This is a genomic window from Microbacterium paulum, from assembly GCF_015707995.1.
Classification (GTDB): Bacteria; Actinomycetota; Actinomycetes; order Actinomycetales; family Microbacteriaceae; genus Microbacterium; species Microbacterium paulum.
On the sequence record NZ_JAAGRY010000011.1, the window covers coordinates 1 to 57671 of the forward strand.

The 57671-nt window shown below is 69.6% G+C and carries 50 protein-coding genes (1 of these 50 running past the window's edge); 28 read left to right on the forward strand and 22 right to left on the reverse strand.

Going from position 1 to position 57671, the window contains the following annotated elements; all coding sequences use genetic code 11:
* On the reverse strand, nucleotides 1–1298 hold a 1298-nt coding region (locus tag G3N18_RS04260; RefSeq protein WP_196383065.1), incomplete at its 3' end, for an acyltransferase family protein.
* A 174-nt stretch (nucleotides 1299–1472) separates the two neighbouring features.
* Here G3N18_RS04260 and G3N18_RS04265 point away from each other — a divergent pair.
* From G3N18_RS04265 to G3N18_RS04275, 3 genes are all read left to right on the forward strand, one after another.
* Nucleotides 1473–2375: a carbohydrate kinase family protein gene (locus G3N18_RS04265; protein WP_196383066.1), complete on the forward strand. Its 903-nt coding sequence runs from the start codon at nucleotides 1473–1475 to the stop codon at nucleotides 2373–2375.
* Nucleotides 2376–2379: 4 nt separating this feature from the next.
* The gene (truA, locus tag G3N18_RS04270; RefSeq protein WP_196383067.1) at nucleotides 2380–3216 is read left to right on the forward strand and encodes a tRNA pseudouridine(38-40) synthase TruA; all 837 of its coding nucleotides are present in this window, start codon (nucleotides 2380–2382) and stop codon (nucleotides 3214–3216) included.
* Between the two features lie 77 nt (nucleotides 3217–3293).
* Entirely contained in the window at nucleotides 3294–3977 is a 684-nt protein-coding gene (locus tag G3N18_RS04275; RefSeq protein ID WP_196383068.1) for an endonuclease/exonuclease/phosphatase family protein, read from the forward strand.
* Nucleotides 3978–4023: 46 nt separating this feature from the next.
* Here G3N18_RS04275 and G3N18_RS04280 read toward each other — a convergent pair whose 3' ends face one another.
* Nucleotides 4024–4839 (reverse strand): response regulator transcription factor, encoded by an 816-nt coding sequence (locus G3N18_RS04280; RefSeq protein WP_196383069.1) that lies wholly within the window; start codon nucleotides 4837–4839, stop codon nucleotides 4024–4026.
* 197 nt (nucleotides 4840–5036) lie between these two features.
* Here G3N18_RS04280 and G3N18_RS04285 point away from each other — a divergent pair, with 197 nt between their 5' ends.
* The gene (locus G3N18_RS04285) at nucleotides 5037–5672 is read left to right on the forward strand and encodes a hypothetical protein (RefSeq protein ID WP_230403851.1); all 636 of its coding nucleotides are present in this window, start codon (nucleotides 5037–5039) and stop codon (nucleotides 5670–5672) included.
* On the opposite strand, the gene G3N18_RS04290 is transcribed toward G3N18_RS04285, so the two are convergent.
* A complete protein-coding gene (locus G3N18_RS04290; protein ID WP_196383070.1) occupies nucleotides 5650–6627 on the reverse strand; it encodes a hypothetical protein in 978 nt (325 codons plus the stop codon). The two genes, G3N18_RS04285 and G3N18_RS04290, sit on opposite strands and share 23 nt — an antisense overlap.
* Nucleotides 6628–6765: 138 nt before the next feature.
* Between G3N18_RS04290 and G3N18_RS04295 the strand changes: the two genes are divergently transcribed.
* The gene (locus tag G3N18_RS04295; protein WP_196383071.1) at nucleotides 6766–8196 is read left to right on the forward strand and encodes a glycosyltransferase family 2 protein; all 1431 of its coding nucleotides are present in this window, start codon (nucleotides 6766–6768) and stop codon (nucleotides 8194–8196) included.
* A 241-nt stretch (nucleotides 8197–8437) separates the two neighbouring features.
* Here G3N18_RS04295 and G3N18_RS04300 read toward each other — a convergent pair whose 3' ends face one another.
* The 4 genes from G3N18_RS04300 to G3N18_RS04315 all read right to left on the reverse strand — a co-directional run bounded on the left by G3N18_RS04300 (nucleotide 8438) and on the right by G3N18_RS04315 (nucleotide 12274).
* Entirely contained in the window at nucleotides 8438–9421 is a 984-nt protein-coding gene (locus tag G3N18_RS04300; RefSeq protein WP_196383072.1) for a hypothetical protein, read from the reverse strand.
* Between the two features lie 248 nt (nucleotides 9422–9669).
* Nucleotides 9670–10656, reverse strand: a complete 987-nt coding sequence (locus tag G3N18_RS04305; protein WP_196383073.1) for a response regulator transcription factor — start codon at nucleotides 10654–10656, stop codon at nucleotides 9670–9672.
* A 39-nt stretch (nucleotides 10657–10695) separates the two neighbouring features.
* Nucleotides 10696–11700 (reverse strand): glycoside hydrolase family 6 protein, encoded by a 1005-nt coding sequence (locus G3N18_RS04310; RefSeq protein WP_338038256.1) that lies wholly within the window; start codon nucleotides 11698–11700, stop codon nucleotides 10696–10698.
* A 46-nt stretch (nucleotides 11701–11746) separates the two neighbouring features.
* Nucleotides 11747–12274, reverse strand: a complete 528-nt coding sequence (locus tag G3N18_RS04315; protein WP_338038257.1) for a peptidase M23 — start codon at nucleotides 12272–12274, stop codon at nucleotides 11747–11749.
* Between the two features lie 741 nt (nucleotides 12275–13015).
* Here G3N18_RS04315 and rplM point away from each other — a divergent pair.
* The 3 genes from rplM to glmM are packed head-to-tail and all read left to right on the forward strand — an operon-like array spanning nucleotide 13016 to nucleotide 15323.
* Entirely contained in the window at nucleotides 13016–13462 is a 447-nt protein-coding gene (gene rplM, locus G3N18_RS04320) for a 50S ribosomal protein L13 (RefSeq protein ID WP_196383075.1), read from the forward strand.
* 26 nt (nucleotides 13463–13488) lie between these two features.
* Nucleotides 13489–13974 (forward strand): 30S ribosomal protein S9, encoded by a 486-nt coding sequence (gene rpsI, locus G3N18_RS04325; protein WP_196383076.1) that lies wholly within the window; start codon nucleotides 13489–13491, stop codon nucleotides 13972–13974.
* A gap of 5 nt (nucleotides 13975–13979) precedes the next feature.
* Complete coding sequence (glmM, locus tag G3N18_RS04330; RefSeq protein ID WP_196383077.1) at nucleotides 13980–15323, forward strand: phosphoglucosamine mutase; 1344 nt, start codon at nucleotides 13980–13982, stop codon at nucleotides 15321–15323.
* Nucleotides 15324–15341: 18 nt separating this feature from the next.
* Here glmM and G3N18_RS04335 read toward each other — a convergent pair whose 3' ends face one another.
* Nucleotides 15342–16283, reverse strand: coding sequence for a Ppx/GppA phosphatase family protein (locus G3N18_RS04335; protein ID WP_196383078.1), 942 nt, complete (start codon nucleotides 16281–16283; stop codon nucleotides 15342–15344).
* Between the two features lie 33 nt (nucleotides 16284–16316).
* On the opposite strand from G3N18_RS04335, the gene coaA reads away from it, so the two are divergent.
* On the forward strand, nucleotides 16317–17264 hold the full coding sequence (coaA, locus tag G3N18_RS04340; RefSeq protein ID WP_196383079.1) for a type I pantothenate kinase: 948 nt from the start codon (nucleotides 16317–16319) through the stop codon (nucleotides 17262–17264).
* A 91-nt stretch (nucleotides 17265–17355) separates the two neighbouring features.
* Here coaA and lhgO read toward each other — a convergent pair whose 3' ends face one another.
* Together lhgO and G3N18_RS04350 are read right to left on the reverse strand one after the other, a co-directional pair.
* Nucleotides 17356–18561, reverse strand: coding sequence for an L-2-hydroxyglutarate oxidase (gene lhgO / locus G3N18_RS04345; protein ID WP_196383080.1), 1206 nt, complete (start codon nucleotides 18559–18561; stop codon nucleotides 17356–17358).
* Complete coding sequence (locus G3N18_RS04350) at nucleotides 18561–19184, reverse strand: acyltransferase (RefSeq protein ID WP_196383081.1); 624 nt, start codon at nucleotides 19182–19184, stop codon at nucleotides 18561–18563. The genes lhgO and G3N18_RS04350 overlap by 1 nt, the downstream gene beginning before the upstream one ends.
* Before the next feature lie 189 nt (nucleotides 19185–19373).
* Between G3N18_RS04350 and G3N18_RS04355 the strand changes: the two genes are divergently transcribed.
* The 9 genes from G3N18_RS04355 to wecB all read left to right on the forward strand — a co-directional run bounded on the left by G3N18_RS04355 (nucleotide 19374) and on the right by wecB (nucleotide 33259).
* Nucleotides 19374–25022, forward strand: a complete 5649-nt coding sequence (locus G3N18_RS04355) for a DUF4082 domain-containing protein (RefSeq protein WP_196383082.1) — start codon at nucleotides 19374–19376, stop codon at nucleotides 25020–25022.
* A gap of 68 nt (nucleotides 25023–25090) precedes the next feature.
* Entirely contained in the window at nucleotides 25091–26173 is a 1083-nt protein-coding gene (locus tag G3N18_RS04360; RefSeq protein WP_196383083.1) for a Gfo/Idh/MocA family oxidoreductase, read from the forward strand.
* A complete protein-coding gene (locus G3N18_RS04365) occupies nucleotides 26170–27168 on the forward strand; it encodes an NAD-dependent epimerase/dehydratase family protein (RefSeq protein WP_196383084.1) in 999 nt (332 codons plus the stop codon). The genes G3N18_RS04360 and G3N18_RS04365 overlap by 4 nt, the downstream gene beginning before the upstream one ends.
* A 17-nt stretch (nucleotides 27169–27185) precedes the next feature.
* Entirely contained in the window at nucleotides 27186–28313 is a 1128-nt protein-coding gene (locus G3N18_RS04370; protein WP_196383113.1) for a DegT/DnrJ/EryC1/StrS family aminotransferase, read from the forward strand.
* Nucleotides 28310–28939, forward strand: a complete 630-nt coding sequence (locus tag G3N18_RS04375; RefSeq protein ID WP_196383085.1) for an acetyltransferase — start codon at nucleotides 28310–28312, stop codon at nucleotides 28937–28939. Before G3N18_RS04370 ends, G3N18_RS04375 begins: the two co-directional genes overlap by 4 nt.
* Nucleotides 28940–28991: 52 nt before the next feature.
* Nucleotides 28992–30056, forward strand: a complete 1065-nt coding sequence (locus tag G3N18_RS04380; protein WP_206692958.1) for a hypothetical protein — start codon at nucleotides 28992–28994, stop codon at nucleotides 30054–30056.
* Nucleotide 30057: 1 nt separating this feature from the next.
* Nucleotides 30058–30822 (forward strand): WecB/TagA/CpsF family glycosyltransferase, encoded by a 765-nt coding sequence (locus G3N18_RS04385; protein ID WP_196383087.1) that lies wholly within the window; start codon nucleotides 30058–30060, stop codon nucleotides 30820–30822.
* Between the two features lie 8 nt (nucleotides 30823–30830).
* On the forward strand, nucleotides 30831–32084 hold the full coding sequence (gene wecC / locus G3N18_RS04390; RefSeq protein WP_196383088.1) for a UDP-N-acetyl-D-mannosamine dehydrogenase: 1254 nt from the start codon (nucleotides 30831–30833) through the stop codon (nucleotides 32082–32084).
* Entirely contained in the window at nucleotides 32081–33259 is a 1179-nt protein-coding gene (wecB, locus tag G3N18_RS04395) for a non-hydrolyzing UDP-N-acetylglucosamine 2-epimerase (RefSeq protein WP_338038260.1), read from the forward strand. The genes wecC and wecB overlap by 4 nt, the downstream gene beginning before the upstream one ends.
* On the opposite strand, the gene G3N18_RS04400 is transcribed toward wecB, so the two are convergent.
* Nucleotides 33163–33915: a hypothetical protein gene (locus tag G3N18_RS04400; protein ID WP_196383089.1), complete on the reverse strand. Its 753-nt coding sequence runs from the start codon at nucleotides 33913–33915 to the stop codon at nucleotides 33163–33165. The two genes, wecB and G3N18_RS04400, sit on opposite strands and share 97 nt — an antisense overlap.
* 163 nt (nucleotides 33916–34078) lie before the next feature.
* Here G3N18_RS04400 and G3N18_RS04405 point away from each other — a divergent pair, with 163 nt between their 5' ends.
* Entirely contained in the window at nucleotides 34079–34753 is a 675-nt protein-coding gene (locus G3N18_RS04405) for a hypothetical protein (RefSeq protein ID WP_196383090.1), read from the forward strand.
* Between the two features lie 33 nt (nucleotides 34754–34786).
* Nucleotides 34787–36103 carry an O-antigen ligase family protein gene (locus tag G3N18_RS04410; protein ID WP_196383091.1) on the forward strand — a complete coding sequence of 439 codons (1317 nt, stop codon included), beginning with the start codon at nucleotides 34787–34789 and terminating at the stop codon, nucleotides 36101–36103.
* Here the strand turns inward: G3N18_RS04410 and G3N18_RS16430 are convergent.
* Nucleotides 36076–37287, reverse strand: a complete 1212-nt coding sequence (locus G3N18_RS16430) for a glycosyltransferase (protein ID WP_196383092.1) — start codon at nucleotides 37285–37287, stop codon at nucleotides 36076–36078. The genes G3N18_RS04410 and G3N18_RS16430 overlap by 28 nt on opposite strands.
* A 235-nt stretch (nucleotides 37288–37522) precedes the next feature.
* On the opposite strand from G3N18_RS16430, the gene G3N18_RS16560 reads away from it, so the two are divergent.
* Together G3N18_RS16560 and G3N18_RS04425 are read left to right on the forward strand one after the other, a co-directional pair.
* Complete coding sequence (locus G3N18_RS16560) at nucleotides 37523–38002, forward strand: aldo/keto reductase (RefSeq protein ID WP_196383093.1); 480 nt, start codon at nucleotides 37523–37525, stop codon at nucleotides 38000–38002.
* Between the two features lie 6 nt (nucleotides 38003–38008).
* Nucleotides 38009–38284 carry a hypothetical protein gene (locus tag G3N18_RS04425; RefSeq protein WP_196383094.1) on the forward strand — a complete coding sequence of 92 codons (276 nt, stop codon included), beginning with the start codon at nucleotides 38009–38011 and terminating at the stop codon, nucleotides 38282–38284.
* On the opposite strand, the gene G3N18_RS16435 is transcribed toward G3N18_RS04425, so the two are convergent.
* Complete coding sequence (locus G3N18_RS16435) at nucleotides 38277–39347, reverse strand: GMC oxidoreductase (protein WP_196383095.1); 1071 nt, start codon at nucleotides 39345–39347, stop codon at nucleotides 38277–38279. The genes G3N18_RS04425 and G3N18_RS16435 overlap by 8 nt on opposite strands.
* Nucleotides 39348–39359: 12 nt before the next feature.
* A complete protein-coding gene (locus G3N18_RS04435) occupies nucleotides 39360–39956 on the reverse strand; it encodes an FAD-dependent oxidoreductase (protein WP_196383096.1) in 597 nt (198 codons plus the stop codon).
* A 178-nt stretch (nucleotides 39957–40134) separates the two neighbouring features.
* Between G3N18_RS04435 and G3N18_RS04440 the strand changes: the two genes are divergently transcribed.
* Together G3N18_RS04440 and G3N18_RS04445 are read left to right on the forward strand one after the other, a co-directional pair.
* Complete coding sequence (locus G3N18_RS04440; protein ID WP_196383097.1) at nucleotides 40135–41031, forward strand: glycosyltransferase family 2 protein; 897 nt, start codon at nucleotides 40135–40137, stop codon at nucleotides 41029–41031.
* Nucleotides 41032–41151: 120 nt separating this feature from the next.
* Nucleotides 41152–42807, forward strand: a complete 1656-nt coding sequence (locus G3N18_RS04445; RefSeq protein ID WP_196383098.1) for a DUF4082 domain-containing protein — start codon at nucleotides 41152–41154, stop codon at nucleotides 42805–42807.
* 15 nt (nucleotides 42808–42822) lie between these two features.
* Here G3N18_RS04445 and G3N18_RS04450 read toward each other — a convergent pair whose 3' ends face one another.
* From G3N18_RS04450 to G3N18_RS04465, 4 genes are read right to left on the reverse strand one after another with little or no spacing between them, the layout of a single operon-like run.
* Complete coding sequence (locus tag G3N18_RS04450; RefSeq protein ID WP_206692959.1) at nucleotides 42823–43680, reverse strand: glycosyltransferase; 858 nt, start codon at nucleotides 43678–43680, stop codon at nucleotides 42823–42825.
* Between the two features lies 1 nt (nucleotide 43681).
* Nucleotides 43682–46024 (reverse strand): glycosyltransferase, encoded by a 2343-nt coding sequence (locus tag G3N18_RS16025; protein WP_338038267.1) that lies wholly within the window; start codon nucleotides 46022–46024, stop codon nucleotides 43682–43684.
* Between the two features lie 29 nt (nucleotides 46025–46053).
* A complete protein-coding gene (locus tag G3N18_RS04460; RefSeq protein WP_196383099.1) occupies nucleotides 46054–47508 on the reverse strand; it encodes a lipopolysaccharide biosynthesis protein in 1455 nt (484 codons plus the stop codon).
* An 8-nt stretch (nucleotides 47509–47516) separates the two neighbouring features.
* Complete coding sequence (locus tag G3N18_RS04465) at nucleotides 47517–48626, reverse strand: DegT/DnrJ/EryC1/StrS family aminotransferase (RefSeq protein ID WP_338038263.1); 1110 nt, start codon at nucleotides 48624–48626, stop codon at nucleotides 47517–47519.
* Nucleotides 48627–48671: 45 nt separating this feature from the next.
* On the opposite strand from G3N18_RS04465, the gene G3N18_RS04470 reads away from it, so the two are divergent.
* Nucleotides 48672–49112: a VanZ family protein gene (locus G3N18_RS04470; protein ID WP_338038264.1), complete on the forward strand. Its 441-nt coding sequence runs from the start codon at nucleotides 48672–48674 to the stop codon at nucleotides 49110–49112.
* A gap of 4 nt (nucleotides 49113–49116) precedes the next feature.
* Here G3N18_RS04470 and G3N18_RS04475 read toward each other — a convergent pair whose 3' ends face one another.
* The 4 genes from G3N18_RS04475 to G3N18_RS04490 all read right to left on the reverse strand — a co-directional run bounded on the left by G3N18_RS04475 (nucleotide 49117) and on the right by G3N18_RS04490 (nucleotide 53915).
* The gene (locus G3N18_RS04475; RefSeq protein WP_206692960.1) at nucleotides 49117–50112 is read right to left on the reverse strand and encodes a TolB-like translocation protein; all 996 of its coding nucleotides are present in this window, start codon (nucleotides 50110–50112) and stop codon (nucleotides 49117–49119) included.
* A 20-nt stretch (nucleotides 50113–50132) separates the two neighbouring features.
* The gene (locus tag G3N18_RS04480; RefSeq protein WP_338038265.1) at nucleotides 50133–51428 is read right to left on the reverse strand and encodes an MFS transporter; all 1296 of its coding nucleotides are present in this window, start codon (nucleotides 51426–51428) and stop codon (nucleotides 50133–50135) included.
* 4 nt (nucleotides 51429–51432) lie between these two features.
* Nucleotides 51433–52092: a hypothetical protein gene (locus G3N18_RS04485; RefSeq protein ID WP_196383102.1), complete on the reverse strand. Its 660-nt coding sequence runs from the start codon at nucleotides 52090–52092 to the stop codon at nucleotides 51433–51435.
* Between the two features lie 347 nt (nucleotides 52093–52439).
* Nucleotides 52440–53915 (reverse strand): sugar transferase, encoded by a 1476-nt coding sequence (locus tag G3N18_RS04490; protein ID WP_196383103.1) that lies wholly within the window; start codon nucleotides 53913–53915, stop codon nucleotides 52440–52442.
* A 600-nt stretch (nucleotides 53916–54515) separates the two neighbouring features.
* On the opposite strand from G3N18_RS04490, the gene glmS reads away from it, so the two are divergent.
* The 3 genes from glmS to alr all read left to right on the forward strand — a co-directional run.
* Nucleotides 54516–56366 (forward strand): glutamine--fructose-6-phosphate transaminase (isomerizing), encoded by a 1851-nt coding sequence (gene glmS, locus G3N18_RS04495; protein WP_196383104.1) that lies wholly within the window; start codon nucleotides 54516–54518, stop codon nucleotides 56364–56366.
* 165 nt (nucleotides 56367–56531) lie between these two features.
* The gene (locus G3N18_RS04500) at nucleotides 56532–56978 is read left to right on the forward strand and encodes a holo-ACP synthase (protein WP_196383105.1); all 447 of its coding nucleotides are present in this window, start codon (nucleotides 56532–56534) and stop codon (nucleotides 56976–56978) included.
* On the forward strand, nucleotides 56975–57671 hold the 5' portion of the coding sequence (alr, locus tag G3N18_RS04505; RefSeq protein WP_196383106.1) for an alanine racemase. It continues 428 nt past the right edge of the window; 697 of the gene's 1125 nt are visible here — the first part of the coding sequence; it begins with the start codon at nucleotides 56975–56977; its stop codon lies beyond the right edge, outside the window. The genes G3N18_RS04500 and alr overlap by 4 nt, the downstream gene beginning before the upstream one ends.

The window sequence follows — 57671 nt, forward strand, 5'->3', positions numbered from 1 at the left end:
CCGGCCTGCACGACGGCCTCGCTCGAACTCACCGTCGGTGAGGCGGCCACCGCAGCGGCGGTGCCCACCGTGCCGAGGGCGGCGGCGGCCACGAGGGTGATCGCCCCGAACCGCCGCACCGGGTTCGAGGCGAGGCGTGCGCGGAGCGCGCGAAGGGCGCCGCCGACGCCGAGCCGGCGCACGGGCTGCTCGAGCAGTCGATACGACGCGGCCGCGGCGGCGACGGTGATCGCGAGGGCCGCGATGCCGACCCCGACGGGGATCGCCGTGTCGACCATCGTTCCGGTGACCGCGACGGTCAGCAGCACGACGACCGGCCAGTGCCAGAGGTAGATGCCGTACGAGCGTTCGCCGATCCACCGCAGCGGCGCCACATCGAGCGCCCTACCGAGCGGGGAGCCCGCCGAGACAGCCGCCGCGATGACGGCCGCCGTCAGGATCGAAGCGAGCAGCGGCACCGCCGGAAAGGCTGTCTCCCCGCCGGGCAGGCACGCGACCGCGACGAGACCCGCGAAGGCCGCGACGCCGCCGACGGCGGTGAGCGCCGTGGTCGAGACGGCCGGCCCGCGCCGGACGGGGCGGGGCGAGGCATCCATCGTCAGAGCACCCGTCGAGCCGCCCTCCGTGCGACCCGCCGTGCGGTCGAGAGCGAACGCGAGAGCGACGCCGATCAGCAGGCCGAACGCGTGCGTGTCGGTGCCGTAGTAGGCGCGGGTGAGACTGCCGCCGCCGGCGACCACGCCGAACGCCCACGCGGCCGAGCACGCGGCGAGCACGAGCGCCGCGCCGACCCGCAGCCCGCGGCGGCGGGCGAGCAGCAGCACGGGCAGCAGCAGCGGCCAGACCAGGTAGAACTGCTCTTCGACGGCGAGCGACCAGAGGTTGCGGAAGAGTTCGGGTTCGCCCGCGCTGAAGTACGTCGATCCGCCCGCGATCGCGAGCCAGTTGTACGAGAACGTCGCCGCACCGAGCACCTGCCGCCCGACGCCGAGCAGCACGTCGCCACCGATCAGCCACGCCGCGCTCGCGCAGATCGTCACGACCGCGACGAGGGCGGGCACGAGTCGGCGTGCGCGGCGCGCCCAGAACGCGCCGAGGGCGATGCGGCCGGTCGCGGCGCGCTCGCGCAGCAGCAGCGAGGTGATCAGAAAGCCCGAGATGACGAAGAAGGCGTCGACGCCGACGAAGCCCGAGTTCAGGAACCAGGTCGGAAAGAGGTGGTAGAGCACGACGAGCAGCACGGCGACGGCGCGCAGGCCGTCGAGCCCGGCGTAACGGGGCGCGGTGGGTGTGTTCATGATCGAAAAGCGGTGCAGACGGGGCGGTCGGGGCACGGCGCGGCGGGCGGGCGGCGCAGCCGCGTGGATGCCGGTGGGGAACGATCCAGTCTACGTACCGCACCTGGGTTCAGGGTGCGCGGGGCGTCGGCGGTGCGGTTCGCGGCCGCCCCCGCCATCGGGTAGGACTGAAGCATGGACACGGATGTGCTGGTCGTCGGAGAAGCCCTGATCGACATCGTCACGGGGGAGGACGGCGACCGCGAACTCGTGGGCGGCAGTCCTGCGAACGTCGCGGTGGGCCTTGCCCGGCAGGGCCACGGCACGCGCCTGCTGACCCGGGTGGGCGACGACGAGCGCGGTCGGCGGATCGCCGAGCAGATCGGGCGATCGGGCGCGCGTCTCGACGAGCGTTCGTTCTCGGGCGAGCCGACCTCGACCGCGCGGGCGCGGCTGCGCGCCGACGGATCGGCCGAATACGACTTCGCGATCACGTGGGACGTGCCCGCGATCACGGCCGACGATCTGCGCGGCGTGCGCGCCGTGCACACGGGCTCGATCGCGCTGTTTCTCGAACCGGGTGGCGTGGCCGTGCTCGAGACGCTCCGGGCGGCGCGGGCCGCGGGGGCGATCGTCAGCGTCGACCCGAACATCCGCCCCGCGCTCGTCGGCGATCATGCCGCAGCGCTCGCGCGATTCGGCGAGGCCGCGGCCTCGGCCGATCTCGTCAAGCTGAGCGACGAAGACGCGCACTGGCTGTACCCCGACCTCGACGACGAAGAGGTGCTCGACGAGATCGCCGCGCTCGGGCCGCGCCTGGTCGTGCTGACGCGCGGCGCAGAGGGTCTTCTCGCGCGCGGCCCGCACGGACTGGTCGAGGCCGCGCCGCTCGTCGTGACGGTCGCCGACACGATCGGCGCGGGCGATGCCGCGATGGCGAGCCTCGTGTCGAGCGCGCTCGACGACGACCGCCTCTTCACGTCGCCCGACGCGCTCGAGGCGGCGCTGCGCCGTGCGGCGGTGACCGCCGGCATCACGGTCTCGCGGGCGGGCGCCAACCCGCCGACGCGTGCCGAGGTCGACGCCCGGCTAGGCTGACCGGGTGCGCCTGCGCCTCGATCTCGCCTACGACGGCACCGGCTTTCGCGGCTGGGCCCGCCAGCCCGAGCTGCGCACGGTGCAGGGCACACTCGAGACGGCGATCGCCCGGGTGCTCGGCGGGCAGCCGCAGCTGGTCGTCGCGGGTCGCACCGACGCCGGCGTGCACGCGTCGGGCCAGGTGGCCCACCTCGACCTCACCGACGAGCAGCGCGCGCGCCTCGCGAAAGGGCGAAGCCCCCAGCCCGAGGCGCTCGCCGCCCGCATCACGGGCGTGCTCGGGCAGTACCCCGACGTCGTCGTGCACCGCAGCGCCGAAGCCGCGCCCGGATTCGACGCGCGCTTCTCGGCCGTGTGGCGGCGGTACGAGTACCGCCTCGCCGACCTGCACACCCCGTACGATCCGCTCGACCGTGTGCGCACGACGAGGGTGAAGGCGCACCTCGACGTCGAGGCGATGGATGCCGCGGCGCGCTCCCTCATCGGACTGCACGACTTCGCGGCGTACTGCAAATGGCGCGAGGGCGCGACGACGATCCGCACCCTGCTCGAGTTCGGCTGGCGGCGCGACGCGCACGGCATCCTCGTCGCGAACGTCAAGGCCGACGCGTTCTGCCACAGCATGGTGCGCGCGCTCGTCGGCGCGTGCGCGGCGGTGGGCGAGGGGCGGCTCAGCGTGGCCGACGTGGCGGGCATCCGTGACGCAGGCATCCGCACGAGTGAGACGAAGGTGCTCGCCGCGCGCGGTCTCACCCTCACCGAGGTCGGCTACCCGGCCGACGACCTGCTGGCGCTGCGCGCCGAGCAGACCCGCGCGCGGCGCTCGCTCGACGAGGATTGACCGCCGCGCGAACCCTCGGGGAACACTGTGTCAAGACCGAGCAGGTTCATGGGTTGCACCCCTAGGCTGGCGGCACGATGAAGGTCATCTCGTACAACCTCAACAAGCACAAGGCGATCGGCGAGCTCGACGATCTCGTCGAGGCGACCGGTGCCGACATCCTGTGCCTGCAAGAAGCCGTGACCGATGCACTGGCCCCCGAGATCGCGGGCCTGCAATTGGCCGAGGCCACCGCACGCAACCGTCTGGGCCTGGCCGTGTACCTGCGCCGCAACACCTTCGACGCCCTCGAGGTGCGCTCGATGGCGCTGAAGAAGTCGCTGCACGACCGGGTGCTCAAGCCCGCCGAGGAACGGATGCTGGCGGTGCGCCTGCGCGACATCGACCACGGCCGCGAGTTCATCGTGGCGAGCTTTCACGCCGCCCCGCTCACGGCACTGAACTCACTGCGACGCAAGCAGATCTCGGCAGCGCTCGAAGAGCTCGCGAGTCTCGGTGAGGGGCTGCCGATCCTGATGGTGGGCGACTACAACTACCCCGTGTTCAAAGAGAACCTCAGCCAGAAGGTGCGCGAAGCGGGGTACGAGCTGAGCCTCAGCGACGCGCGCACCTACACGCGCTACAAGTTCTTCAAGGGGCACTACGACTTCGCCACGAGCGTGGGCTTCGACATCGACACCATCACGACGCTGCCGCAGGGGCGCAGCGACCACCTGCCGATCCTCGTGACGGCGACCCCGAAGGCCGTGTCGATCGTCTGATGCGCCTCGGTGCTGACAACTCCTGAGCGAGAACTGAGCGCGTGTGTCAGTGAGCTCTGAGGTCCGTCGAGGGATGCGGTGCGATCGCACGGTAGCCGACTGCGCGAAGTGTCTCGATGAAGCGGGGCTCGGCCACAGAGTCGCCGAGTTTGCGGCGCAGATTGGTCATGTGAGTCTCGATCGCTCGTTCATCGGCATCGGAGACGAGGCTTCTTCCGCCGCTCTGCCCGGGCCGGAGAGCTCCCACGAGGTGGGCTTTGCTGCGAACCTCCGGGGTCGCCTCGAGGAGGGTGGCGAGAAGCTCGAACTCGGTCCGGGTGAGCAGGATCGGATGTCCATCGATGGAGACGCTGTGGGTGGCGCGGTCGACGACGAGTCCGGCATTGCCGATCAGCGTCTGCGCTCCCGCGGTCGTCGCCGAGAGCTGTCCCGTCGTATCAGCGCCGCCGACGCCCCCGCTCTCGGGGACGGATCGTGTGGATCCGCGGGGCTGACGGCGTTGCGCCGCGAGCACACGAGCGCGCAACTCGCGTGCGCGAAACGGTTTCGTCACCACGTCGTCCGCACCGACACTGAACCCGAGAACCGCGTCGGCCTCTTCGGTGAGCGCGGTGATGAGCAGGATGTAGGTGTTGCTGTGCTCACGGATGCGCCGCGCGGTCTCATAGCCGTCGATGCCGGGCATGTTCACGTCGAGGGTGGTGATGTCGGGATCATGCGTGCGTACCGCATCGACACCGTCATATCCGTTGTCGACGGCGAAGACGTCGAACCCTGCGCTGGAGAGCACCTGCACGAGGAGGTCGCGCACGTCGGCATCGTCGTCGATGACGACGGCCGTCTGCCGTGCAGGCTCACCCATCGGTGCCCTCCTCGCTGCGTGTGTTGGTCTGATTGTGCCAGACTTCGATTCCGCCTTCCGCGCAGTTCTCGCGCCCGGCTGTGCGGTCCCCACGCTCGCTGTGGATCTCGCCAAGACAACCTCAGCATCACCTGATCGTGTGCTTCTCTGACGCATCGGCGGGCGCCATAGACTGGCGCGAAGCGGAAGGGGTCCCGATGGTGAACGGCAGATCAACATCAAAGGTGGTCCCCGAGATCGCCGCTCGCGCGCGGCGGCGCGCAGGAGGATTCGCTGGCCTCCTTGTGATCCTCGCGCTCGCCGGGTGCGGTGCGGCCCCCTGGGCAGACGGCGGCGACGGACCGAGCCCCTCGGCCTCGACGAGCACCGTTCCCGAGCCCGTGCCCAACGACCTGTCGAGCGGGTCGACGCAGCGCACCCTGACGGCGGGAGCGGTGAGTGCGACGGTCGACTACTGGTCGGAGCTGTCGATGGACAAGTGGACGGCGTCGGCGCTGAAGCCGCTCAAGCTGTCGCTCGTGACCACCGTCTCGCCCTCGGACGGGCAGAAGGTGTACCTGCAGCGCGCGACGATGGTCGCCGTTCCGGGGAACGCCTCGGGCGCTCTGACCGCCCTCGACCCGCAGATCGACCAGGCGACGACGCCGCCGGGCTACCTGGTGCTGAGCCCGTACAGCTATTCGCAGCAGTTCACGGTGGGCGCGGTGCCCGCCGAGGCGACGTTCGTGACGATCGAGCTGACCTACGACTTCCTCGTGCAGACGACGCCGACCTCGACCGAGTACGCCAAGCAGACCGCCACCGACACCCTCACCGTCGCGATCGCGCACTGAGGCGGGCGCCGCGCCGCGGCGGGTCAGACGACGGCGCGCTCCCAGCGGTCTCCGCCGGCGTCGGCCGCCCGTGCCGCCGCGTCGCGCGCCGCGGCGCGCAGGGCGTCGAGGTCTTAGCCGAACTCTGCGACGCTCGCCCAGCCGACGATGCCGAGGTACCGACCCGCACGCCGGCGCCGCTCGCCGCGAACGCGCGCAGCAGCGTGCCCACCCGCTCGCGCAGCACGGCCGAGGGTTGCGCGACGAGCACGGCGACGCCCGCGGGGGCGAACCAGCCGAGGTCGGCTTCGGTGGGGAAGATCTCGATCACGTCGCCGCGCAGCCGCTCGGCGATCGCCGCGAACCCCGAATCTCCGGCGACGATGCGGAGGTTTTCGGCGTCGTCGATCTGCGCATACACGAGCGCCCACGAGCGTTCGCCCGCGCGCTGCGCCCGGGCGAGACGGTCGGCGGCGACCACGGCGAACGTCGAACCGGTCGCGGCGCCCGTGCCGCCGCGCGCGATGAACAGCAGCGTCACGAGTGCGCAGACGACGTAGGCGAGCATGCCGAGGGAGTTGACGGTGCGCAGGAACTCGAGCGACTCGCCTGCGTCGCCCGGGGCGACCAGGCCCACCACGATGCTCACGGCGCCGACGCCCGCGACGACGAGTGAGAACGCGGCGTAGGCGATGAGACCGATCGCGAGGATGTCGGCGAACGGCAGCACCGCGATCGTCGAGCGGCTGACGCGGTCCCACGGCACGATGAGGGCGACGACCGTGAAGATGAGGATCAGCGCGAGGCCGGCGGCGGTGGTCGGTTCGGCGAGCTGGGTGGGAACGAGCACGACGATCGCGAGCGTGAGGATCACGATCACGGCGGCCAGCGACAGCTGCCACAGCCAGATCGACCGATTGCGGGGGCTCGCCTTCACGGCGAGCGCGCGCACCGTGGTCGTCTCTGGCGCGCTCATACGCCGAGCCGATCGGCGGGCTGTGGGCGGCTGTGGCGAGGCGCGGCGAGGCATCCGGGGGATTCCTTGCGCAAACCTTGCGGTTCGCTCGCGGGTGCCCGGGGTGTTCGTTGCGGTCGCCCCGGCACAGTGGAGCACATGAACGACAGCCCCCGCGACCTGGTGCTCGCCAGCGACCACCAGTTCCCCGACGACTTCGAGTCGGTGCTCGACGACACCTCGACCCACCGGTCGACGATCGGCTGCGTCATCCCCGCCTACAACGAAGAAGAGTCGATCGCCGATGTGCTGGCCGGTCTTCTCAACCAGACGCGGGTGCCCGATGTCATCCACGTGGTCGTCAACAACACGACGGATGCCACGGTCAAGCTCGCCTCGCAGTACGCCGGCCCGCACGAGCTGCACACCGAGCTCGGCGAGCAGTTCACCGAAGTGTTCGTGCACGACATCGGCAAGAACCCCGACAAGAAGGTCGGGGCGCTGAACTACGGCTACTCGCTCGTCGAGGGCTACGACTACCTGCTCGGCGTCGACGGCGACACGGTCGCCGACCGCCGCGCGGTGGAATACCTCGAGTCCGAGGCGGTCTCCGACAGCCGCATCGGCGGCATCTCGGCGATCTACTCGATCGACGAGAGCCCGATCAAGGGCTTCCTCGCGAAGTTCCTCATCACGGGTCAGCGCTCGCAGTTCGCGGCGTTCAACCTGCACAACCTGCTGCGCGGGCGCAACATGGCGGTGCTCGGCGGGCAGTTCTCGATCTTCTCGACGCAGGCGCTGCGCGATGTGATGCGCGAGAACCGCCAGCGCACGCCCTGGGTGAAAGACAGCGAGGTCGAAGACTCGCTGCTGTCGCTGCAGATCAAGAGCGCCGGCTATCTGACCAAGATCAGCCCGTTCGCGCGAGCCGACGTGGGCGGCATGACGACCCTGCGGGCGCTCGATGCCCAGCAGGTGAAGTGGACGTACGGCGCGATCGAGCTGATGTGGCCCGGTCAGCGCGGCGACACGAAGGGGCAGCCGTTCCACCCCAACCTGCGGGTGCGGTGGCTCGAGCACTTCGACATGCTCATGAACATGTTCGTGCGCATCGCGTTCGTGACACTTCTGGCGGCGTCGCTGTCGATCGGGGCGTTCGTGTTCTCGTACTGGTGGCTCGTGCCGCCGGTGGTGGCGATCGCGCTGAACACCCGCATGGCGCTGACGATGAAGAACCGGTCGGCGCGAGACATCCTGTTCGGGCTGCTGCTGTTCCCGGCCGAGATCTACATGTGGATCCGCTGCAGCCACTTTCTGCGGTCGTGGGCGCGGTTCCTCTCGCGCAAGAAGGTCGACAACTGGGCGCTGCAGGCCAAGGCCGAGCGCGGCGGCGGCTTCGGCCACTGGGTGCCGCTGATCGGTGCGGTCGCGGTCGTCGCCGCGATGGTCGCCGTCTGGCTGATGCTGCCGATCATGGTGCAGTCGACGATCCTCTGGATCGGGTGGCCGATCGTCGGTGTCATCACCGTCGTGCAGACGCTGTCGATGTTCGTCAAGCTCATCCGTCGTCAGAACGGGTTCACCGTCTGACACGGATGCTGGATCTGACGTCCGCTGGGGGGACGTCAGTCCGACCCGCCCCCGGCTCCGCGATCACGCGGGGCCGGGGGCGGTTCCTTGCAGGCGGGCGGGCGGGTGCGGGGCATCCGCGCGCCCGGCTCCGCCCGCCCGCGCCCGCGAATCACCACGCATCTGCCGAGTCACCACCGCTTTCGCGCGGATCGGGTGGTGATTCGCGAAACGGGTGGTGATTCGCGCAGCGCGCGCGGGGTCAGCGCGGCGGGTGGATGTGAAAGCTCGCGAGGCGCGAGCGGAGCGCGGCGAGCTGAAGGTGCTCGGTGCCCCACCGGCCGTAGTGGCGCTGCGTGGTGCCGCGGATCCAATCTTCGCGCTGCTTCTCGTGCAGCAGCACCTCGGCGAGCCCCTCGTCCGCTCCGCGCATCGCCGGGTCGGTGTACTTGACCGTGCCGTCGTATTCTCCCCAGGCGTTCGCATCGTCGAGGCCGAAGTCGACGAAATAGTCGTTGCCGAACGGGCCGGGGATGGCGACCTGCAGGCGCGGCGCGGCGAACCCGAGCTGCACGAGCAGCATGCGGCTGACGCTCTCGCCGGCGCTCGCCGAGCGGCCGTCGCCGAGGGCGAGCACCATACGTGCGCGTTTCACTCCGCGCGCCCCGGCGGGCAAGCGCTCGGCGATCGCGGCTCGCAGCGAGTCGGCGCGGTCGGGGTCGTAGGCGCGGTGCCGCGGGTTCCCGGCGACCGCGCGCATCGCGGCGTCGACGACCGCGAGGCCGCGCGTCGCGTCGAGGTGGCGCAGCAGGTCGGCGACGGTGCGAGGCAGCGATGAGCAACGGATGCCATCGATGCGCACGATGTCCTCTGCCGACACGGTGATGCGGTGGCGTGCCGTGGCATCCATCTCTCGCTGCGTCTGACCGTTGCACGTCGACGATGCGAGGTGCACGCGATCGAGTCGGCACTTCCACAGCGGCAGGCCGTGCAGCACCGCGGCCGAGGTGAGCACCGCGACGGCGTCGCGGCCGGGGTGCAGGCTGTCGGCGGTCGCGGTCACCGCGATGAGGTGTCGCTCCTCTGCGAAGGCGGGGGTCCAGTGCTCGCTCGCGACGTAGCGTCCGGGGCGCACCCGGATGAGGGTCTTGGCGCCGATCTCGCGCTCGATGCCGCGGTCGCTGAGCCCCGCGAGGATGAGGTGGTCGCGGGTGAGCAGGTGGCTCCGGGCTTCGTCGACGCGCATGCCCGCCAGTGTGCCCGCCGGGCCGCGGCCCACCCCCGCCCGCCGCCGCATCTGCGGACAACTCGCCACCTACCGCCCCTGTGGAGGAGCCGGCGCGCGCTGCCGCCGCTCTCGCCGAGTCACCACCGAATTGCCGAATCCTCACGCGTTCCGTGTGAATCGGGTGGTGACTCGCGAAACGGGTGGTGATTCGCGGCAGCGGCGGGCGCGCGGCAGCGGCGGGCGCGCGGCAGCGGCCGGCCGCCGCGTCAGGTCTCGGAGGTCAGACGGTAGCCGACGCCGCGCACGGTCTCGATGTAGCGCGGGTTGGTGGCTTCGTCGCCGAGTTTGCGGCGCAGGTTCGTCATGTGCGCTTCGATGGCGCGCTTGTCGGCGTCGCCGACGAAGTAGGTGGTGACGTACGACTCGCCGCGCAGCACGAGCGCGAGGTCGGCTTTGCTGCGCACGCGGCGCTTCGATTCGAGCAGCGCGGCGAGCAGGTCGAACTCGGTGCGGGTGAGGTCGATCTCGCGCTCGCCGATACGGGCGATGCGCATGTCGGGTTCGAGGGCGAGGTCGCGGTGGGTGAGCCACGATTCCGCGATGGATGCCTCGCGGAGCGCCCCGTTCAGCACGATGAGCTCTTCGGAGTCACCCCCCGGGCCCCCGCCGACGGTGTCGAGGGCGCCGGCTGCGGCGGCGGCGATGGCGCCCACCGAGATGGCGCCGGTCTGCGCCCCGGCGCCGGAGCGGGTCGGGAATGAGGGCCCCACGGCATCCTGCCGGGGTGCGGGCTGCGCGCCGGTGCCGCCGTAAGCGCCTGCGCTCGCCGCACCGCCGGGGCCCGGGGCACCTGCGCTCGAACCGTCGTTTCCGCCGCGGGGGCGGCGGAGCATCGCTTCGATGCGGGCGCGCAGTTCGCGGGGGCGGAAGGGTTTGGCGATGAAGTCGTCGGCGCCGGCGGCGAGGCCCATGACGACGTCGGTCTCTTCGGTCTGGCCGGTGAGCATGATGACGTAGGTGTTGCTGCGGGCGCGGATGCGGCGGGCCGCTTCGTAACCGTCGATGCCCGGCAGGTTGACGTCGAGGGTCGTGACGAGGGGTTGGTAGGTCTCGACGGCGCGCACGCCGTCGATGCCGTTGCCGACCGAGATGGTCGAGAATCCGGCCGCTTCGAGCACGTCGGCGAGCATGTGCCGCACGTCGGCGTCGTCTTCGATGACGACCGCGGTCTTCTCGCCGTCCCCCTGAGTCATGCCCTCTCCTGTCACGTGCGTCACCCCTGTCACGCCATGCTACCGACGGACGGCGCGTGTGAGTTCGATGGCGGCGTCGTTCCACCAGCTGCCGGCGGCGGGCCCGCCGTTGCAGGGGCCGTCGCTTTCGCCGGGTGGTTTGATCCAGAGGTTGGTGTCGACGACGCCGTCGCCGAGGGTGCCGGATGCCTCGCCCACGAGCCGTCCGGAGGGGTTGCACCATTCGCCGTTCGAGCCGGCGCCGCTGCGCGAGGTGTCGATGAGGGCGTGTGCTTCGCCGGCGCCGGAGTGGGCGAGGGCGTCGGCAAGGGCGTGGGCGTAGTCGAATTCGGCGGTGGCGGCGTTGAAGTTCGACACGTTGGTGCTGAAGCCGCGCACTCCGTCGAGGCCGACGGCGGCGATCAGGTCGGCTTGTTCGGCGGGGCGGTGCCAGGTGGAGTGGCCGCCGTCGAGGTAGGTCCAGGTGTCGGAGCGTTGCAGCGCATCGACGGCGGTGCGCAGCTGCGGCACGCGCGCGTCGAGGTTGCCGCATTCGGTGGCGAGGGCGAGGCTGTCGGGTTCGAGCACGATCACGGCGGGTACGTCGGGCGCGGCGGTGAGGGCGGCGGCGATCTCGTCGACCCAGACGGGGTAGTCGGCGGCGTCGAGGCCGCCGGCGGAGTGGTTGCCGCAGTCGCGTTCGGGCAGTCCGTAGATGACGAGGGCGAGGGTGGCGTGCTGGGCGCGCGCTTCGGCGGCGAGGGCGGTGACGCGGTCGCCGGCCGTGCCGATGGGGTCGCGCTCGGGGGTGAGCCAGTAGGCGGTGGGCTGGGCGGCGAGGTAGTCGGCGGCGTCGAGGGCGGTGCCGGTAGCCGTGGTGGATGCCTGTGCTGCGCCTGATTCGTCGAGCACGGCGAACGTGGTGCCGACGCCGGGTGCGGCGGCCGGGGCGGGGCCGAAGAGCCCGGCGAGGGCGGCGGCGCCGATGGCGGTCCCGCCGATGACGGCGAGGGCGGCGATGCTGACGACCGTCCAGGTGGTGGCGCGGCGGCGGGGGTTCGTCACGCGATCGACTCTATCCGCGCAGGGGTGCGCGGGGTCGGATACGAAACTACGGCGCCAGCCCACTCTCCACCCCCGAGAGTGCCTCGATCAGCGCGACGGCGCGGGGCCAGTAGCGGGCGTAGTGGTCGGGGTCTTGGTTGATCTGGGTGCGGTGGGCGACGATGGTGGGCTCGAGCGCGTCGCGGTCGGGCACGCGGTCGATCATGGCGCGATAGAAGAGGGTCGCGGCGGTGTAGGGGTCGAGGCGCGCGTCGCGGGGGCCCCAGGCATCCTGCTGTTGAAAGAGGCCGATCGAGGTGGTTCGCGAGCCGTCGGGATTGGTGACGCCGCTCGTCTCCCAATCCCCGTAGTCGATGTTGCGCAGCGACGATTCGCCGAGCGCGGTCATGACACCGATGGCCTGGTCGCGCGCCGACAGGCCCAGGTCGTGGCCGGCGCGCATGATGGATGCCGCGTTCTCGAGCTGTTCCTGGTCGTAGTCGGCGACGGCCGGCGGCGAACTGAGCGGCGACAGCGAGTGCACACCGCGGAACGCACCGAGGGCGGATGCCACGATCAGCGCGATCACGAGCACGGGGAACGCGGAGATCGCGGTGATCGCCCCGGCGCGTCGCCGACGCGCTCTCCGCGCGCGCTGAGCGCGGGTCTTACGGGCAGAGCGACGGCGTGCGGTCGGCCGGCGAACTCGCCGGCGCCTGGTTCGGGGTACCGGTCGCGCCATGGCGTGCATTGTGGCATGTCGGCCCGGGTGGATGCCTGGGTGTCGGCCACCTTTCGACGCGCGTGCGGTCGTCGAATGCGCGTGCTCCTCACCCTCGCTGGTGTGCTGCTGCTGCCGCGCTGAGCCGCGACGGGCACGCGACACGCCCTCCGCGCCCGTCACACAGCGGAGGTCGAGCCCCGATTCAGAGTAGGATTTGAGCTGTCGCGGCATCCCGACTGCGACGCGCTCGGGCGCAGCTCTGTCGGTCTGCGTCATCTCGTCGGCCATGGCCGTCGTAGACATATGCCCCCGGATGTGTCCCCACACAACCGGCTCGGTGTTCGCCGACCCCCCGCGTGCGAACACCTGCCGGGAGGCCGAGTCTCGCACTCGGCCTCCCGGTCTTTCCCCGCCACGGTCCTCGTCTGACCGATCGGTTTGGCCGTGGCATCCACATGCCGTAGACTCGACCTTTGGTGTCCGCGCTGCCTGCGGCCGGCGCCACGAACGTGAGCCCTCCACTGGCGTGTTTCGCCCGGCATCCGCCGCACGAAACCACCCCGGAGTGGGATTCACGAACCTCTCCGTTCGAATCAAGAAAGCAGCACTACTGTGACGCGCACCTACACCCCCAAGGCCGGTGAAGTGACCCGCGAGTGGGTCGTCATCGACGCGACCGACGTCGTTCTCGGACGCCTCGCCTCGCACGCCGCCCGCATCCTCCGCGGCAAGAACAAGCCCACCTTCGCCAACCACATCGACACCGGTGACTTCGTCGTCGTCATCAACGCCGAGAAGGTCGCGCTGACGGGCCAGAAGCTGCAGAAGAAGATGGCCTACCGCCACTCGGGCTACCCGGGCGGCCTCACCGCCACCTCATACGCCGAGCTGCTCGAGAAGAACCCGGTCCGCGCCGTCGAGAAGGCGATCCGCGGCATGCTCCCCAAGAACAGCCTGGGTCGCCAGCAGCTGTCGAAGCTGAAGGTCTACGTCGGTGCCGAGCACCCGCACGCGGCTCAGCAGCCCACTCCCTACACCTTCGACCAGGTCGCCCAGTAAGCGCCGCCGACCACAAGGAACAGATCATGGCGAACATCGCTGACTCCATCGAAGAGACCCCCGAGTCGTACACCACCGAAAGCACCCCCGTCGAGGCCGCCGCGACCCCGCGCCCGGTCCTCTCGGTTCCCGGTGCGGCCGTCGGCCGTCGCAAGCAGGCCATCGCCCGCGTGCGCCTGGTTCCCGGCTCGGGCACCATCACCGTCAACGGTCGTGAGTTCGAGGACTACTTCCCGAACAAGCTGCACCAGCAGCTCATCACCGACCCCTTCACCCTGCTCGACCTCACCGGTGCATACGACGTGATCGTGCGCATCTCGGGCGGCGGCCCCTCGGGTCAGGCCGGCGCGCTGCGCCTCGGCATCGCCCGTGCGCTCAACGAGATCGACGCCGAGAACAACCGCCCGGCGCTGAAGAAGGCCGGCTTCCTCTCGCGTGACGCCCGCGTCATCGAGCGCAAGAAGGCCGGTCTCAAGAAGGCCCGCAAGGCTCCGCAGTACTCGAAGCGCTAAATTCGATGGCGCTGTTCGGGACGGACGGTGTGCGGGGCCTCGCGAACGGCCCCCTCACCGCCGACCTGGCGCTCACCCTGGCCCAGGCGACAGCTGTCGTCCTGGGCCAGGGGCGTATCGCCTCCGCACGCAAAGCCGCCGGCAAGCGGCTCACCGCCGTCGTCGCGCGCGACCCCCGCGTGTCGGGTGAGTTCCTCACCGCCGCCGTCGCGGCGGGCCTGGCATCCTCGGGCGTCGACGTGCTCGACGCGGGCGTCATCCCGACGCCGGCCGCGGCGTTCCTCATCGCCGATATCGATGCCGACTTCGGCGTGATGATCTCGGCGTCGCACAACCCGGCGCCCGACAACGGCATCAAGATCTTCGCCCGCGGGGGCGTCAAGCTGCCCGACGTCGTCGAAGAGCGCATCGAGCAGGCCATGTCAGGCGAGAAGCTTCTGCCGACCGGCGGCGGCGTCGGCCGCATCCGGCGCTTCTCCGACGCCGAAGACCGCTACGCGATCCACCTGCTCTCGACGCTGCCGCACCGGCTCGAGGGCCTGCACGTCGTGCTCGACTGCGCGCACGGCGCGGCGTCGGGCGTCTCGCCCGAGACCTTCCGCGACGCCGGGGCGAAGGTCACCCTCATCGGCGCCGACCCCGACGGCATCAACATCAACGACGGTGTCGGCTCGACCCACCTCGACCGTCTCGCCGCCGAGGTGATCCGCACCGGTGCCGACGTGGGCATCGCCCACGACGGCGACGCCGACCGGTGCCTGGCCGTCGACGCCGACGGCAACGTTGTCGACGGCGACCAGATCATGGCGATCCTCGCCGTCTCGATGAAAGAGCGCGGAGTGCTCCGCTCCGACACCCTCGTGGCCACCGTCATGAGCAACCTGGGGCTGCACCGCGCCATGGCCGACCACGGCATCGCCGTCGAGACGACCGCCGTCGGCGACCGCTATGTGCTCGAGCGCATGAACGAGGGCCGCTTCTCGCTCGGCGGCGAGCAGTCGGGCCACGTGATCATGAGCCGATACGCCACGACCGGCGACGGCGTGCTCACGGGCCTGCACCTCGTGGCCGAGATGGCCCGCACCGGCAAGTCGCTCGCCGAGCTGGCATCGGTCATGACGGTCTTCCCGCAGTCGCTCGTCAACGTCCGCGGCGTGGAGCGCTCGCGCGCGACCGACCCCGACGTGCAGGATGCTGTGGCCCGCGCGACGGCATCCCTCGGCCTCAGCGGCCGCGTGCTGCTGCGCCCCTCGGGCACCGAGCCGATGATCCGCGTCATGGTCGAGGCCGGTACGGCCGACGAGGCCCAGCGCATCGCCGACGAGCTCGCCGAGGTCGTGCGCGGCTGACGCTTCACCAGGGAGGGCTCAGTCGGGGTCTGACCAGCTCAGGCTCTCGATGTAGCGCAGCAGCACGCCCTCGCGCAGCGCCCACGGGCTCACCTCGAGCTCGTCGACGCGCATCGCGGTCATCGCCGCGTGCAGCACGACGGCTGCGCCGACGATCTGGAAGGTGCGGTCGGCCGTGATGCCGGGCAGCTCCTGGCGGGCGGATGCCGGCAGGCGCGACAGTCGGGGGATCCACGAGCCGAGCGCCTGGCGCGGCAGCAGCATCCGCTCGCTGCCCGACCACCCGGGCACGGGATACCCGGCGAGCTTCGCGAGCGAGCGGATCGCCTTCGACGACCCCACGACGTGGTTCGGCGCAGGCTGGTCGGCCATCAGCTCCACGGCGGGCGCGAGGGTCTGCAGGGCGTACTCGCGCAGTCGCTCCACGGCGTCTTCGCCGGGTGGGTCCTCGGGCAGGAACTCGATCGTCGAGCGGCCGGCGCCCAAGGGCACGGATGCCGCGACATCGGGCAGCTCGTCGGAACCGGCCGCGATCTCGAGCGAACCGCCGCCGATGTCGAACAGCAGGATCTGCCCCGCCGACCACCCGAACCAACGCCGCACGGCGAGGAACGTGAAGCGCGCCTCGGACTCACCGCCGAGCACCTGCAGCTCCTGACCGAGTGCCGCCTCGATGCGGGCGATCACGTCCGCGCCGTTCGTCGCCTCGCGCACGGCGCTCGTCGCCGTCGCGAGCAGCTCGACGACCTTCTCGGCCTGCGCGATCTCGCGGGCCTGCGCCACGGCATCCACCAGCGCCTGCACACCCGTCTCGCTGATCGACCCGTCCGGCTCGAGATAGCGCATCAGGCGCAGCACGGTGCGCTTGCTCGTCGTCGCGTGCGGGCGCCCGCCGGGGCGCACGTCGGCGACGAGCAGGTGGACGGTGTTCGAGCCGATGTCGAGGACTCCGAGGCGCATGGGGTCAGCGTATCCACAGATAGAGTGGGCGCGATGTCCACCGATGATCTGGCGACGACCGCCGACTCGCTCTACCGCGAGGTCGGGCGGGCGGAATGGGCGCGCCTGGCCCCCGGCATCCCGAATCCGCTGAACGAGACCGAAGTCGTGCAGATGCGCGGCATCGGCGACCGGCTCGACCTCACCGAGGTGCGCGAGGTCTACCTGCCGCTCAGCCGGCTGCTGTCGACGTATGCCGAGAACACGAAGCGGCTCGGCGCGGAGACGGCGGCGTTCCTCGGCGAAGACGACTCGACGACGCCGTTCGTCGTCGGCGTCGCCGGGTCGGTCGCCGTCGGCAAGTCGACGATCGCCCGCCTGCTGCGCGAGCTGATGAGCCGCTGGCCGGGAACGCCCCGCGTCGAGCTCGTGACGACTGACGGATTCCTCTACCCGAACGCCGAGCTGGAGCGACGCGGCCTGATGTCGCGCAAGGGGTTCCCCGAGTCGTACGACCGGCGGGCCCTCGTCGAGTTCCTGACGCTCGTCAAGTCGGGCGCGGTCGAGGCGCGCGCCCCGTTCTATTCGCACGTGCGGTACGACATCATGCCCGATGCGCAGGTCACCGTGCGGCGCCCCGACGTCGTGATCGTCGAAGGCCTCAACGTGCTGCAGCCGCCCCCGTCGCCCAACGACGTGTCCGTCGGCGACCTCTTCGACTTCTCCATCTACATCGACGCCGATGCCGAGCACATCGCGCAGTGGTACGTCGACCGCTTCCTGGCGCTGCGCCAGGGAGCCTTCAGCAACCCGAACTCGTTCTTCAAGGTGTTCGCCGAGCTGTCGGATGCCGAGGCCGTCGAGACCGCCATGGGGTTCTGGAACTCCATCAACCTGCCGAACCTGCGCGAGAACGTCGAGCCGACGAAGCACCGTGCGACACTCGTCCTGCGGAAGGCCGCGGACCACACGGTCGAGACCGTGCGGCTGCGCAAGCTCTGAGGCGGGCCGGATCAATGCCGCGCAGCAGCGTTGATGCGGCCGCGACTCAAGGTTGAGCGAGGGAGCGCAGCGACCGAGTCGAAGCCATCCGTCACAGGCGCGTGAGGACGCGATCGACGACGTATTCGGCGATCGCGAGCGAGCTGGTCGCGCCGGGTGAGGGCGCATTGCGGACGTGCGTTGCGGCATCCCTCTCGTCGAACGCGAAGTCGTCGACAAGTCGGCCGTCGGCATCCATCGCCTGTGCACGGATGCCCCGCGTGAGGCGTGTCGCGTGCGCGCCGGCCATCGCCGGGACGTACCGCTCGGCCTGCCGCAGGAAGGAGCGCTTCGACAGCACGGTGCCCGCTTCGCGGACGGCGCTCGGCGCGTTCGCGGCCGAGAATCGCCAGAAGCCGGGCATCGAGAGCGTCTCGGCGAGGTCGCGCGGGCTCAGCCCGAGCCCACGGTAGCCGCCGCGGGACAGCGACAGGAAGGCGTTCGGCCCGACCGTCATCTGCCCGTCGAAGCGCTTTGTCAGGTGCACCCCGAGGAACGGATATCGCGGGTCGGGCACGGGGTAGACGAGGCCGTCCAACACGCCCGCGAAGGCCGGCTCGAGCAGGAAGTACTGCCCGAAGAACGGCACGATGCGCGGGTCGGGTGCCCCGCCCGAGCGCCGCGCGAGACGGTCGGACCACGCGCCCGCGCACACGACGACGTGGTCGGCGGCGACGTCGCCCTTCGTCGTACGCACGATCGCGCCGCCCGCCGCGTGGTCGATCCGCCGCGCCTCGGCGCCGAACCGGATCGTGCCGCCGCCCGCCACGATGTCACCGGCCAGGGCGCGGGTGATCGCGGTGTAGTCGACGACGGCGGTCACCGGCGACCGCAGCGCGGCGCGTCCGACGGCGTTGGGCTCGACCGCGCGGATGCCGTCGGGGCCGAGCATCTCGACGCCGGGCACACCGTTCGCCTGAGCCCGCGCGAAGATATCCGCGAGGCGCGCCTCCTCCGTCTCGTCGAGAGCGACGACGAGCTTGCCGCACTCGAGATAGGGCAGGCCCTTCTCGGCGCAGTAGGCCTTGAGTAGGTCGCCGCCGCGGCGGCACAGGCGCGCCTTGAGCCCGCCCGGTTCATAGTAGAGCCCCGCGTGCACGACACCCGAGTTGTGGCCGGTCTGATGCGCCGCGACCTGCTGTTCCTTGTCGAGCAGGGTGATCTCGGCCTGCGGCATCCGCCGGGTCAGCTCGCGCGCGACGGCGGTGCCGACGATGCCGGCGCCGACGACCACGACGCGCTTCGCGCCGGATGCCATCAGTCGGCGACCCGAAGGCCGTCGCCGTCGGCGACGTAGCGCTCACCGGTGTGGGGGCAGCGCCACGCCCCGCCTTCGCCTTCGCCGTCGCGCTCGAGCGGCCGGCCGGTGCGACCCACCCAGCCGATGCGCTTGGCCGGCACCCCTGCGACGAGGGCGTGCGGCGGGACGTCCTTCGTGACGACGGCGCCCGCGGCGACGAGCGCCCACGCGCCGACCGTGACGGGCGCGATGCACACCGCGCGGGCGCCGATCGACGCGCCGCGCTCGACTGTGACGCCGACGGCGTGCCAGTCGTCGGCGCCCTTGAGCGAGCCGTCGGGGTTCGCCGCACGCGGGAACTCGTCGTTCGTGAAGACGACCGCCGGCCCGATGAACACACCGTCGCCGACGACAGCGGGTTCGTAGACGAGCGCGTAGTTCTGCACCTTGCAGGCATCCCCGAGCGTCACGCCCGGGCCGATGTACGCGCCGCGGCCGATGTTGCAGTCGGCGCCGAGCACGGCGCCGGTGCGCACCTGCGCGAGGTGCCAGACCCGCGTGCGCGGGCCGAGTGTGACGCCCTCGTCGATGTCGGCGGACGGCTGGACGACCGGCGCGTCCGGCGTTGTGGCGGTGGTCATGGCATCCTCCCCAGGCATCCGAGGTTCAGTATTGTGCCCGCGAGCACGATCTGGCTACACTGCCGAACGGGGGACACTCCGATCGATCCATTCCTCTGGGGGGAACGGATCAGGCGCCGTGGGGGCGCAGTTCGGTGTGCGACGACCCGCCTCGTCTACTCGCGAGGCGGGCGACTGGGGATATGGGTAATGGGGACACACCGGGGGATCGGCGCATTCGCGCCGACCGTTTCTTGGCCGCGACGCGCGATCGCGCTGCTGGCCATCGCCGCGGCGCTCGCGGCATCGCTCGTGGTTTCGGCGACGCCGAACCGCGCCGATGCCGCGAGCCCCTGCGGCGCCGGCGTCAACGCGATCGCGTGTGAGAACCAGCAGCCCGGCACCGACCCGGAGGTCTGGGACGTCTCGGGCGCGGGTGACGGAAGCATCCAGGGCTTCGCGACCGACATCTCCGTCAACGCGGGCTCCCGCATCGACTTCAAGGTCGACACGGTTGCCTCGGCGTACACGATCGACGTGTACCGCACCGGTTGGTATCAGGGCCTCGGCGCGCGGTTCGTCACGTCCGTTCCCGTCTCGGCGGCGTTGCCGCAGCACCAGCCGGAGTGCATCTCGGACGTCACCACCGAGCTCTACGACTGCGGCACCTGGGGCGTGTCTGCCTCATGGAACGTGCCCGCGACGGCGGTGTCCGGCGTCTACATCGCAAAGCTCACCCGCACCGACACGGGTGGGGCGAGCCACATCATCTTCATCGTCCGCAACGACGGCAACACGTCGCAGGTGCTGTTCCAGACATCGGACCCGACCTGGCAGGCCTACAACCCCTACGGCGGCTCGGACTTCTATCAGGGTGCGGTCAACGGGCGGGCGAACAAGATCAGCTACAACCGGCCGATCGTGACGCGCGGCGTGAGCGCGGGACGCGACTTCTATTTCAGCTCGGAGTTCGCGACGGTGCGGTTTCTCGAACGCAACGGGTACGACGTGTCGTATCTCGCGGGGGTCGACACCGACCGGCGGGGCGCTGAGCTGAAGAATCACAAGGTCTTCCTCTCGGTCGGTCACGACGAGTACTGGTCCGGAGCGCAGCGAGCCAACATCCAGTCGGCGCGGGATTCCGGCGTGAACCTGCAGTTCCTCACGGGCAACGAGGGGTACTGGCGCACCCGCTACGAGAACTCGGTCGACGGATCGAACACCGCCTACCGCACCCTCGTGTCGTACAAGGAGACATGGTCGAACGCCAAGATCGACCCGGCCGGCGAGTGGACCGGAACGTGGCGTGATCCGCGCTTCGCCGGTGCCGCCCAGGGCGGGACGAGTCCGGAGAACGCCCTGACCGGGACGATGTACATGGTCAACGACAGCGACCTCGCCGTGACCGTCTCGGCGGAGGAAGGCAAGAGCAGGCTGTGGCGCAACACATCGCTCGCGTCACTGGCTAGTGGATCCACGGCCGAGCTCGCGGCGCACACTGTCGGCTACGAGGCGAACGAAGACGTCGACAACGGATTCCGTCCCGCGGGCCTCATCCGTCTCTCGACGACCGAGGGGTACGTCCCCCAGTACTTGACCGACTACGGCAACACGGTCGTCGCCGGCACGACGACGCATCATGTCACGCTCTATCGGGCCGCCAGCGGTGCACTCGTCTTCTCGGCCGCGAGCATCCAGTGGTCCTGGGGCCTCGACGAGGTGCACGACGGCAATGGCGCTCCGGCAGACGCGCGGATGCAACAGGCGCAGGTGAACCTGCTCGCCGACATGGGGGCACAGCCGTCGACGCTGATGAGCGGGCTCACCCCTGCCTCGGCGAGCACCGACACCGCTGCGCCGACCACGACGATCGCGAACCCGACCGAGGGTCAGCAGATCGCGCACGGCACGACCGTCACCGTCACCGGAACGGCAGCCGACACGGGTGGCGGCCGGGTCGCGGGGGTCGAGGTGTCCACCGACGGCGGCGCCACCTGGCACGCGGCGAGCGGGACGACGTCGTGGTCGTATTCGTACATCCAGCAGGGGTCGGGTGACACGGCGATCCGGGCGCGAGCGATCGACGACAGCGCGAACTATTCGGCCGGCGGCACGACGCGGACGGTGTCGGTGTCGGGGCCGGCATCCATCTTCGGCTCGGAAGTGCCGACGCGACCGTCCGCCGACGACCGGCAGGCCGTCGAGCTCGGCATCGAGTTCCACCCCGATCGGGACGGCTACATCTCGGGTGTGCGCTTCTTCAAGGGCGCCGCGAACACGGGGACCCACGTCGGCACGCTGTGGAGCGAGGAGGGGACGGCGCTCGCGCAGGCGACCTTCGTCGGCGAGACCGCAACCGGCTGGCAGACGGCGATGTTCGCACAGCCGGTCGCGGTGACCGCCGGCACTTCTTACGTCATCTCGTACACCGCGCCGCAGGGCGGATACGCCTACGTCGATGAGTACTGGCCGTACCGCAACCACGCCTCGTCGCCGCTCGCGGTCACGCCCGGTGTGGGAGCGGCCAGCCCGGGCGTCTACGGACAGGCCGGACGGTTCCCGACGCTCACCTACGGCACCTCGAACTACTACGTCGACGCCGTGTTCGACACGGCCGCGGCGACGCCGACGAGGCTCGCGGTGCGCACACCTGCCCCAGGTTCGGGGTCGGTCGCCGTCGACACCGCGGTCGTCGCGGTCACGACGCGCGACGTCACCGATGCGGCGATCACCGTGACGGGGCCGTCCGGGGCCGTCGCCGGCAACGTGGCCTACGACACCGCCTCCCGCAGCATCCGCTTCGCGCCGACGCGGCCGCTGGCGGCCTCGACGACGTACCGGGTGACGGTCACGGCGACGCCCGTCGACGGATCGGCCTTCGATGCGGGCGAGGAGTGGACCTTCACGACGGCGGCGCCAACCGTCCCCGAGGGGACCTGCCCGTGCTCGCTGTACACCGATGCCGACCGCCCGAGCGTCGCCGCCGACCCCGACGCAGTAACCGTCACGTTGGGCATGAGGTTCACCGTGAGCGAGCCCGGCGCGATCACCGGCATCCGCTTCTACAAGCACCTGCTCAACACCGGCACGCATACCGGCGCGCTCTGGACAGCTGCAGGCGAGAAGCTCGCCGACGTCACGTTCGCAGACGAGTCCGCCTCGGGATGGCAGAGCGCACAGCTCTCCGCACCCGTTGCGGTCACACCCGGGACCGAGTATCTCGTGTCCTACACGGCCCCTGTCGGACGCTACTCGGCGACGCCGAACGCGTTCGTCGCACCCGTGAGTCGTGGCCCGATCACGGCCGTCGCGCAAGGCGGGGCGTACTCGTACTCGGGCGGCTTCCCGGCGAACCGGTCCGCGGCCAGCTATCTCGTCGACGTCGTCTTCGAGCGCGTGGGTTCGGCGCCGACACTGGTGTCGACGACCCCGGCCGCGGGAGCCACGGGCGTGGCCCGGTCGGCGACGATCTCGGCCACGTTCTCGGAACCGGTGACAGGATCGCCGACCGTCGCCGTCACCTCGAGCGGCGCCTCGGTCGCCGGTGCCGTGACGGTCAGCGGCGCGACCGTGACCTTCACCCCCGCCTCGCCGCTCGCCTACGGGGCGACGATCACCGCAACCGTCTCGGGCGCGGAGGGCAGCGGGGGGACAGCACCCGCGCGCAGCTGGTCGTTCACCGTCGTCACGGACCCGGGACAGCCCACGCCCGTGACGTTGTTCGGCGCCGCCGACCCTGGCGCCAGCGTCGGTGTCGACGGAACCTCGGTCGAGCTCGGCACCGTGTTCTCGAGTTCCGTCGCGGGGCAGGTCACGGCGCTCCGGTTCTACAAGACCGCCGGCGATACGGCGGCGCACACGGGCACGCTGTGGGGACCGACCGGGCTGGCGCTCACGACCGTCACGTTCAGCGGCGAGAGCGCATCGGGGTGGCAGACCGCCGCGCTGGCCTCACCCGTCACGCTCACCGCCGGCACGAACTACACCGTCTCGTTCCTCTCGCCGCAGGGCCGCTATCCCTACGTCACCGGCTACTTCGCGTCCCCGCGCTCGAGCGGCCCATTGACCGCGACGAACGGCACCTATCGCTACGGCACCGGCGGTGTCATGCCCGCGTCGTCGTGGCAGTCGTCGAGCTACTTCGCCGATGTCGTGTTCACGGCCGGCACCACGAGCACGCCGGCGCCCTCTGTCGCATCCAAGGCGCCGACGGGCACCTCCGTCGCGACGACCGCGGCCATCACGGCGACGCTCTCGCAGGACGTGACCGCGCCGTCGCTGTCGGTGTCTGCCGGTGGGGCCAACGTCGCGGGGACGTCGCTCTACGGTGCGGCGACGCGCACGCTGACGTTCACGCCCTCGACGGCGCTGGCGGCGGCGACGGCGTACACCGTCACGGTGACCATCGGCGGGCAGACGCTCGACCAGTGGACCTTCACGACGGCAGCGCCCGAGGTTCCCGGATCCGTGGAGACGCTCTTCGGCACCGTCACACCGGCCACGGCGGCGAGCACCGATACGGCCGCCGTCGAGCTCGGGACTGCGTTCACGGTCGCGAAGGCCGGGTCGGTCACTGCCATCCGCTTCTACAAGGGGTCGGGCAACACCGGGACGCACGTCGGATCGTTGTGGAGCGCGACCGGCCAGCGATTGGCCACCGTGACGTTCACGGGGGAGACGACGAGCGGGTGGCAGCGCGCCGCGCTCTCGGACCCGGTGGCTCTCAGCCCGGGCAGTACATACGTCGTGTCCTATCTGGCGCCGGCGGGACGCTACGCGATCGAGGCGGGGTACTTCGCGACCGCCCGCACGAGCGGATCGATCACCGCACCCGCGACGTCGAACTGCCGCTTCCTCTACGGCGCGGCGGGGGGATTCCCGACCGGTTCGTGGAACGCGTCGTCGTACTTCGTCGATGCCGAGGTGACCTTCGGCGCCGTCACGACGCCGACTCCGACGCCCACTCCGACCGCGACGCCGACACCTACTCCGACTGCGACGCCGACTCCGACTGCGACGCCGACTCCGACCGCGACGCCGACGCCGACGCCGACGCCCACTCCGACCGCAACTCCGACGCCGACGCCGACTCCGACGCCCACGTCGGTGGTCACCGCGGTCACACCCGCCGGCGGTGGCACCGACATCGCGCCGACGACGACGATCGCTGCGACGTTCGACATCGCGGCATCCGGCGCGGTGCTCACTGTGACGAAGGGCGCAGCGACCGTGCCGGGGGTCTCGGCATACGACCCGGACACGCACGTGGTGGCGTTCACGCCGACCGATCCACTGGAGTGGAGCACGGCCTACACCGCGCGCGTGACGATCGCGGGAGCAGCAGCCACGGGTGGCGAGTGGACCTTCACGACGACCTCGGCACCGCCCGTGCTCGCCGCGCAGACGATCTTCGGTGACGCGACTCCGCAGAACGGCGCGTGGAACGATCCCAAGAGCGTCCAGGTGGCGACCCGGTTCACCGTGAGCGCCCCAGGACAGCCCACTTCGGTGCGCTTCTACAAGGGTGATGCCAACACGGGCGACCACACCGGCTACCTGTGGCGTGCCGACGGCGTCCTGCTCGGTCAGGTGTCCTTCTTCGGCGAGACCGCGTCGGGGTGGCAGGACGCGGTGTTCGCCCAGCCCATCGACTTGCAGCCCGGCGTCGAGTACCGCGTCGGCCTGCACAGCACGACGGGGCGTTACGCCGTCGACCTGAACGGACTCGCGCAGCCGATGACCGCGGGGGCGCTCTCGACGCCGGCCAACGGCGCCGCGTACACGTACTCGCAGGCGTTCCCCGACAATCTCAGCTCGCACAACTACTGGGTCGACGTGACGTTCGCGCCGCGGGAGTAGTCGCAGGGACAGCCGGCGCGGAGCACTGGGGAGCTTCGACGGCGCACAGGCACACGGGAGGGTGCACAGTGACAGAGAACAAGAAGAGAATCACGGTCGTGGGGGCCGGCTACTGGGGGCCGAACCTCGCACGCAACTTCCGCGCGAGCGCGGACTGGGAGCTCGCCGGCATCTGCGATCTCGACGAAGAGCGTGCCCGTGCAGTGGCCAACAGTGTCGGCGGTGCGCCGGTGACCACCAGCCTCGCCGACGTTCTCGCCGACCCGACGGTCGATGCGATCGCCGTCGCGACCCCCGCGCGCACCCATCACCCGATCGTGACGGCCGCCCTCGACGCCGGCAAGCACGTGATGGTCGAGAAGCCTCTCGCCGACGAACGGTCACGCGGGGAAGACATGGTCGCGCTGGCATCCGAGCGCGGGCTCGTCCTCATGGCCGATCACACCTACTGCTACACACCCGCGGTGCTGAAGATCCGCGACCTCATCGCCGAAGGGATGCTGGGCGACGTCCTCTTCGTCGACAGCGTCCGGATCAACCTCGGCCTCATCCAGCCAGATGTCGACGTCTTCTGGGACCTCGCGCCGCACGACCTGTCGATCATGGACTTCATCCTGCCCGGCGGGCTCGACACGGCGTCGGTCTCCGCACACGGCTCCGACCCGCTGCGCACCGGCAAGGCCTGCGTCGGATACCTGGCCATGCCGCTCGCGTGCGGTGCGATGGCGCACGTCAACGTCAACTGGCTCAGCCCGACCAAGATCCGGCAGATGGTCATCGGCGGCACGAAGCGCACGCTCGTGTGGGACGACCTCAACCCGCAGCAGCGCATCAGCGTCTATGACCGGGGCGTCGACATCGACACCGTCTCGAAGGAGACGACCCTCGATCGCCGCTCGGCGAACATCTCCTACCGGCTCGGCGACACGTGGTCGCCGGCGCTGCCCGAGCGTGAGGCGCTCGCCGGCGTCGCGGCGGAATTCGCGGCCGCCATCCGCGAAGGTCGGCCGGCGCGCACGAGCGGCGACGCGGGCCTGCGGGTGCTGTCGGTCCTGGATGCCGCGCAGCGCAGCCTCGCCGCCGGCGGTGCGCCGGCGCCCATGACACTCGACATCCAACCGCACCGCATCGGAAGAGGGGCTGCAGCATGACACGCATCGAAGGAAGCACCGTCCTCGTCACCGGCGGCGCCGGAACGATCGGGTCGACGATCGTCGATCAGCTGCTGGATGCCGGCGCTGCACACATCGACGTGCTCGACAATCTCGTGCGCGGCCGGCTCGCGAATCTCGACGACGCGATCGCGACCGGCCGCGTCACGCTCGTCGACGGAGACATCCGCGACGCACGCCTCGTCGATGAGCTCGTCGACGGGAAAGACGTGGTGTTCCACCAGGCGGCGATCCGCATCACGCAATGCGCGGAAGAGCCACGCCTCGCGCTCGAGGTGCTCGTCGACGGCACCTTCAACGTCGTCGAGTCGGCCGCGCGGCACGGCGTCGGCAAACTCATCGCGGCATCCAGCGCGTCGGTCTACGGCATGGCCGATGTCTTTCCGACCGATGAGCGCCACCACCACGAGAGCAACGACACGCTCTACGGGGCGGCGAAGACGTTCAACGAGGGCCTCGTGCGCAGCTTCCGTGCGATGCAGGGCCTCGACTATGTGCTGCTGCGCTACTTCAACGTCTACGGACCGCGGATGGACGTGCACGGTCTCTACACCGAAGTGCTCGTGCGGTGGATGGAGCGCATCGCCGACGGGCGGCCCCCGCTGATCTTCGGCGACGGGCGCCAGACGATGGACTTCGTGTGCGCGCCCGACATCGCCCGGGCCAACGTGCTCGCCGCCGAGAGCGGCATCGTCGAGGGGACCTACAACATCGCGAGCGGCACCGAGACGAGCCTGCTCGAGCTCGCCGAGGCGCTGCTGCGGGTGATGGATGCCGAAGACCTCGGCGTGGAACACGGGCCCGAGCGGGCCGTCAACGGTGTCGTGCGCCGGCTCGCCGACACGAGCGCCGCGCGCCGGGACCTCGGCTTCGAGGCGACGATCGGGCTCGAGGACGGCCTGCGTCAGCTCGTCGCGTGGTGGGCGCCGCTGCGCGAGGAGATCTCGGCAGGGCGGTCGGTGGTGACCGCGTGAGCGAGCGCATCAACGTGATGGTCCCCTGGCTCGGCCAGGAGGAGGCGGACGCCGTCGCGGCGGCGATCGCGTCCGGCTGGATCGCGCAGGGGCCGCGCGTCGCGCAGTTCGAAGAGGCATTCGCGGAAGCGATGCAAGCCCCGTACGCGGTCGCGACGAGCAGCTGCACCACGGCACTGCATCTCGCGCTCATCGTCGCGGGGATCGGCCCGGGCGACGAAGTGATCGTCCCGTCCTACTCCTTCATCGCGACGACGAACGCCGTCCGCTACGTCGGCGCCACGCCGGTGTTCGCCGACGTCGACATCGTCACCGGCAACCTGACGGCAGAAGAGGTCGAGCGGAGCATCACTTCCGCGACGCGCGCCGTGATCGCCGTCGACCAGGGTGGTGTGCCGATCGATCTCGTATCGATCCGCGAGATCGTCGACCCGCTCGGCATCGTGGTCATCGAGGATGCCGCGTGCGGTGCGGGATCGACCTACCGCAACCGGCCGGTGGGGGCGGGGGCGGACATCGCCGCATGGTCCTTCCACCCGCGCAAGCTGCTCACCACCGGAGAGGGCGGCATGCTCACGACGACGCGCGCCGACTGGGCCGCTCGGGCACGGCGCCTGCGTGAGCATGCGATGAACGTCTCTGCGGCCGACCGCCACAAGTCGGTCCTGCCGCCGGCGGAGGAGTACGTCGAGGTCGGCTACAACTTCCGCATGACCGACCTGCAGGCGGCGGTGGGATTGGTGCAGCTGGGCAAACTGCCGAAGATCATCCGTCGGCGTCGCGAGCTCGCGGCGCGGTATCGCGCGGGGCTCCGTGGTGTGACCGGCCTGCGCACCGTCGCAGACCCGGACTACGGCACCGGCAACGTGCAGTCGTTCTGGGTCGAGGTGCAGGACGGATACCCGACTGATCGCGACGGGTTGCTGACGGCGCTCGCCGAGGCGGGGATCTCGGCACGGCGCGGGATCATGGCTGCGCACCGTCAGGCTCCGTATCGTGAGCTCGCGCCGGAGGGCTCACTGCCCGTCACGGAGCACCTCACCGACAGCACGCTGATCCTGCCGCTGTACCACACGCTGACCGAGGCCGATCAGGACCGCGTCATCGACGTCCTACTCAAACCTCGCATAGAGGCGATCGCATGACCGCCGGGCTGCTCCTTGTGGGGGCGAGTGGCCTGGCCAGGGAAGTCATCGCGGCGGGGATCACGGGTGTCGTCGGCATCCTCGACGACAACGTTGAACTGCACGGCACCGAGGTGTCCGGGGTGCCCGTGCTCGGGGGAACGGCATTGGCCGCGAGCCATGACGAGGAACTGCTCCTGTGTATCGGCCCGAGCGGAAGTCGTCGCGAGGTTGCGCGCCGCCTGTCACGAATCGGGGTCGAAGACGGCAGATATGCCACGTACGTCGCGCGATCGGCGCGAATCGGCCGCAGCAGCGAGATCGCCACCGGATCGATTCTGCTCGATGGTGTGGTCGTCACGGCTGACGCCCGGGTCGGGCGATGCGTCGTGGTCATGCCGAACTGCACGATCACGCATGACGACGTTCTGGGAGATTTCGTCACGTTGGCGGCAGGGGTCGCCCTGGGCGGTGCCGTCCACGTCGGCAAGCGCGCCTACGTGGGCATGAACGCATCCGTGCACCCGGGCGTGACGATCGGGCGCGAGGCGACGATCGGAATGGGGGCTGTCGTGCTGCGCGACGTTCCCGACGGGGAGACGTGGGCCGGCGTGCCCGCACGACGGCTGGGGGAGCCGAATGACTGAATCCACTCTGAGAGCCGCGCTCCGCGGCGGTCAGCCGCTCATCGATGACCTCGTGTCGATTGCTGTCCGGGGGCTCTCGCAGATCGCATCGCAGCCCGTCACCGAGGTGCCTCAGACGTACCGAGGAGTGGCGACCGCTGATGGCCCCCGGCTGGAGGCGCAAGGCGCGAACCTCCGCTATGCGGCGATGGCCGCCCTCGGCTTCGGCCGCGTACCCGAGGGCGTCCAGCGAGGTGCGCTCGGGGGGCGGACGGCCGCGGATTTCGCGCTCCAATGTCAGCGGGCGGCGATCGAGCAGAGCGAGCCGGGTGCTGCGGCTCTGTCGCTCTGGGCGGCTGCCGAGGTCGCGGGCGCGGCGGACAACAGGCTCTTCGCCCCGTTCGCGGCGGCGCTGGAGGGGCCGGTCGACACCGTTGTGGCGTCGTGGATCCTCACGGCTGCCGTGGCGGTCGGCGTCGGGGCTGAAGACCTGCGGGACCGGGCGGCGCAACGGCTCCTCGAGCATCGAGGCACGGCCGGCGTGTTCCCGCACACCCTGCCTCCCGCCCGCGGAGTCCGTGGGCATGTGGGGTGCTTCGCCGATCAGGTGTACCCGATCCAAGCGTTCGCCCGGCTTCACGGGGTCACCGGTCAGCCTGAGCATCTGGCGGTCGCGAACGCGACCGCCCAGCGCATTGTCGACCTGCAGGGTGAGCAGGGGCAGTGGTGGTGGCATTACGACCACCGTGACGGCTCAGTGGTGGAGGGCTTCCCCGTCTACTCGGTCCATCAACACGGCATGGCGCCGATGGCCCTCTTCGACCTCGCGGAGGCGGGGGGGCAGGATCACACGGATGCCGTCCGGCGAGGCCTGGGCTGGCTCACGTCCCATCCCGAGTGCGTCGAGCCATTGGTCGCACCCGAACTAGGCGTGGTGTGGCGCAAGGTCGGTCGCCGAGAGATCGCAAAGGCATCCCGCATCGTCGGCGCGGTCACGACCTCGATCAAGCCAGGCCTGCATATTCCCGGGCTGGACAGGCTGATGCCGCCGGGACCCGTCGACTACGAGTGCCGACCTTACGAGCTCGGCTGGTTGCTGTATGCCTGGGGCTCAGGCAGTGCCGCGACGGGTGCATGACATGACGGCGACGCTCGTCCGAGAGGTTCTCGGATATCCCATCCTCGCAGTCACCCCCGCAGAGGCGGTCGACCTCTGCGAGGACGCCATCCGATCGCAGCGTCCACTGCAGATCGGGGTGCTGAATGCGGCGAAGATCGTCAATGCGGCGAAGGACCCCGCGCTTCGAGACGCGCTCTTGAGCTGCGATGTGATCTTCGCCGACGGCCAGGCCGTCGTGTGGGCCAGTCGCATCCTGGGGCAGCCGCTGCCCGGGCGGGTCGCCGGCATCGATCTGTTCGAGGACCTGCTCGCACTCGCCAGTCGTCGGCGCTACTCGGTGTACCTCCTGGGTGCGACGCGGGAAGTTCTCGATCGCGTCGTCGACGTCGTGGCGGAGCAGTATCCCGATGCCGTCGTCGCCGGGCACCGCGACGGATACTTCTCCCCTGCGGAGGCCGCGGACGTCGCGCATGACATCGGCGCCAGCGCCCCGGACATGCTGTTCGTCGCCATGACCTCGCCGAAGAAGGAGACCTTCATCGCGGCGAACCAGGATGCCATGCACGTGCCGCTCACGCACGGTGTCGGGGGATCGTTCGACATCCTCGCCGGGAAGACCGAACGCGCCCCCGAGCTCTGGCAGAGACTCGGCATGGAGTGGGCGTTCCGGGTCGTTCAGGAGCCGCGACGGATGTTCATGCGGTACTTCCGCACGAACGGCGCATTCATCGTCATGGTGTTCCGTGAGTACTTTCGTTCGCGCACGCAATCAAGACTCAACTAGGGGGAAGCATGCCTTCATTCGATGGGACCATCGCGGTCGTGGGGTTGGGATACATCGGCCTGCCGACGGCCGTGATGCTGGCAGCCCAGGGCACACAGGTCGTCGGGGTCGATGTCAACGAACGGACCATCGAGATGGTCAATCGGGGTGAGCTTCCGTTCGTGGAACCCGACCTCGAGACCAGCCTCAGTGGTGTCGTCGCCCGTGGACGGCTGACGGCAACAGTGGAGATGCCCGAAGCCGAGGCGTACATCATCGCCGTGCCGACGCCGTTCCAGCCGGACCACACCGCCGATCTGAGCTATGTCCAAGCGGCGGTGGCCGGAGTCGCGCCGAAGCTGCGCCGCGGCGCGATCGTGGTCATCGAGTCCACTTCACCTCCGGGCACGACCCAGACGGTGACGGACTGGCTCGCAGAACTGCGCCCCGACCTGAAGCTTCCGCGCGAGGGCGAAGCGCAGCCGGATATCTTCGTCGCGCACTGCCCCGAACGCGTCCTTCCGGGGTCGATCATGGTCGAGATGGTCCTCAACGACCGTGTCGTCGGCGGAATCACTCCGCACTGCGCCGAGAAGGCGGCGGAGATCTACCGCGTCTTCTGCCAGGGGGAGATCCAGCTCTGCGACGCTGCGAGTGCGGAGATGGCGAAGCTCGTCGAGAATTCCTACCGCGACGTCAACATCGCGTTCGCCAACGAGCTTTCGATGATCTGCGATCAGATCGGGCTCGACGTCTGGGAAGTCATCAAGCTGGCGAACCACCACCCGCGCGTCAACATCCTCAAGCCGGGCCCCGGCGTCGGCGGACACTGCATTGCGGTGGATCCCTGGTTCATCGTGGGCGCGGCGCCGGGGCTGGCGAAGCTGATCCGTACCGCGCGCGAGGTGAACGACTCCAAGCCGGAGTTCATCGTCGACCACGTCGCACGCAGCGTGTCGCGCTTCCGCGAGCCGCAGGTCGCCTGCCTGGGACTGACCTTCAAGGCCAACGTCGACGATATGCGCGAGAGCCCTGCCGTCGACATCGTCGAACTGCTTGCCAGCAGACTGCCTGACGTCACGATCAACGTCTCCGATCCGTTGGTCAGCGGGCTGCCCGCCCGGCTGGCGAACATTCCGAACATCCGGTTCGTCCGTCCCGCCACGGCGGTCGCGGAGTCCGATGTCGTGCTGCTTCTCGTCGACCACGACGCATTCCGATCCGTCAGCCGTCCGATGCTCGACGGCAAAGTGGTCTTCGACACTCGAGGATACTGGCGGTGAGCACGTCGAGGGCCGGAGATCGGCTGCCGGTCCTGCTCGTCTACGGAACCCGTCCGGAAGCCATCAAGGTCGCCCCCGTGGTCAAGGAGTTGGAACGGCACAGCCGCCTGCGACCCGTCGTGGCGGTCACGGGTCAGCATCGGGAGATGCTCGACCAGGTCAACCAGGTCTTCGACATCACGCCCGACTTCGATCTGAACATCCTGAGCCACGGGCAGACGCTGTACGGCATCACGACGAAAGCGCTGATCGGGCTCGAGTCCGTCATCGGCCAGGTCGCGCCCGCGGCGCTCCTCGTCCAGGGCGATACCACGACCGCCTTCGCCGCGGCGCTCGCCGCGTTCTACCAGCAGGTGCCCGTCGTGCACCTCGAGGCGGGCCTTCGCACGAGCAACAGATACAACCCGTTCCCGGAGGAGATGAACCGCCGGTTGGCGAGCCAGCTGACCGATGTGCACCTGGCGCCCACCGCGCTGGCCCGCGACAATCTCCTGCTCGAGAATGTGCCGCGCGAACGCATCACCGTGACGGGCAACACGGTGATCGACGCTTTGCAGGTCGTCACCAGTGCGCCGCGCCCCGTGCACGATCCGCAGTTCGCCCAGTTCCTCCAGCGCGCAGCGGATCGCCCTGTGCTGCTGGTCACCAGCCATCGCCGCGAGTCGTGGGGCGCGCCGATCGGCCACACCGCCCGAGCGGTCGCCGAACTCGCCCGGCGGTATCCGGACCTGATGATCCTGCTTCCCGCGCATCGCAACCCGATCGTGCGAGACGCCATCCTGCCGCCGCTGGAGGGGCTGGACAACGTCGTGGTCACCGAGCCTCTCGACTATCCGGACTTCTGCCAGGCGCTGCAGCGCAGCACCGTCGTGCTCACGGACAGCGGCGGCGTCCAGGAGGAAGCGCCGAGCCTCGGCATACCGGTCCTTGTGCTGCGGGAGACGACCGAGCGCCCGGAAGCCGTGTCCGCGGGCTCAGCGAAGCTGGTCGGCACCGACGAGTACCGCATCGTGGACGAGGTCTCGCGCCTGCTCACGAACCGTGCCGCTTACGACGCGATGGCGCAGGCGCGGAATCCCTACGGCGACGGCGCGGCCGCGCGCCGAGGGGTCGACGCCATTGCGGCATTCCTGGGCGTCGGAGAGCCTCCGGCGGAGTTCGACCCGGGCACGTGATCATCGTCGACGAGCGCCCGCCGTCGCGCACTGCGGTAGGCGGCGGCGAGCCGGTCCGCGGCGAACGGGATGATGACGACGCCGAGCAGACCGAGTGCCACCATCGCGATCAGTGCCCGGGAGGCGACTCCCGTCGACTCCACGGCCACCGGCGCGGGCGGCAAGGCGAGGCTTGTGGCGCGCGCGTTCGTGGGAACGCGCGCATCCACCTGGAGATCGGTCAGGATCGAGTCGATGCGTGCCGTCTCGGCTGCGATCCGCCGGGTGACGGTCTCAGGGTCCGACGCCGACGCCTGCACCACGATGATCGGGTTCGTGTAGTTCTCGGACCACTGGCCGCCGTAGTCAGGCACGTTCGCAACGACGCCATCGTAGATCCCGCGATCGATGATGCTCGCGTCCGGGCTGACCGCCGGAGGAGCGTCGCTGTCGATGTTGACCAGCTTCTCGACGACTCCGGCCAGCGGAATGACGTCGCCTCCCAGAGGTGTCAGATAGCCCTTCAGGTAAGGAGCGACCACGACGACCGAAGTCGAACCCCAGTAGACGGTCTGCAAGCTGCGGGCCTGCACGACTCCGAACGCCCCGACCACGACGCACAAGAGCGTGACCACCCACTGCCGTCTCCACAGGGCGAACAAATCCCAGATCGTCACTGCGTTGCACCCCCATGCGACCCCCGATCGGGACGGGGTGGACGTGCCCATATACTAAATCCGGTGGTGGGTCGTCGGCAAACGACACTGCATTTGGGGAGGCAGTCCGTTGTACCTCAGTAACCTGGCGATGATGGTGCGGCGACGATGGATTCTCGCAATCGTGGGCCTCGGTCTGACCGCCGGTCTGGCCGTCGCCGGATACTTCGTCGCGAAGCCCACCTATCAGGCAACGGCGTCGATCCTGCTGCTTCCTCCGGCGACGACGGTGCCTGCGGAGGGGAACCCGTTCCTCCAGTTGGGCGGACTGGATCTCACGGTCGACCTGCTCGGCAAGGCGCTGTCCGATCAGGCGGTGACGCAGCAGATCGAAGAGCTGTCGCCGACCGCCGAGGCCGAGGTGGGCGCCGACCCGAGTTCGAGCGGGCCCATCCTGCGCATTCAAGTCCAGGACAAGTCGGAAGAAGCAGCCATCGAGGTCCGCGACGTGCTGGTCGACATGGCACCCGCCCGCTTGGCCGACCTGCAGTCCACCGTCGGTGTCGACGGCGGCAATCGCGTGACGTCGTCCGTGCTCGTGGTCGACGCGGTCGCTGAACCCGTCGGCCGCGACCCGCTCGTCGGGGCGGTCATCGGCGGCTTCATAGGCCTCGGCCTTTCACTGATCCTCCTCGCCGTAGTCGATAACGTGCTGCTGCGCCGCGAGGCGCGTCGTGCCGGGCGGCGGCCCGTCGATGCGGATGGCTCCGACCCGGATGGCGACGAAGGTGGCTCTCAGTCGGCGGACGAGTCCTCCGCCGAAGCTCCGCCGTCTGCGGCCGTCGCCGAGCAATCCTGAGGAGTCGGGTTGGCGGCTCTAGCTCCGGACTTCATGCCGACCGTCAGGATCGGGCGAGGATTCGACGCGACCAGCGCTCTGATCGTGTTCGTGACGATCCGGCTCGTGCTCCCGTCGCAGTTCGTCGTGGGGCCTCTCGGCGGGGCTGGGTCTCCGGCGCTGCTGCTTGCTCTGTGCTGTCTCGCGTGGTGGGCGCTGGCCCGGATCCAACGAACTCGCACTCAGGCGTCGTCGGCGGTCATGGGTGCCGTCATCCTCTTCGCCGCAATGGTTCTCGCATCGTTCTACGTCGCCATGGCGCGACCGATCAATGCGGAAGAGGCCAGTGTCAGCACATTGACGCTGATCTCGGTCGCCGGCTGGCTCGGGGCGATGCTGCTCGCCCATGACGGGATCCCCAGCGTCGACCGCCTCCTCGACCTGCTGCACTACCTCGCGACGCTCGGCGGGCTGCTGGCGATCTTCGGTCTGTTCCAGTTCGTCACCGGGCAGTATTGGGTCGACCAGATCTCGATTCCCGGGCTGCAAGCGCACCAAACAGTCTTCAGCGCGACCTTGCGCGAGGGCTTCACCCGGCCCGCCGGGACAGCCGTCCACCCGATCGAGTTCGGCGCGGTGCTCACCATGCTCCTGCCGATCGCCCTCGCCCGAGGAATCGGCCAGCTTCCGGCCGTCGGGGCGCGGCGGTCGCACGTCTTCACGCGCTGGTGGCCGGCGCTCGCCATGGGGCTGGCGATCGTTCTCTCGCTCTCGCGATCCGCGGTGATCGGTCTCGCGGTCGGCGCGATCATCTTGGCGCTGACGTGGACCTCCAGACAACGGATCGCGGCGATCGGAGGTCTGGCCGGCCTGCTTGCCGTCGTGTTCCTCGCGGTGCCGGGAGTCGCCGGCTCCATACTCGGGCTCTTCACTGTGATCGGCAAGGGCGACCCATCAGTCCTCTCTCGCGTCGAAAGCTACGCGATCGCCGATGCGTACATCTCGCAGTCGCCCCTGTTGGGTCGCGGAATCGGGACATTCCTGCCCCGCTATCGGATCTTCGACAACGAGTACCTGCTTCTGTTGGTCGAGATCGGGTTCGCGGGCGTCATCGCGCTGCTTCTGCTGGTAGCGACGAGTCTCTGCAGCGCCGCCCGGGTATACCTTCGCTCGACGGATGCCGGCCTGCGCGGCGCGGCGGCCGCAGTCGCGGCGTCCACGAGTTGCGGAGCCGTCAGTCTGGCGCTCTTCGACGGCTTCTCATTCCCCATGATGCCGGGGCTCTGGTTCCTCATGATGGGCCTGTGCGGCGCGACGTACCGGCTCTGGAGAGAATCGGTCACCTATGCCGACGTCAGGATCGACGCATAGATCTGGTCCACTCGGTCGATCTTCGGCTCCCACAGACCGACCTGCTCAAGGCGTGCGCGAGAAGCGGCGCCCATGCGGGTTCGCCGCTCGGGATCGAGCGCCAACGCACGGATGGATTCTGCGAGATCTCGGGCGAGCTGGTCGGGATCGCGCGGCTGCAGGACCACAGCGCATTCGGCATCCACCGCGGCGGATGGGCCGCCCCGGCCGCACACGATCAGCGGCAACCAGTGGCCCATCGCCTCGAAGACGACGTTCCCTCCGGGTTCGCGGTAGCTCGGGAAGGCGAAGACGTCGGCCTGTTCATAGAACTGCTCCACCTCATCCTTGGAGCGACGTCCGTGGAACCTGACGCTGTCCGAGAGGCCCTCTGCGTGAGCGAGTTCCTTGCAGGCGGCCAGATCGAATCCGTCGCCGACGATGTCCACGATCACGGGGACATCTCGGAGTAGCGCCATCGCGGCGACGAGGTCGCGGGCACCCTTGGTGCGGATGACACGGCCGACGAAGAGCACCCGCAACGGCCGTGCTGCGGTTACTTCGACCTGCTCGCGCTGCGGAACGGCCGGAGCGGCGGGCAGCGCGGTCTCGCTGAGAATCTCCAGTCTCTTGACGCGTAGCCCGGAGAGCGAGTCGGCGACGTAGTCAGCGATTCCCAGGACGCACGTCGCGCGCTCATACGTGGCACGCAACGACGGGTCGCGGCGCAGACGCCACCGGTCCAGCCCACGCAGGCGCTGATACCACGGGCCGGTCTCCTGGTCACGGAACCCGGCGGGCGACTCCAGGCTGCCACCGACCGGTCCGATCACGTAGGGAAGCCCTGAGCGACGAAGCGGGCTCGGATACCGCATCGCGACCGGCACGACCTGGTGGGCCAGATCGAAAGGCGCTGCATCAGCCGCCTCGCGTCGTATCCACCGACGCGCTTTGCGCTCGAACGCGAAGTAGCCCGGCTTGAGCAGACTGTTGAAACGCTCCAGGCGTCCCAGCAGTGGCGGCTCCAGCCACTCGATCACGCGCGCGTTCGGGAGCTGCGGGCCGATCTGCGGCGCACCGCGCTTGCGATAGGTCAGAACGGTCACATCATGACGCCGGGAGAGGTGATCCGCCCATTGGAAGGCTACCCACGCCTCGCCGATGTCGTGGGAATCTACCGTCGGCGCCACGACAAGAAGCTTCACACCCCGACGCTAGCGGAGCGGGGGAGAATAGCCGCGTCTGAATGCTATGGAAGTGGCGCGCGAGCCGGATACGCTTTCGGGTACTGAGCAAGGAGCGTCCATGTCCGTTGCCATCGCCACCATCCGCGCCATCAACGAGACATTCGCGTCGGGTAGCGGGTCCTGAGGTGGAGAGCAGGCGCCTCGGGGGGTCGACGTCTCGATACTCGGGTTCGGCACGTCTCGACTGGCGTCGATGGGTTCAGGTCGTTCCAAGCGTGACGCCGAGGCACTCCTCGGCGCCGCCCGGGACTGCGGGGTCAACTTCATCGACACCGCCGACACTTATGGTTTCACTGCAGCCGAGCGGGGGATCGGCGAGCTCACGGCATCCGATCCGGATCGCTGGGTCATTGCGACGAAGACCGGTCTGCCGACGGTCGACCTGCCGGGCCCGTTCCGCGTCGCCAATCAACCGCTGAAGAAGGCCCGGCAGCTTCGTGGGCAGACCTTTGCGCTCGAGGCCAAACAACTGCGTCGCACCATCGACCGAAGCCTTCGTCGACTCCGTCGTGAGCGGATCGAGGTCTTTCTCCTCCATCTCCCGCCTGCGCGCGTCGTCAACGACGATGAGATCGGCGGCATCCTCCAGGATGCCCGGAGCGCGGGGATGATTGCGGAGTTCGGGGTGTCCAGCAACGATCTCGCGACGATCCAGGCCGCCCATCGGCTGTAGGGAAGCGTGTGCACCGAGACCCAGGTCAACGCGAACAGCGACGCGGGCAATGCGCTGGGCGCGCTGAGCAGCTTCGATGTCATCGCCAATCACATCATGGCCGCGCCGGCGCGACCGGCGGACGCCGCGGATCACCGCGAGTCTCCCGCACGGATGCTGCGCTTCGCCGCGGCTGTGCCAGGCGTGAAGGTCGTACTCACCGGAACTTCGAGTGTCGAGCACCTCAGGCAGAACGCGGCGGCATTCGACCATCCGGTGACGGAATCTGATCTGATCACCTAGCGGCGGATGTGGACGCGAGATGCTCGCCGAGGCGAAGAGCCAAGGCGACGATGGTCAGTGTGGGGTTCGCGTGTCCCGAGGTCGGCATGACTGACCCGCCCACGACGTAGAGGTTCGCAACGCCATGCACGCGGCAGTCGCGATCGACCACCCCGAACGCCGGGTCATCCGGCATGCGGGTCGTGCCGAGATGATGCGCACCGGAGTTCACGTGTTCTGTGGATCTCACCACGGCATCCCGTAAGTCGCCCCCGTCGTAGCGGAGACGCCCCAGCCCCGCAGAGCGGAGGCGTTCGTCGAGAAGGCCGTGGCAACGGATGACGCTCTCGATGTCGTGAGCGGTGGTGCGAGGGTGGACGACGAGCCGTCTCATGCCGAACTCGTCGACGTCCTCGCCGAGTGTCACGCGAGCGTGGGGGTTCGGTACCTGCTCGGCCTGGAACTGAAGGTGGTAGACACTCAGGCCGTCTGGAGGCAGGACCGCGGGAAGGCGCCGGGATCCGATATAGCGGCCCACGACCGCTCGGTAGATCTCCGGGATTGCGCTCGGGAACTGACGGATCAGAACTGCGCTATGGGCGGCGATCGACGTCTGCTCGGTTCGGAGATAGCGCAACGCTTGGCGCGGACGTCGCAGTGCAGCAACCAGTGTCTTCGCCAGGTACACGCCCGAGAACAGTGCGCTTCGATGTCCTGTGGCGCCGAGAGGAGGACGCACGAGGAAGAAGACGGTGTTGAGCAGCCGGGCTGCCTCCTGCTGCGCGGGCGTGAACCAGATCCGCCGTCGGCAGGACACGCCGTCGTGGTCGTGGTCGTGGTCGCGGTCGAAGGCGACATGTGCCGTCACACCCGGCTCGAGCTCTACCGTGGTCAGGCATCCGAACAGATGCGTCTGGTAGTACCGCCCGAGACAGTCCGAGTGGTTGCCGACGCCGGATCGCGCGACGTCGTTCGAGGTCAGGAGAATGCGCGCCGTCTCCAGCCCGCCGGCAGCGAGGACGAATCGACCGGCCCGAATCCGAGTCGATTGTCCGTGGTGGTTGCGCACCACGACATGGTCCACTGCGTCGCCGCCTTAGCCGAGCTGAATATGCGTGCACGTCGCATTCATGAGGACCCGCACACGTGGCGACGCGGCGAGCCTCTTCCTGTAGCGCGTGCCGAAATGAGTGGGCGGGCTCCACCTTTCGAGGGGATGGCTGACGACTCCGTCGCCGTCGAGGCCGGGCACGAGTTCTCGAGCGGCGGGCAGCGCCTCGCGTGCGTCGAAGGACATCTCGCCGGCTTCGCACAGCACCATCGCCTGTGCGTAGAACGGCTCGAGCTCGGCCCGTGTGAGAGGCCAGCCACTGGAGTCGACCCACTCGCGCTTCTGGAAGTCGATCGCATCGAACGGGATGCAACGTCCGCCCCATGCGGCGGAGGCCCCTCCCCATTGGCGTCGACGGTTCTCTTCCAGAGGCTCATGGCTGTTTCGAGGGTCGGAGGCGCCGCGGTTCAGGTCACGGGACCTCTCGGTCTCACGGTGACCGCCGGACTCCAGAAGCAGGATGGACAGGCCGCATCGCTCCAGCCCTAAGGCGAGCGAGATGCCGGCCGGGCCGCCGCCGACGATGCAGACGTCGACGTCGGCGACGTCGGCGGGGAGCGCGCGTCTCGCATCGACGATCACGCGCCACGTCCTTCTTCTTCTTCGGCGATGAGCAACATACTGGTGCCGTATCCCGCCCCTCACAAGACCGAGAGAGTGCATATGCCGGTCGCTGGGGCTGACCCCGGCATTACGTCGGTCGCGCTGACCCCTGTAGCCTCGATCTCGTCGGGCATCGCACCGTGCCGAGGGGACACACATGGATGATCTGGCGATCATCATCGTCACGTACAACAGCGGCGAATCGATCGGCCGACTGTTGAGATCGATCGCTCCCGCCTACCCGGGCGGATCTCCGCGAGTCATCGTCGTGGACAACGCATCGACGGATGACACCCTCGCGCGGGTGGCTGAGCATCCCCGGGTGGAGGTCATCCGCTCACGCAATGAGGGTTACTCGGCGGGGATCAATCGAGGAGTGGAGCACAGCCCGCGGGCGGATGCGCACCTCATCCTCAACCCCGACCTCGAGTTGACGCCGGGCGCGATCGCCGCGATGCTGGCGGAATTCGACGCACCGAATGTCGGGATCGTTGCCCCCTTGGTCCTCGGCCCGCAGGGCGACATCGAGCATTCGCAGCGGAGAGAGCCGACGCTGCTGAGAGCCGCGGGCCTCGGCTTCACCGGGCTCCCGGTGTTCTCGGAATACGTGCAAGAACCCGAGGCGTACACCCACGCCGTGACCGTCGACTGGGCGTTGGGTGCGGCGCTGCTGGTACGCCGCGATTGCTCGCTCAACGTCGGGGGTTGGGACGAGTCGTACTTCCTCTACTCAGAGGAGACGGACTACTGTGCTCGGGCCCGTGCGGCGGGCTGGTCGATTCTCTTCACGCCGGCCGCGCAGGTGGTCCACGCCGGGGGTGGGTCCGGGCGGAATGATCGAACTCATGTCATGCAGATCGTCAACCGTGTCCGGTACTACGCTCGCGCCCACTCGCGGCCTGCTTCGGCGGCGTACTGGGCCCTCACCATCCTGTCCGAGGCGACATGGGTTGTTCGTGGTCACTCCCAGTCGAAAGCATCCATCGGAGCCCTGATGAAACCGGGGTCGCGGCCCGAAGAACTCGGCTGCGGTGAACACCTGATACCCCGCTGACGGCGCGACCGGGATCTGCACGGGTGCCGTTGGTGAGGAGTTCCTCATGGAGCAGGCGGCTGAGAATGCCCGAGCTAGCCTGGGATCTCCCGACCTTCCCCCACGTATGAGAGCAGACCCATGCCCGATACGACCCTTTCCCTCCGCGCCGGCGCCCGTCGCACCCGCCGCCGACAGGCGGCGTGGACTCGATCGATCATGGCCGCCCTCGGCACAGCAGCGATCGCCGCGGCCGCGTTGGTGGCCTCGCCCGCCATCGCCGGGCCTGCGCCCACGGGGATCTTTCCGGATGATGTGATGCCCGAAGTTTCGGCCGACCCGGATTCGGTCGCGGTGGAGCTCGGTGTCGCGTTCAGTCCCGATTCGGACGGTGATGTCACCGGCCTGCAGTATTTCCAGGGCGCTCGCGCTACCGGCGTGACGACGGCATCGCTGTGGACGAGTGACGGCACGCTCCTCGTGACCGAGCACTTCGCCGCCACGTCGCAGGAAGGCTGGCGCACCGTCGCGCTGGCGCAGCCGATCGCGCTCCAAGCGGGCGAGGAGTATGTCGTCTCATACCACGCGCCGCACGGACGATATCCCGTCACGGAGAACGATCTCGATCGCAGCGTGAAGCAGAACGGGTTCACCTTGCCCAGGGATGCCGGCGTGTACAGCTACGGTGCGTCGAGCTTCCCGAGCGATACATACAACGGATCGAATTATCTCGTTGACATCCGCTTCGAGCCGTCAGCCAGCGACGGAGCAGAGCAGCCGACGGCCACGCCGACACCGCAGCCGACGGCGACGCCGACTCCCCGTCCGACGACGACGCCGACCCCCCGGCCGACGCCGCAGCCGACGGCGACGCCGACTCCCCAGCCGACGACGAGCCCGACTCCCTCGCCGACAAGCACGACGCCGGAGCCGGTTCCCACCGACAGCGGGGGTGCGGGCGCCGCCGTGAACTGCTTGGACCAGCCCAGCAGGTGCGGATACCCGGATGAGACCAACACCGGGGTCGCTGATGCCAGCACTCTCTCACGCGTTCCCGAGGATGTGAGATCCGGCACCGGCTGGGTGTGGGACACGCGCGGATGGATCAACGCGGGAGACAACGCCGTCGTCGAGAACCTGATCGTCTCAGCTCCGATCGATGTGACGGGCAAGAACGTCGTCGTGCGGAACAACAAGATCACCGTCTCGGGTGAGACGTGGGGCGTCGCTCTCCGCCATGCCGTCAACGCCACGGTCCGGGACAACGAGATCGGCGTGCTCGGAACGACCCGTTTGATGGTCGGCGTCAAGGACATCTACGGCGACTCGAGCGGGACGCAGGTGATCGCGAATGACATCACCAACACCAGCACGGGCGTACAGATCTCCCAGGGACTCATCGAGGGAAACTACATCCACGACATGGGATTCAAGAGCGGCGATCACACCAACGGCACTACCTCGAACGGCGGTACCACCCAACTCACCATCCGCGGAAACACAGTGTTCAATCAACTGTCGCAGACTGACGCGATCAGCCTCTTCCAAGACTTCGGTGTAGAGGCGAATCGGCTCATCACCGGAAACCTGGTCGCGGGTGGGGGCTACGCCATCTACGGTGGTGCCGACAACGACTTCGGCAAGACGTACAACATCAAGATCACCAACAATCGGTTCTCGACAATCTACTTCCCGAACGGGGGGTACTACGGCCCGTACACGGCCTTCGACCCCAACGGCGTCGGCAATGAGTTCAGCGGGAACATCTGGGATCACAACGGACAGCCGGTGCGCTGAGGCGGACGACCCTCCTCAGCGTGGTGACGGTTCGCGGCTGCTTTCGTCACGCAGCCAGGTGGTGAAGTCCCCCCGGCGGATCCGCTTGCGCGCCTGGATTCTCGCCACCGCCGTCACCGCGAGGAAGACCAGAATCTTCGGCGACAGAGCTGGTCGGGATGCGGCGAGTCGGACCAGCACCGTCGGCGTCGTCCGAGCGCTCGGCGTGCGCACCCCGACGGCATCCAGCTGCGCGTTTCCGGTGGCGACACGCACGCGCCGTCGGATCAGGTCGGCGGTCCGTCGAGGACCTCTGATCTGCACGCGCGCCTCCGGAACGACCACGCGCTCGGCTGCCCCGAACGCTTCTGAGACCGCCAGATCGTCCGACATCACCCGCGGCAGCGCCGCGACCCTCGCGTGTGCCTCGGGGGTCATGACGACGACACCGCGACCGAACACCCCGGCCGCCACCTGTGGCAGCGCGCGCCAGACGTCGTAGTACCACCTCACGATGCGATTCGAGTCGGTGAGCACGAGGTCTCGCTCCGGCGCGGTCACCTGAATGGGGCCGGTCAGTGCGCCCAGCAAGACGCTGACGTCGTCGGCGCTGATCGCGACGTCCGCATCGATCCACGCCCGGTAGTCGTGCGAGGCGACCTCGTCGCCGGCGGCGAGAGCGGCGCTCTTGGAGGGCTCGGGCCGTTCGAGTACGACGATGCCCGGGTTGACCTCGCGAGCACGCTGCGCCGTGTCGTCGGTGCACCCGTTGCAAACGACGACGACTTCGACGTCCGGGTCGGTTCCTGCGCACAGTGCTGTCAGCAGCGGCTGTATTCCGCTGCTTTCGTTGTGTGCCGGGATCACGACGCTGATGCGGCGCACGTCGTCCACGTCACCGCCCCCGCGCGATCAGATCGAGCAGCCGGGACGCGCGGTCCGTCCAATTGTGATCGCTCACCGATTCGCGGACCATTCGCGGGTCGTGATTCGTGTGCATCGCAGCCTTCACCATCTCGACGAACTCGGCGACATCGTTCGCGCCCAGAACGAAGGTCGTATCGAACTGACCCAGCGGAGCGACGCGCGTGGTGACGACCGGGATCCCCGCGGCGAGATACTCCACCGTCTTCAGTGGATAGCTCCTCCGGTTGAAGGTGCTGTCGACGTAGGCGGTGAGCCCGACGCGAAGTCCCTTCAGATACGTCGGCACGTCCTCGACGGGTACGCGATCGATCCATTGCACGCCGGGCAGCGCGATGAGGTCCGCGAACTCATGCCGGCTCGTCGAGTGCGCGAATGATGTCGGCCCGACGAGCAGCAAGGGGATCCCGGCGTCGGCGACCGCGCGCAGAATCCCGAGGTCGGTCCGCTCGTTGAACTGTCCGACGACACCCGCACGTGGTTCGGCGAGCCGGATTGCCGGCGACACCGGCACGGAGGCCATGTCCGCGTACCGGGTGAGGTCTGTCCCGTTCGGCAGCCATCCCGGTTGATCCGGTCCGCGGCGCAGGTGCCGGGCAAGTTCCGGCGTGACCGCCAGGACCAGATCAGCTGCCGCGAGGTTCGCCTCCCGATCGCGGGCGAGATGTGACTCCGCGACTCCCCAGAGGCCGGCGGCCGCCACGAAGTCATCGGTCGCGAAGTAGACCTTCATACCGGGCAGTCGGCGGCTCGCCGCCAGGCTCGGTTCACTGCCTGTGGCGAGGACCGCCGCGGGGATGGCCCCCTGCGCCTTCAGGTAGCGTCGAAGCCCCCGTAGCTGAACGGATCGGGCGAGGTCGCGAAGTACGGGACGGGAGACGCCGGGCGGACCATAGGAGTGAAGACGAGTCACCCCCGGCGCCGGGTGGGACTCGCCGGAAGCGGTCGCCGATCGGTGCAGAATCGATGCGGGCGGATCCACCCAGATCACGTCGCGCACGTGCCCCAGCGCTGTGGCAAGGTGACGGTCCGTGCCGGCGACCGCGTCCCAGTCGACCCCCGAGAAGTACACGATCGGTCCCTCCGTGGGAGAGCCGCCGGGCTGTGCTGTCGCCTTCCCTCGGGCTGCGGCGACGGGACGCGCATTGAAGTCGTCCATGTTGTGCGTCCCGCGCAGTCGGTCCCGTCGGCGACGGACCTTGTGCGCCAGCAGCTTGGTTCCCATCGTGGCGACCTCGAGGACCGTCTGTGCGGCCGTGGATGACGTACGGACGCCCTCGTATGCGGTGACCTGCTCTGCTGCGGCGGCCCCAAGCGAGAACTCGACGACCGCGGACCGGCCGAACGCGCCCAGCCGTTCCCGCAGCTCGCCGCTCCGCAGCAGCGGCGCGAGTTCGCCCTCCAACCGGCGCCGCCCGCTCGCCGTGCCCTCTCCGATTCCGTACCATCCTCGCCACCGGAACTCGTTCAGAGTCTCGGGGGTGAGCGTCCGGAAGAAGCCGTGCTCACCCTGGACGACAAGCGGCTTCCCGAACGCCAAGGCACGCAGCGCTGAGCCCCCCATCCCCAGCGTGACATCTGCGACGGCATACGCCGCGCGGGGGTCTGCGAGCTCGCCGGTCAGCACGACTGCGTGGCGGCCCGTGGCGCGATTGACGGCCTCTGCGGCGCGAGCGATCCTCGCGCGTGCCGCACCGTCCCCCGCGATCAGAAGCTGACAGGGGTCGGTCTCCGACAATGCAGCCACGGCCTCGATGGCCGTGAGGATCCCTTCGGCTTTGAGCTCCTCGGCGAGGCGGCTCACGCAGACCACGAGCGGCAAGTCTCCCACGCCCCACCGCGACCGGAACGCATCGAGCGCCGAAGCCTCCGGCGCGATGTTGTGGACGAGGTCGACCGGCGGCTCGATGACCTCGACGGACGGGCGTCCGAGGGCCATCTCGTGAGCGGCGATCTGCCGTGTCCCGACGATCAGCGGCAGCGATCGGGGGAGGAATGGCGCGACGGCCATCGACATGATCGTGCACAGGGCGCGAGCCCGTCCACGGCCGATCGTCGCGAGGTATGCCTCCAGGCCAGTGGGCCACTCGTACCCATGGACGACGTCGATGTCGCGTTCCTGCACGAGCCGCCGGAGGTCGCGCACCACGCGCAGCGAAGGGCGCCCGCCCGGGTCGGCCGACTCGATGAACTCGAGACCCAGTTCGTCGATCCGGTCGCACAGGACGCCCGGACGGCCGTACACGATGCATTCGTGCCCGAGATCGCGGACGGCCGCCGCCAGTTCGATCGCGTTCATCTGGCTGCCGCCCATGTTCAGGTCGTGGGGATACACGAGGACTCTCACCGCGCACCGCCCTTCATGGCCCGACGGACGAGGCGGACGTCGTCGCGTCGCCAGGCTGCCAGTGCGACGATGACCACCAGGGCCGATGCTCCCGCGGCGACCGCCGCCAGGATGGGGGGAGATACGGAACGCGAGATCAGCCAGCACCCGCAACACAGTGCGAGCCCCGCCAGCGTCGGAACGATGACGGCCGCGACGAACGCGGTCGTCTTCACGCCGGCCCGCCGCAGCACGATGAGGTAGCACGGCAGCACGACGACGACGACCACGACCAGCTGTCCGAGCGCCGCTCCCGGCGCTCCGATGAGCGCGACGCCTGCCAGCATCGCAGGCACGGCGGCGAGGAACCAGATCGCTTGGATGACGAGGACCGACCCCGACCGCCCGAGGACGACGAGGTAGTCGTAGACCAGCTCGAACCAGATCCGGGCAACCGCGAGTGCAGCGAGGAAGACGAGGATGTCCGCAGCCGGAAGCCATTTGGCGCCATAGAGGAAGGTGATCACGGGCGTGGCGGCGCCACTGATGGCGAGGCACGCGGGAACAGCCACGACGCTCAGCAGGCGAAGCACGCGCAGGAAGTTGCGCACCATCGCCTCGCCGTCGTGCTGCAGCTTGGCGAAGGCCGCCGGGGCAACGGCACGTAGCGGCTGAGAGAAGATGGATACCGGCCAGCTCGCGAGGTTGAAGGCCAGCACGTAGAAGCCGAGCGCTTCCGCTCCGAGTTGCGACCCCACGATGATCTGGTCGGCGTACCCCGAGGCGAAGACCACGATGCTCGCGACGGCCAGGGGGGCTCCGAACGCGACGAGGCGCCTGGCGACGTCGCGGTCCCACCCGAAGCGATACGGCGCCGGAGACCACCGCCACAACATGCCCGCCGACACGATGCTCCCGACGAGTCGACCGACCGCCAGGCTCATGGCGCCCATCCCGGCGAGCGCCAGCACCAGCGAGACACCGGCTCCCAGCCACGCGTTCGTCTGGTCCGCGATGGCGCGCTGTTTCTGCATGAACTCGCGCTGGAGCATCGCTGCCGGTGTCGCCACCAATCCGTTGATGAGGATCGCGAGCGCCATGACCTGTACCACCGGGGTCGCGCGCACGTCTCCCAGGCCCGCGGAGATCCACGGCGCGCACACCACGAGGAGGATCGTCAAGAATGCGCTCGTGGCGACCGAGATCGTGTTCACCGTCGGCGCGATGCGGGCGGGGTCGTCGGGCCAGCGCACGATCGCCAGGCTAACGCCGAGCTCATTGAAGCTCAGCACCGCGAGCATCGTCACGGTCGCGATCGCGAACACCCCGAAGTCCGAGGGGGCGAGCACGCGCGCGAGCACGATCCCGATCGCCAGCGTGCCGAGGCGTGCGACGAGCGTGTTGAGCAGGCTCCACCCCAGCGCGCGCGACGCGCGGTGTGCGACCGCGCCGGGAGCGCCGGCGTCACTCATGGCGACCTTCAACCATCACCGACCGCCGTCCGCAGTGCCCGCACGACGGCGAGTTGCTGTTCGTCCGTCAGATGCGGGTAGATGGGCAGCGACAGGATCTCACCGGCGGCGCGTTCCGCGACGGGAGCACAGCCCGGCCGGTATCCGAGGTGGGCGTAGGCCGGTGCGAGGTGCCACGGGTCCGGATAGTGCACGGCGGCGCCCACCCCGGCGGCATTGAGCTCGGCGAGAATGCGATCGCGTTCCGGGACCCGGATCACGTAGAGATGCCAGACATCGCGGTTGCCTGGCATGCTCCGCGGCACGGTGACCTTCGGCACATCCGCAAGCAGCTCCGCATAGCGGTCCGCCGCGTCCTGACGGCGCCTGTTCCAGTCGCTCAGCCGGGCGAGCTTCGCGCGCAGCGTGACGGCATGGATCGCATCCAGCCGCGAGTTGATGCCGACGGCGTCGTGGACGTACCGGGTCGCTGACCCGTGGTTCGCGACCAGGCGCACTCTCTCGGCCATGCTCGGATCATCGGTCGTCACGGCACCCGCATCGCCCGAGGCGCCGAGGTTCTTGCCGGGGTAGAACGACGTCGCGGCGACCAGACCGAGGCCGCCCGCAGCACGCCCGTTGCGGGTGGCGCCCTGCGACTGAGCACCGTCTTCGACGATCGGGATGCCGGCTGCGGAGGCGATCGGCTCGAGCGCCTCGACCGGAGCAGCCTGGCCGAACAGGTGGACCGGGACGATCGCGCGCGTCTTGCCGGTGATCGCCGCAGCGACCGCCTCGGGGGAGATCAGCAAGTGGTCGGGGTCGACATCGACCGGCACCGGGATCGCTCCGATCCGCGATGCCGCCTCTGCCGTGGCGATGAAGGTGTTCGCCGGCATGATCACCTCCGCGCCGGCGACGACTCCGACGGCCCGGAGCGCCAGTTCCACGGCATCTGTGCCGTTGGCGACGCCGATCGTGTGGGCGACGCCGACGTACTCGGAGAACTCCTTCTCGAACGCCGCGACATGCGGACCGCCGATGTAGTGGGCGCTGCGCAGCACCTCCAGAATCTGCGGCTCGACCTCGTCTGCGATCTCTGCCGCCTGCGCGCGCAGATCCACCAAGGGGATGTTCACTTCGGCTCCTGCCTGTCGGTGTTGCGCCTGTGACAGAGTTGACGCGTGTCGAACCCACCGCGCCGTCGACGCCTCGTCGGCATCTGCCTCGCGGTGTATGTCGCGACCGTCGCGCTGGTCGTCCTCTCGCCGATCTCGTATTCGACGATCGTGCACGCCATCACCCATTGGCTCGACGCGACCCTCCACGTCGGGGGGTTCGGGTCGGGATGGGTGGAGTTCCTCGCGAACGTCGTCATGTTCCTGCCGCTCGGCTTTCTGCTGGCGCTGCTCTTCCGACGCCCGTGGCACGGCGTGATGCTCGCGCTCGGGCTCTCGATCGTGGTCGAACTCGCGCAGATCGTGATTCCTTCGAGACAGCCGAGCCTGCGCGACATTCTCGCGAACGCGCTCGGCGCCGCGCTCGGTGCGTTCCTGGCGTGGCTCCTGGTGCTGCGGCGCGACCGCCGTCGTGCGGGATCGGTCGATGCGGCATCCACAGATTGATCCATCACCGCACCACCGCGGGCGACCACGCGTGCTCGATGAACACGCTCGGCTTGCCTGATGCATCGGCGGCGAGGGCCCACACGTCGTAGTCGCCCACCGCATCCTCGCGCGGCACCCCGTACAGGATCGTGTCGTCGTCGAGCCACTCGATCTGATCGTCGATCGAGCGCTGCTCCGGCAGCAGCGTGATGGCGCCCGTCTCGAGGTCGTAGACCGCGGGCGTCCAGTGCACGGTCGGGCCCGAGCCCGCTGTCACGCGCTTGAACGCGATGCGGGTTCCGTCCGGCGACAGCGACGGGCACTCGACGTTCTCGGCCAACGAGGTCAGCGAACGCTCCGAGAGCGACCCCTTCACGAGGTATGTGACGCCCTGCGTGGTCATGCCGACGGTCGCATAGAACGTGTCGCCACCCGCGAAGGTGATGCCCCAGTAGTTCCGGTCGACGGGCGCGCTCGCCGCGCCGTCGATCGTGAGCGTCCAGTCCTCGAGGTTGCCGAGGTCGGACCCGTCGGGGGAGTGGATCGTCGTCTCCGTCGAGAAGCCGATCGTGGCATACGAATGCCCCGTCACGAAGGCCGTCGTCGCGATCATCGCGCCGTCCGCCGAAATGCGCGTACGGCTCGGGATGCCGCTGAGCGGCCATTGCGCGAGCTGGTCGCCGTTCGCCGCGTACAGCGTGCCCGTATAGAGAGGAGTGATCCCGCGCACCGTCCGCAGGCACGACACCTCGGTGGCGGTCGCATCGACGCGGTCGCAGGCGATGTCCGACACCGCGCGCGGGCCGTCGGGATCGGCTAGGGGAATGGATGCCACGTGGCCGTACCCCTGTCCGCCCGCCGTGTTGCGGAAAACGATCCGGTCGGCACCCGTGAGATCGTCGCCATCCGTCGTCGTCACCGCGCTCGGCGCGTCCTGCCGAGCCTGGTAGTCGCTCCACGCCGCAGCACCCGCCACGCCTGTCGCGCCGAGGGCGACCGCGGATATCCCCGCAATCACGACCCATGCCGTCCGCGACCTCACCCCGCGGCCGCCTCGGAGTCGGCCGCCGCCGTCCGGCGCAGCAGCGGATGCAGCAGCACGGCGACCAACGGCAGGGCGACCGCGAGCACGATCGCGACGACGAGCATCGCGAGATCGCGACCGAGCGCGAACCACAGGATGCCGAAGCCCGCCGCCGACACGAACCGGGCGACCGCCACGACCGTCTGCGCGCTCGCGATGGCCGTCGCGCGGGACTCAGCGGGCGTCAGCTGCGAGGTCAGCGCCGACAGCACGCCATCGGTGGCCGCGTAGAACCCGCCGAGGAAGACCAGGCAGAGAACGGTGGCGACGGCATCAGCCATCGGCAGCACGGCGACGATGTACGCGGCGAGCAGCGCGGCGTGCCCCCACACGAACACCCGCGCACGCCCGATCCGGTCGGCCAGGCGTCCCAGCGGCACCGCGAAGGCGAGGAACGCGACATTCGTGCCGACGTACAGCAGCGGGAACCACATCGCGGCGAAGTCGCTGCGCGCCTGCAGCACGAGATACACGAACCCGTCGCCGATCGTGACGAGCCCGAGGATGCCGGCCGCCGCCAGCACGCGGCGCATCGGGCCACGCACGATCGTGCGCCACGGCATTCGGACTCGCGCCTCATCCCGAGCGCGGCGACGGCTGCGCACGTTCGGCACCACGAAGCCCAGGATCGCCACTCCGATCGTTGCGAACGCGAGCGACGCGACGAACACGACGTGGAAGCCGTCGGGCACGACGAGGAGGATGACGAACGCGAGGAACGGTCCGATCGCCGCCCCGATGTTGTCGAGCATGCGGTGCACTCCGAACGCCGCCGCGAGTCGCGCCGGGTCGCTCGTCGCCGTGATCAGCGCGTCGCGCGGCGCCGTACGGATGCCCTTGCCGATGCGATCGGCGGTGATCACAGCGCTCAGCGCGGCGAAGCCGGTCCAGAACAGCAGACCGACCCGTGCGATCGCAGCCAGCGAGTAGCCGACGAACGCCACCCACTTGGGCTGGTCCAGGCGGTCGGACGCGTAGCCGCCCGCGATGCGCACGACGGCACTCGTGCCCTGGTAGAGCCCGTCGAGCACGCCGAACGCGATGGTCGAGAGTCCGAGGAACCCCGTGATGTACAGCGGCAGGATCGCCGAAACCGACTCGGACGAGATATCGGTCAGCATCGACACGATGCCGAGCGTGATGACGGTGGACGACGCGGTGCGGATGCCGCGCGGCGTGCGCTTCCCGGGCAGCGTGTCGCGGTTCTTGTCGTCCGCGGGCGCGGGGGAGTTCGTCAGCGAGATGTACACGGGGTCACTCCGTCCGCAGCGTCGCGAACACCGTGTAGACGGTCCCGGTGCCCGAGGCGGATGCCGCGAGCGAGATCGAGGTGAATGCGTCGCTATACGCGAGCGTCGCCTCCGCCGCGGCAGCGGGCGCGAGCTCGAAGGCCGTCCAGCGCTGTTGGAACGCCGCAGCCACGTCCTCGGGTGTCTCGTCGGTGCGCGCCGTCAACGCCACCTGCATCGTCGCCCCGTCCGACGCGATCGAGCTGTCGATGACATCGGAGGTCGGCGTCGGGCCCGCCAGATCGGTCGGGAAGCCGTCCACCAGGCGCCCGGCCGCCGCGGCGTCCGCGGGCAACGGCGTGGTCACGCGCGGAGTAGGCTGTGGCAGGTCGGGAAGGCGATCCGACGCAGCCTGGGCGTTCTCCGGTGGCAGCACCTCGCTGCCGTCGACAGGAGTCGGCGCGGGTGTCAGCGCGGGCGCCGCGGCTGCCGACGACGCGGTCCCACCCGCGGTGCCGGAGCCGGATCGCGCCGACTCGTCGCCCGGTGCCCCGAGCAGCGTCGCCCAGAGCAGTCCCCCCCCGACGACGAGCGCGACGGCTCCGATGACCCACTTCATCGCGGGCGTCATCCCGCCGGCGGCGCCCGCATCCGCGCGCGCCACTGTCCCCTGCCGTGTCCCCATGCACGTGCCCCCAGTATGAGGATGCCGACACGTCGGCATCCGATTCCCCCAGCAACTGCTACGACCGCCCCAGCGGCCCGCCGTCGTCGTTTCCCCAGCGACGGCTCTTGCCCCGACTGTACTCCGTGGCGCGCAGTTCCGGAACAGGAGATTCGGGGGCGAGATGAGCATGAGGTGACGCGCCCGCCCCGATGTGGGGGCATGAGGCGGGCGCGCCTCTCACGTGGTCGACTGCTACCGCCGCCGAGCGGAGGCCGATCGCGAAGCCCGCACAGCACGGTTGGCGGGAGGCCCCTCGAAGAGGTACCGCCGTGCGCGTTCGCGTGACTCCGGTATCAATCGCCACATCAATAGGCCCCGTGGGGCCGAACCATCACCGCGGCGGTGCGCGCGATGATCTTCAGATCGCTCCCCAGCGACCAGTTCTCCACGTAGTGCAGGTCCAGGCGGACCGACTGCTCCCAGCTCAGGTCGCTGCGCCCGCTGACCTGCCAGAGCCCGGTGATGCCCGGCTGCACATACAGGCGCCGGAACACCGGCCCGTCGTACTCGCTCACTTCCGTCGGCAGCGGTGGCCGCGGCCCCACGACGCTCATCTCACCCATCAGCACGTTCCAGAACTGCGGCAGCTCGTCGAGCGAGAATCGGCGAAGCACGGCGCCGACGCGCGTCACGCGCGGGTCGTGCTTCAGCTTGAACAGCGGGCCGGCGCCCTCGTTGGCGGATGCCAGCGCCGCGAGATCCCGCTCCGCCGTGGCCGTCATCGTGCGGAACTTGAGGATGTCGAATTCGCGCCCGCCGCGCCCGATCCTTCGCTGTCGGAAGAACACGCCCCCCGGAGTGTCCACAGCGATCATCAGCGCGATCACTGGGGTGATCAGCGCGATCGGAACGAGCGCGGCGAGCGCGACGACCACATCGAGCATGCGCTTGGCCCGCATGCTCGAGCGGTCGAACCTGGGGAGGCTCACGTGCGTGAGCGCCAGCCCGTTCGACCGCTCGAAGGCGATGCGAGAACGGGCGACATCCGCCAGGCGGGTCGCGAGGATGAGGTCGATGGCAGCCCCTTCGAGGCTCCACGACAGCTTCCTCAGGTAGTCGGGGTCGTCGGTGCCGCCTGCGACGACGACCGTTTCGATGCAGCATTGGCGTGCGATCTCGGCGACCTGCTCCGGAGTCCCCAACACCGGATACGTCGTTCCGTCGACCGTCATCGCCAGTGCGCCGCCGCCGGGGAGGGCTGCACCGACGATGCGGTGTCCGATGTCGTCGTCGTCCGCGAGGGACCGGATCAGATCGGCGATGCCGGCCTGATCTCCGACGACGAGGGTGCGTGGCGCCAGCGTGTCGGTGTCACGCCGCCGCGCGAAGCGCGCACGGCGGATCGCCCGGACCGACACCAAGGCTGCAGCGGCGAGCGGCACCGTGATCGACAGATGCGGGACGAGCGCATCGCTGCTGCCCTCGACGCCCGCCACGACAGCGAGCGCCGCGACGCCGATCACCGTGGAATGGGCGATCGGAGCCAGTTCCCACCGTCGGCCTGTGCCATGTCGATGCGAGCGAGCACGCGCCACGACGAGAGCGACCGCCCACACCGCGGCGAGTACGCCAGCCGCGATCACCGCGGGCAGGTCGGCACCCCCCGCCCCGTGCCAGAGCGTGGCCGCCGCGGCTGCCGCGGCGATGATCACCGTGTCCACGACCCCGGATCGGGTGCGCAGTCGGCGCACCTCGGTCAGACGCTGCTCGAGCAGCGGCATGACGCGAGGAGCGGCGACGGCGTCCGAACCCGTTGCAAGGGTCGGCGCCGCGGCGCTCATCGTCGTGCCCTGGCCTCGAGCGTGATCGGATGTGCTGTGCGCGATGCCGCCGGTGTCCCCAGTGCTTCCCGATCTGCGCAGAGTTCGCTACGTCGCCGCATGAACGTGTCCCCATTGTCCCCAGTCGCGGGTCGTGACCCGCGTGTCCCCAATGAGCACGGACCGAGATCCGTGCTCCCCCAACTCCGTCCGGACCTCCGACCGGGTCCCATCCCGATCGGATTCCGTCCAGCGGCGCCGACCCCTCGGCATCCGCCCCGCCTGAAGCGGTGGACGTGGCTTGAGTATTGCACAGGCCCGTGCAGGGGGGAAGAGCGATGTCGATGCGTGTCCCGGTGGACCGCGCAGCCCATCGCATCACATCGTCAAACCCCTGATTCACGCGCCCGCCCCGGTACGATGGACATGTCCGCGCTGTCCTCAGCTGCCCCCAAGCGGCGTTCCGAATCCGGCCACCCCAACGGCCGTCCGGGAGATGCGTGGTCAGGGGTCCTCTGAGCCGACCGTCCCCAACGGCTCACTGTTCAGAGGGCCCCGTCTTGGTTTCTCCCGCCGTCGCCCTGTCGGGGATGGCCAGTTCCCCCGACTACCCTGGTTCCCATGTGTGGAATCGTCGGATACGTGGGCCCGCGTGACAGCCAGGCCATCCTCATCTCTGGTCTCGCCCGCCTCGAGTACCGCGGATATGACTCCGCCGGCATCGCGGTGATCGACGGCGGCGGCGACCTCGACATGCGCAAGCGTGCGGGCAAGCTGCAGGTGCTGCGCGACGACCTCGCCGCGCACCCCATGCCCGACGGTACGACGGGCATCGGCCACACCCGCTGGGCGACGCACGGCGGGCCGACGGATGCCAACGCGCACCCGCACCTCGCCGATGAGGACCGTCTCGCGGTGATCCACAACGGCATCATCGAGAACTTCGCCGAGCTCAAGGCCGACCTCGTGAGCCTCGGCTACACCTTCCGTTCCGAGACCGACACCGAGGTCGCCGCCGTGCTGCTCGGGCACGAGTATCAGGCATCCGGCGATCTCGTCACCGCGTTCCGCTCGGTCGTCTCGCGCCTGGAGGGCGCGTTCACCCTGCTCGCGATGCACCAGGACCAGCCCGGCCTCGTCGTCGGAGCCCGGCGCAACTCGCCGCTCGTGATCGGTCTCGGCGAGGGCGAGAACTTCCTCGGCTCCGACGTCGCCGCCTTCGTCGAGCACACCCGCAACGCCCTCGCGATCGGTCAAGACGAGATCGTCGCGATCACCCCCGAGGGCGTCACGATCACCGACTTCGACGGGAACGCCGTCGAGGCCTCGCCCTTCGAGGTGGTGTGGGATGCCTCGGCCGCCGAAAAGGGCGGCTGGTCCTCGTTCATGGCGAAGGAGGTCTCGGAGGAGCCCGAGGCCGTCGCCAACACGATCCGCGGTCGGGTGCACGACGGTCAGGTCGTGATCCCGGAGCTCGACGGCCTCGACGAACTGTTCACCGGCATCCGTCGCATCATCGTCATCGCCTGCGGCACCGCTGCCTACGCGGGCCAGACCGGCGCCTACGCGATCGAGCAGTGGACGCGCATCCCCGTGTCGGTCGAGCTCGCGCACGAGTTCCGCTACCGCGACCCGGTCATCGGCGAGGACACGCTCGTCGTGTCGATCAGCCAGTCCGGCGAGACGATGGACACGCTCATGGCCGTCAAGTACGCGCGCGAGCAGGGGGCGAAGACGCTCTCGATCTGCAACACGCAGGGCGCGACGATCCCGCGCGAGTCGGATGCCGTGATCTACACGCACGCGGGGCCCGAGGTCGCCGTGGCATCCACCAAGGCGTTCGTCGCGCAGATCACCGCGCTGTACCTGCTCGCCCTGCACGTCGCCCGCGTGCGCGGCACGATCTCGGGCGTCGAGGCGGCCGACCACGTCCGCGAGCTCGAGGCCGTGCCGGCGAAGATCCAGCGCGTGCTCGACGAGGAACAGAAGCACATCGAGCAGTTCTCGCGCTGGATGGCCGACACGCAGTCGGTGCTCTTCCTCGGCCGGCACGTCGGCTACCCGATCGCGCTCGAGGGCGCGCTCAAGCTCAAGGAGATCAGCTACATCCACGCCGAGGGCTTCGCCGCCGGCGAGCTCAAGCACGGCCCCATCGCGCTCATCGAGCCGGGGCAGCCGGTGTTCGTCATCGTGCCGTCGCCGCGCGAGTCGGCCGAGCTGCACAAGAAGGTCGTCTCGAACATCCAGGAGATCCGCGCGCGCGGCGCCCGCGTGATCGTCGTCGCCGAGGAGGGGGATGCCGCCGTGCTGCCCTTCGCCGACGAGGTGCTGCGCATCCCGCTCGCCGGCCCGTTCTTCGAGCCGCTGCTCGCCGTCGTGCCGCTGCACATCTTCGCGATGGGCCTCGCCACCGCGAAGGGCCTCGACGTCGACCAGCCCCGCAACCTCGCCAAGTCCGTCACGGTCGAGTAGCCCGGGCTGCGCCGGGCCGCCCACCCCCGCGCCGCCCCGCGCGGCGAGACACCGTCTGTGCGCCGAGACACCGCGGGTGGACCGGTGTCTCGGCGCAGAAACGGTGTTTCGCGGGCGAGGGCGCGCAGACCGGGCGCCTCGCCGCGCGCCGGTAGGCTGGGGCGCGTGATCGTCGGTATCGGCGTCGACCTCGTCGACATCCCGCGCTTCGAGCGGTCGCTCGCGCGCACGCCGCGCCTTCTCGACCGGCTGTTCACTCCGGCCGAGCGGCAGCTCAAGCCCCGCTCGCTCGCGGCGCGGTACGCTGCGAAAGAGGCGCTCATCAAGGCGCTCGGGGGTTCGGACGGCGTGCACTGGACCGACATCGAGGTCGCCTCCGAGCCGAGCGGGCGCCCCGTCTTCTCGCTCACCGGCGAGACCGCCGCGACCGTCGCGGCGCGCGGCGTCACCGCGATGCACCTCTCGCTCAGCCACGACGCGGGCCTCGCGACCGCGTACGTGGTGGCCGAGGCATCCGTCATGCCGATGGATGCCTCGGGCACCCCTGCTGCCGAACCGACCGCCCACCACACCGCCGACCCGATCACCGACCCCACGGGAGACCCGCGATGAGCCACCTGCCCGCCGGTGTCATGCGCGAGGCGCTCATCGACACCACCGCGATCACCGAGAACGTGCGGCACCTGCGCCGACTCACCGACTCGGACGTGATCGCCGTCGTCAAGGCCGACGGGTACGGCCACGGCGCGGTGCGCTCGGCGGTCGCGGCGCTCGCCGGCGGGGCGAGCCGTCTCGGCGTCGCCGACGTGGCCGAAGCGATCGCGCTGCGTCGCGCGGGCATCGACGCGCCGATCCTCGCGTGGCTGCACGCGCCGGGCGCCTCGTTCGCCGAGGCCGCCGTTTTCGGGATCGAGCTCGGCATCTCGAGCTTCGACCAGCTCGTCGCCGCGGCAGCAGCGGCCACCGCCGATCGCGCCGTCGCGGTGCACCTGAAGGTCGAGACCGGGCTCGGGCGCAACGGCATCGCCCCCGCCGACGCGCCGGTCGTGTTCGCCGAGGCGGCGCGGCTCGAACGCATCGGCAAGCTGCGCGTCGTCGGCATCTTCAGCCACCTCTCGAACACGAGCCCGGCCGATGATCGCGCCGCGCTCGACCGCTTCACCGAGGCGCTGGCCCTGGCATCCTCGCTCGGACTCACTCCGCCGCTCCGGCACCTCGCCGCCTCGCACGCGGCCATCGACCTGCCCGAAGCGCGCTTCGGGTGCGTGCGCCTCGGCATCGCGATGTACGGGCTGTCGCCGTTCG

What these genes read in the sequence shown, in the direction of transcription:
- G3N18_RS04440 (WP_196383097.1), top strand. Translation starts at nt 40,135, where the DNA reads ATGGATGATCTGGCGATCATCATCGTCACGTACAACAGCGGCGAATCG.
- G3N18_RS04290 (WP_196383070.1), bottom strand. Translation starts at nt 6,627, where the DNA reads ATGAGCGCGCCAGAGACGACCACGGTGCGCGCGCTCGCCGTGAAGGCG.
- glmM (WP_196383077.1), top strand. Translation starts at nt 13,980, where the DNA reads ATGGCGCTGTTCGGGACGGACGGTGTGCGGGGCCTCGCGAACGGCCCC.
- G3N18_RS04280 (WP_196383069.1), bottom strand. Translation starts at nt 4,839, where the DNA reads ATGGGTGAGCCTGCACGGCAGACGGCCGTCGTCATCGACGACGATGCC.
- G3N18_RS04300 (WP_196383072.1), bottom strand. Translation starts at nt 9,421, where the DNA reads ATGCGCGTCGACGAAGCCCGGAGCCACCTGCTCACCCGCGACCACCTC.
- rpsI (WP_196383076.1), top strand. Translation starts at nt 13,489, where the DNA reads ATGGCGAACATCGCTGACTCCATCGAAGAGACCCCCGAGTCGTACACC.
- G3N18_RS04335 (WP_196383078.1), bottom strand. Translation starts at nt 16,283, where the DNA reads ATGCGCCTCGGAGTCCTCGACATCGGCTCGAACACCGTCCACCTGCTC.
- lhgO (WP_196383080.1), bottom strand. Translation starts at nt 18,561, where the DNA reads ATGGCATCCGGCGCGAAGCGCGTCGTGGTCGTCGGCGCCGGCATCGTC.
- G3N18_RS04355 (WP_196383082.1), top strand. Translation starts at nt 19,374, where the DNA reads ATGGGGACACACCGGGGGATCGGCGCATTCGCGCCGACCGTTTCTTGG.
- G3N18_RS04410 (WP_196383091.1), top strand. Translation starts at nt 34,787, where the DNA reads ATGCCGACCGTCAGGATCGGGCGAGGATTCGACGCGACCAGCGCTCTG.
- G3N18_RS04350 (WP_196383081.1), bottom strand. Translation starts at nt 19,184, where the DNA reads ATGACCACCGCCACAACGCCGGACGCGCCGGTCGTCCAGCCGTCCGCC.
- G3N18_RS04365 (WP_196383084.1), top strand. Translation starts at nt 26,170, where the DNA reads ATGACACGCATCGAAGGAAGCACCGTCCTCGTCACCGGCGGCGCCGGA.
- G3N18_RS04275 (WP_196383068.1), top strand. Translation starts at nt 3,294, where the DNA reads ATGAAGGTCATCTCGTACAACCTCAACAAGCACAAGGCGATCGGCGAG.
- wecC (WP_196383088.1), top strand. Translation starts at nt 30,831, where the DNA reads ATGCCTTCATTCGATGGGACCATCGCGGTCGTGGGGTTGGGATACATC.
- G3N18_RS04375 (WP_196383085.1), top strand. Translation starts at nt 28,310, where the DNA reads ATGACCGCCGGGCTGCTCCTTGTGGGGGCGAGTGGCCTGGCCAGGGAA.
- G3N18_RS04305 (WP_196383073.1), bottom strand. Translation starts at nt 10,656, where the DNA reads ATGACTCAGGGGGACGGCGAGAAGACCGCGGTCGTCATCGAAGACGAC.
- G3N18_RS04460 (WP_196383099.1), bottom strand. Translation starts at nt 47,508, where the DNA reads ATGAGTGACGCCGGCGCTCCCGGCGCGGTCGCACACCGCGCGTCGCGC.
- G3N18_RS04490 (WP_196383103.1), bottom strand. Translation starts at nt 53,915, where the DNA reads ATGAGCGCCGCGGCGCCGACCCTTGCAACGGGTTCGGACGCCGTCGCC.
- coaA (WP_196383079.1), top strand. Translation starts at nt 16,317, where the DNA reads ATGTCCACCGATGATCTGGCGACGACCGCCGACTCGCTCTACCGCGAG.
- glmS (WP_196383104.1), top strand. Translation starts at nt 54,516, where the DNA reads ATGTGTGGAATCGTCGGATACGTGGGCCCGCGTGACAGCCAGGCCATC.
- G3N18_RS04385 (WP_196383087.1), top strand. Translation starts at nt 30,058, where the DNA reads ATGACGGCGACGCTCGTCCGAGAGGTTCTCGGATATCCCATCCTCGCA.
- G3N18_RS04295 (WP_196383071.1), top strand. Translation starts at nt 6,766, where the DNA reads ATGAACGACAGCCCCCGCGACCTGGTGCTCGCCAGCGACCACCAGTTC.
- G3N18_RS04265 (WP_196383066.1), top strand. Translation starts at nt 1,473, where the DNA reads ATGGACACGGATGTGCTGGTCGTCGGAGAAGCCCTGATCGACATCGTC.
- G3N18_RS04485 (WP_196383102.1), bottom strand. Translation starts at nt 52,092, where the DNA reads ATGGGGACACGGCAGGGGACAGTGGCGCGCGCGGATGCGGGCGCCGCC.
- G3N18_RS04285 (WP_230403851.1), top strand. Translation starts at nt 5,037, where the DNA reads ATGGTGAACGGCAGATCAACATCAAAGGTGGTCCCCGAGATCGCCGCT.
- G3N18_RS04445 (WP_196383098.1), top strand. Translation starts at nt 41,152, where the DNA reads ATGCCCGATACGACCCTTTCCCTCCGCGCCGGCGCCCGTCGCACCCGC.
- G3N18_RS16025 (WP_338038267.1), bottom strand. Translation starts at nt 46,024, where the DNA reads ATGGGCGGCAGCCAGATGAACGCGATCGAACTGGCGGCGGCCGTCCGC.
- G3N18_RS04370 (WP_196383113.1), top strand. Translation starts at nt 27,186, where the DNA reads ATGGTCCCCTGGCTCGGCCAGGAGGAGGCGGACGCCGTCGCGGCGGCG.
- G3N18_RS16560 (WP_196383093.1), top strand. Translation starts at nt 37,523, where the DNA reads ATGGGTTCAGGTCGTTCCAAGCGTGACGCCGAGGCACTCCTCGGCGCC.